Source organism: Pseudomonas frederiksbergensis, assembly GCF_000802155.2.
In the GTDB taxonomy this organism is placed as follows: domain Bacteria; phylum Pseudomonadota; class Gammaproteobacteria; order Pseudomonadales; family Pseudomonadaceae; genus Aquipseudomonas; species Aquipseudomonas frederiksbergensis_A.
Window position 1 is genome coordinate 1 of the sequence record NZ_JQGJ02000010.1, and the last position, 57,671, is coordinate 57,671.

Below are 57,671 nucleotides of genomic sequence, written 5' to 3' on the forward strand. Positions count from 1 at the left end.
TGGTCAATAAAAAAGCCCGATTCCTCGAATCGGGCTTTTGATTTTTCCAGCGCCTCGTTTCCCCTCGATGACCTCCTACCGTTCGACGACGGCAAAGCCGATTTGCTAGAGTGCGTCGCTCCCAAGACTCGGAAGTCAGTCCTGCGATGCTGCCCCGCGCCGAACAGAAACAACAGACCCGAAATGCCCTGATGGACGCAGCCCGCCATTTGATGGAATGCGGCAGGGGGTTCGGCAGCCTGAGCCTTCGCGAAGTTGCCAAGACGGCAGGCATAGTTCCCACCGGGTTCTACCGGCATTTCCAGGACATGGACCAACTAGGCCTGGCGCTCGTCAGCGAAGTCGGCCAGACCTTTCGCGAAACGATTCGACTGGTGCGTCACAACGAGTTCGTCATGGGCGGCATTATCGATGCGTCGGTGCGGATCTTTCTCGACGTGGTCCACGCCAATCGATCGCAGTTCCTGTTTCTGGCCCGCGAGCAATACGGCGGTTCGCAACCGGTCCGTCAAGCCATCGCAAGGCTGCGCGAAGACATCAGCTCGGACCTGGCGGCCGACCTGGCGCTGATGCCGAAACTCCAGCACCTGGACCTTGCCGGGCTCAACGTGATGGCCGACCTCATCGTCAAGAGCGTGTTCGCCACCCTGCCGGACATCATCGATCCACCCGCCGAAGCCCTGCCCGAACACCTCACGCCCCAGGCAAAGATCACCCAGCAGTTGCGATTCATCTTTATTGGACTCAAGCATTGGCGCGGATTGGGCAGCACCGAATAACCGAATGGGGATATTCTGCTCGCCGCAAAATGGTGCCAGATATCCCGCAGCGCACCAATATGGAACGCAATTCACTCCCATCACAAAAGCCATCCCCCGCCATTTCCTACATCCCCTTCCTTTGGCAAGCCCCTTGCTCTAAACACAGCATTGTTCATTGCTGGAAGCACTCCGATGCTGGTGATTCACCGCAGAATCGACACTCAGCCTGGCTGGGACGCCGAGTTGCACTTGACCTTCGATGCACGCAGCAAAAGCCGCCTGCGCTGTTTCAGTGCCGAAGGTGAAGACGTTGGGCTGTTCCTCGAGCGAGGCCAGCCGCCTTTGTACGACGGCGAATGCCTACAGGCCGAGGACGGCCGCATCGTGCGGGTCTGCGCGCGTCCTGAGCAATTGCTGCATGTCACCTGTGCCAATGCGTTCGAACTGACCCGCGCGGCCTACCACTTGGGTAATCGACACGTGGCCCTGCAAGTGGGCAATGGCTGGCTGCGCTTGCTGGACGACTACGTGCTCAAGGCAATGCTCGAACAACTGGGCGCCACGGCCGAAGCCATCGAAGCCCCCTTCCAGCCGGAACATGGCGCCTATGGTGGCGGCCATCATCATTCCCGGCATGGCGATGGAGATTTCAATTACGCGCCGCGCCTGCATCAGTTTGGCGTGCGTACATGAACCCGGCCTGGGCGCTGCTGCGTCTGGCCAGTCCACAACTGCCGATTGGCGGCTACAGCTATTCCCAGGGGTTGGAAATGGCAGTGGATAACGGTCGGGTCAAAACGGCGGATGAGGCACGTCGCTGGATCGGCGATCAACTGCTGCTGAACCTCGCACGGTTCGAAGCGCCTCTGCTGCTAACCCACTGCGCAGCCGCTGCGGCTAACGATTGGGACGCGCTGCAACAACTTTGCGAACAACACCGTGCCAGCCGGGAAACCCGCGAGCTGCACCAGGAAAGCCGGCAGATGGGCTATTCGTTGCAACAGCTGCTCGCCGGGCTGCCGGAACTCGACAGCGCGGCCCGCGCCTTTCTTCAACAGCGCAGCGAACCCCACCTGGCGCTGGGCTGGGCCCTGGCGGCCCGCGCCTGGAACATCGGCCCGCAGGACGCCCTCGCCGCCTGGTTGTGGAGCTGGCTGGAAAACCAACTGGCGGTGCTGATGAAAACCCTGCCCCTGGGCCAGCAAGCCGCCCAGCGCCTGACCAGCGAACTGCTGCCGCTGTTGCAACAGGCCCAGCAAGACGCCTCGAACATCGATCCCGACCATTACGGCAGCGCCGCGTTTGGCCTGTCCCTGGCGTGCATGGCCCATGAGCGCCAGTACAGCCGCCTGTTCCGTTCCTAGGAGACACACATGAATACACAACCTCTGCGCGTGGGTATCGGCGGCCCGGTGGGCTCCGGCAAGACCGCCCTGACGCTCGCCCTGTGCCTGGCCCTGCGTGAGCGCTACAACCTGGCGGTGGTCACCAATGACATCTATACCCGCGAGGACGCCGACTTCCTGGTGCGCAACGAAGCCCTGGCGCCGGAACGGATCATCGGCGTGGAGACCGGCGGCTGCCCGCACACCGCGATCCGCGAAGACGCCTCGATCAATCTGGAAGCGGTCGATCAGTTGAACCGGCGCTTCCCGGGCCTGGACCTGATCCTGGTGGAGTCCGGCGGCGACAACCTGTCGGCAACGTTCAGCCCCGAGCTGTCGGACCTGACCATTTATGTCATCGACGTCTCGGCGGGCGACAAACTGCCGCGCAAGGGCGGGCCGGGTATCTGCAAATCCGATTTGCTGGTGATCAACAAGATCGACTTGGCGCCATTGGTGGGTGCCTCCCTGGACATGATGAACAGCGACACCCAGCGGATGCGCAACGGCAAGCCCTTCGTCTTCAGCAACCAGAAGACCGGCCAGGGCCTGGACGAGATCATTGCCTTCATCGAACGCCAGGGCTTGCTGACCGCTGCCTGATTCTCCCAACTGATCACAAGGAAGCTATTCATGACTCTCAGACGCATCTTCAGTGCCCTCGCCCTGCTATTGACCCCGGCGCTGGCCTTCGCCCACCCGGGCCATGGCGATAACGGCCTGATCGCCGGACTCGGCCACCCCATCGGTGGGCTCGATCATTTGCTGGCGATGCTCGCGGTCGGTTTATGGGCCGCGCAACAACAAGGCGCCGCACGCTGGGCGCTGCCGTGCACTTTCGTCGGCACGATGCTGCTTGGCGGCCTGTTGGGTTTTGAAGGCCTGGAGCTGCCGGCACTGGAAAACGGGATCGCCGCCTCCCGTATGTGCCTTGGGCCTGGCCGTGGCGTTGGCCGTGCGTCCGCCGCTGGGCCTGGCAGTTGCTGCGACGGCGATGTTTGCGCTGTTCCATGGCGTGGCCCATGGCTTGGAGCTGCCGGGCATGTCCAGCCCTTGGGCCTACGCCGCAGGCTTTGTCGCAGCGACAGCGGCGCTGCATGGCGCAGGTTTTGCGCTGGTGCGGGTGTTGCCGCGAGCGGCGGCGCCGTTGGTGCGGTTGGCGGGGGCGGCTTCGGCGGCGACTGGAGTTTGGTTGCTGGCGGGTTGATTCTCCAGCGCCGGCAAGGGTGGCCTGACAGCCACCCCATCTCCCCAGGCCGGCCACTCTGCTACCATGTCGCGCAATCGATCCCCCCGCCGTGACGACGTCCGCCAATGCCCGATGCTTCCCGCTCCGCCCCTTTGCCTGAACTGACCGCCCTGTTCGCCACGGTGCGCCAGCATTTTCACGACGTGATCGTGCCTATGTGGCAGGGCCCGGGTTGGAATGCCGAATTGGCGTTGCCCTATGAATCCCTCGATAGCCAGCACCAGCCGCTGCCGCCCCAGCGCTACCGGGCGATGGCGTGTGCGCGGCAGTTGTATGTGTTTGCCAGCCTGATCGGCGAAGTACCCCAGGCCGAGGAGCGCGCCGCTGCGCTGTTCCGCTCGCTGCAACGGCATTTCCACGATGCCGAGCATGGCGGCTGGTTCTACAGCATCGATCCACAGGGCGCGCCGCTGGATTCCAGCAAAGACCTCTACACACACGCGTTCATTCTGTTCGCTTGCGCTCATTACTGGGGCAAGGTTCGCGAGCCGCTGGTGGAATCAACGCTGAATGCGGCGCTGGAAGTGATCACGCGACGTTTCGCCACTGGCGATGGCCTCTACGAAGCCAGCCTGGGGCGTGACTGGTCGACCCGCCAATCCGGCCCGCTGCAGAATCCGCTGATGCACCTGGCCGAAGCGTTCCTGGCGGCCCTTTCGGTTCGCGACGACGCCAACGTGCGCCAGGCGTTGCTGGGCCTGTGCGAGGGAATGTTCCAGTGCTTCGTGGATCCCGGGCCAAGGGTCATGATGGAAAAACCGCTCAAGGCTGTGGATAACTGGTTCGAGCCAGGCCATCAGTTCGAATGGTATTTCCTGCTGGCTTCATCGCCCTTGTTGCGCGGCGGCAAACTGCACACGGCCCTGGAGCACAGTTTCGGCCTCACGGAACAACAAGGTGTCGATCCGGATTGCGGCGCAGTTTGCGCGATGCTGAGCCTGGAGCCACATGCATCTGCGCGTGACGCGACACAACGCATCTGGGCTCAAGCGGAGTACCTGCGGGCACTGACCTTGCGGCCGGGAAGCGAAACAGTCCTGCTGCGTCAACTGCGGGCTCTTGAGCAGCACTTCCTGCACGCCCAGGGTTGGAACGAATGCCTTGACGCCGATGGCAACGTCAGTCGCCGGGACATGCCTTCGACCACCCCTTATCATCTTCTGACCTGCTACCGCGGTCTGGCCGACTACCTGGCGTAACACTTCCGTGGCGAGGGAGCTTGCTCCCTCGCCACAACACCATCTCCAGCTCAAGTACGTCAGCGGTCAGGCCTTATTGCGCTCGATGGCAAACCCAGCCCAGGTCTGGCTCACCGGCATCAGCTCCAGGCTGTTGATGTTGATGTGCGCCGGCGTGTTGAGTACCCAGAAAATCGTATCGGCAATGTCCTGCGGCTGAATCGGCTCGGCACCGGCGTAGGTCGCGTTGTAGCGCTCCTGGTCGCCACCAAAGCGCACTAGGGAGAACTCGCTTTCGCACAGGCCTGGCTCGATATTACTCACCCGCACGCCCGTGCCTTGCAGGTCGCAACGCAGGTTCAGGGAGAACTGTTTGACGAAGGCCTTGCTCGCGCCATACACGTGGCTACCCGGATACGGATAATTACCGGCGATGGAGCCCAGGTTGACGATCCCGGCGCCACGGCCATGGGCGATCAGGCGCGGCAGCAGCAGGCGGGTGCTGTAGATCAGGCCTTTCACGTTGGTATCGACCATGGTGTCCCAATCGTCGAGATCGCACTTGGGTGCTGGATCGACGCCCAGGGCCAGGCCGGCGTTGTTGATCAGCCCGCGCAACTTGGCGAAGGACGGCGGCAGGTTGGCGATGGCTTCTTCCATGGCCTTGCGATCACGCACGTCCAATACCAGGCCGTGGACCTCGGTCTGCTTGGACAGCTCGGCACAAAGGGCATCGAGGCGTTCTTCACGACGACCGGTCAGCACCAGTTTCCAACCGGCTTCGGCAAAACGACGGGCACAGGCTTCGCCAAAACCGGACGTCGCGCCAGTGATAAACAGGGTGTCAGACATCGTGTTCTCCTTGCTTAGGCTTCAAACAACCATTGAATGGAAATTGGCCAACAGCATGCCCGGCCTGGCACGCCAGGGGCAAGGCTGATCAATCACTTCACGGCGTGCTGTTCAAAAAACGAACAATCAGGGCCAGGCCTTGCCCAGCAAGGGCCGCAGCGGGTTGCACGCACCTTATCCACAGGCACGTCCACAGTAATCGGGGGCAAGTAAAAAACCTGAAAGCCTTCGTGCATAAGGCTTTGCGAGGGTTTTGGAAATTTTTTTCGCTTGACCTCGCAAGTCGGGTTGTGCAGATCAACTTATCTGCTATAAGCGAGAGCTTGAGGACGCGATGGCTCCAAGCCAGCAACTACAACGCTCAGCGCGGTCTTTCCAGAGTTTAGTCACAGACTTATCCACAGGCTTGCCCACAGACTTTCGAGCCCATTTCCGTGCTTATAAAACTGTTGACAACAGCCGCTCTCCTCTGACTGGAAATGACTGATCAAAAAACGATCACAGCCCTGTAGGCCACGTATTCAAAGGCTTTCAGCCAGCTACTCCCACGTTACCCACAGCCAGTTCCACAGCAAACGGGGACAAGTCAAAACTGTGACAAAACAACTATTTGCGGCGACTTTATGTCGCGGTTTCGCAGGGGCTCAGGATTGTTGTCCACAATTGGGGACAACCATACGAATCCCTTGTGGTGTAATCCAAAAGATAAAAAAACCGGCGATCATTCGCCGGTTTTTTTCATTGCACAACCAGCGTCAATGCCCGCCCAGATACGCGTTGCGCACCTCTTCGTTGGCGAGCAGTTCCTTGCCCGTGCCGGTCAGGCGAATTTCGCCGTTGACCATCACATACGCCCGGTCCGACAGCTTGAGGGCATGGTTGGCGTTCTGTTCCACCAGGAAGATGGTCATCCCGGTGGAGGCCAGTTCACGCAGGGTCGCGAAGATCTGTTTCACCACGATCGGCGCCAGCCCCAGGCTTGGTTCATCGAGCAACAACAACTTGGGCCGGCTCATCAATGCCCGGGCAATGGCGAGCATTTGCTGTTCGCCGCCGGACATGGTCATGGCCCGCTGGTTGCGGCGCTCCTTGAGCCGCGGGAACAGCTCGAACATGCGCTGCATGTCCTCGCTGGCGTGTTTGTCACCGATGGGGATGGTGCCCATCAGCAGGTTCTCCTCGACGGTCATGTCGGGGAATACCCGGCGTCCTTCCGGCGACTGCGCGATGCCGTTGGAAGCAATGTAGTGCGACGACTTGTGGGTAATGTCCACGCCCTGGTAGATGATCTGCCCGCCCGCCGCACGCGGCTGGCCGAAAATCGACATCAGCAGCGTGGATTTGCCGGCGCCGTTGGAGCCGATCAGGCTCACGGTCTCGCCTTCGCCAATGTGCATCGATACTTTCTTCAGGGCCTGGATCGGTCCGTAGAACACGTCCAGCTCCTTGAGTTCGAGGATAGGTCCACTCATACCAATTCCTCTTCATCGGCACCCAGGTAAGCCGCGATCACCTTCGGATCGTTGCGAATCGCCTCGGGACCGCCCTCGGCGATCACGTTGCCGTGGTCCAACACCACGATGTGGTCGGAAATGCTCATCACCATGCCCATGTCGTGTTCGATCAGCACCACGGTCAGATCGTGCTCGTCGCGTAGCAGCCGGATCATCGCGCTCAGCGCTTCGGTTTCCTGAGGGTTGAGGCCCGCCGCTGGTTCGTCGAGGCAGATGATCTGCGGACGGGTGCACATGGCCCGGGCGATTTCCAGACGGCGTTGCTGACCGTAGGAAAGCTCCCCGGCCAGGCGGTTGGCGCAGTCCACCAGGTCGACCACTTCCAGCCAGTAGAAGGCGTGGTCCAAGGCATCGCTTTCCGCCTTGCGGTAGCCCTTGGTATTGAGGATACCCGCCACCAGGCTGCGGTTGACCCACATGTGCTGGGCCACCAGCAGGTTTTCCAGCACCGACATTTCCTTGAACAGGCGAATGTTCTGGAAGGTGCGCGCCAGGCCGGCACGGTTCACCAAGTGGGTGCCGCCGAACATCTTGTAGTACAGCCGGCTGGCAAAAGATTTTGGCGAGACGAAGTCGGTCGGGCGAAACGCTTCGCCCAACAGCTTGATGACGTCGGTCTGCTCGCCACGCACGTTGAGTTCGATCTTGCCGCCCGAAGCCTTGTAGAAACCGGTCAAGCAGTTGAACACCGTGGTCTTGCCCGCACCGTTGGGGCCGATCAGGGCGAAGATAGAGTTGCGCTTGACCTGCAGGCTGACGTCGCTGAGGGCCTTGATGCCGCCGAACTGCATCATCAGGTTTTCAACTTTGAGTACGACTTCGCTCATGGCGCTACCCCCTTGCGCGGCGTCACACCGGTACGGCTGATACGGATCAGGCCGCGTGGGCGCCAGATCATCATCAACACCATCAACACGCCGAACAGCAGCACTCGGTATTCAGAGAAGCTGCGCAACAGTTCCGGGGCCACGGTGAGCACGAATGCTGCGATCACCACACCGACCGTCGACCCCATGCCACCCAGCACCACGATCGCCAGGATCAGCGCCGACTCGAAGAAGGTGAACGACGACGGGTTGACGAAGCCTTGGTAACTGGCGAAAAACACCCCGGCCAGGCCAGCGGTGGATGCACCGATAGTGAAGGCCGAGAGCTTGACCAGCACATGGTTCAGGCCCATGGAGCGGCAAGCGATCTCGTCTTCGCGCAAAGCTTCCCAGGCGCGACCGACCGGCATTCGCGTCAGGCGATGCTTGATGTACAACACCAACAAGACGGTGATGAACAGCACGATGTAGATAAACAGGAATTTGATGTTGGGGTTGTAATCGATACCGAAGAACTCGTGGAACGGCACCCCGCCGTCCTTCGCTCGCCTGCCGAATTCCAAGCCCAGGAAAGTCGGTGCCGGAACCGGCATGCCATTCGGCCCGCCGGTGAACGACAGCCAGTTGTTCAGCACCAGCCGGATGATCTCACCGAACCCCAGGGTCACGATGGCCAGGTAGTCACCGTGCATTCGTAACACCGGGAATCCCAATATGCACCCCGCCATCGCCGCCGCAATGGCCGCCAGTGGCAACACCGTCCAGAAACCCAGGCCCAGGTACTGATAGCCCAGCGCCAGGCCGTAGGCGCCGATGGCGTAGAACGCCACGTAACCCAGGTCGAGCAGCCCGGCCAGGCCGACCACGATATTGAGGCCCAAGCCGAGCAACACATAGATCAGTCCGAGGATGACCACCGTGAGCACGTACTTGTTGGCGAAGAACGGAAACACGATGGCAATCACGATCAGAGCCGGAATGATCCAGCGCAGCCGCGATTTGTAATCCGGCGGCAACACGTGCACGCCGGAGCCGGTGCTCTCGAAACCCTGGAGAATCTTCAGTCCCTTGGGGGTCTGCAAGAACAGGCTCAGGGCGAAGCGCCCGACCATCACGATCGCCACCAGCCAGCCAACGCGGGCCGGTTGCAGGTTGAAGCTGTAGCCGTCGAGCACCACGCCGACGATCGGCCCGAACACGATCAGCGAGATCAGGCCGGCCAGGATCGCGTCGATGACGCTTTGTTTGATATCAAGCGGTTTATTGGCAGCAGACATACTTACACCTTCGCCACGAGTGGGCGACCCAACAGGCCTTGGGGACGGAAAATCAGAATCAGCACCAGCAGCGAGAAGCTGAACACGTCTTTGTAGTCAGAGTTGATCAGACCGGCGAACAACGACTCGGAAATGCCGAGGATGATCCCGCCAAGCATTGCCCCAGGCAGGGAGCCGATGCCGCCGAGTACCGCCGCGGTGAACGCCTTGATGCCGATGATGAAGCCGGCATAGAAGTCGAAGGTGCCGTAGTTCATAGTGATCAGCACACCCGCCAGGGCCGCCATGGCCGCGCCGATGATGAACACGTAGGAAATCACCCGGTCGGTGTTGATCCCGAGGATGGAGGCCATCTTGCGGTCTTGCTGGGTAGCGCGGCACATGCGGCCGAGCTTGGTGTACTTGATGATATAGGTCAGCAGCGCCATGCCGGCGAATGCGGCAATCAGGATGAAGATCTTGGTGTAGGTGAGCTGCACGAAGCCGGTACCGATGTCGACGCGCATGGCGCCTTCAAGTAGCGTCGGCACACCCTGTTGACGGGCGCCCTGGCTGATCTGCGCGTAGTTCTGCAGGATCAGCGAGATGCCGATGGCACTGATCAGCGGTGCCAGCCGGGTGGAGTTGCGCAGGGGTTTGTAAGCGACGCGTTCAATGACCCAACCGTAGACCCCAGTGACCACGATCGTGAACACAAGGGTGCCAAGGATCATCAGCGGGAAGGATTCGATACCGAAGTAAGCCAGCAGAGCCAGACTGATTGCCGCGAGGTAAGCGGAAATCATGTAAACCTCGCCGTGGGCGAAGTTGATCATGCCGATGATGCCGTAGACCATTGTGTAGCCGATGGCGATCAGACCATAGACCGACCCGAGGGTCAGGCCATTGATCAGTTGCTGCAGGAAAATACCATCCATAACGCAATCTCACGCAGTGAGAACCTGCACACCCTGGGGCGTGCGGTTCTTCTAAGGAAAATACAGATTTACGTCGGAGCAATGTCAGGCGCGACCGTCCCGCTCCCTGTCGGAGCCTGGACGGTCGCTTCAGCCCTTACTTCTGTTTTTCCAACTGGTGATACTTGCCATCCTTGTCCCACTGGTAGACCACGTAGTCGGAGACCTTCAGGTCGCCCTTGGAATCCCAGGTTTTTTCACCCATGACGGTTTTCACCGGGTTGGCTTTCAGCCACTTGGCAGCGTCTTCACCCTTGTTGGACTTGGCGCCGTTGAAGCCGGCCGCCAGGGCCTGGACCGACGCATAGGCGTACAGGGTGTAGCCTTCAGGCTCGACGCCCTGGGCGCGGAAAGCGTCCACGACGGCCTTGCTGTCCGGCAGCAGGCGTGGGTCGGCGCCGAAGGTCATGTACACGCCATCGACGTATTGCGCGCCGCCAGCGGTGGTGACCAGTTCGTCGGTGACGATGCCGTCATCGGACATGAACTTCACGTCCTTGAGGCCTTGTTCGCGCAATTGGCGAACCAGCGGGCCGGCTTCCGGGTGCAGACCGCCGAAGTAGACAACATCGGCACCGGCGGAACGGATCTTGGTGACCACGGCGCTGAAATCTTTCTCGCCACGGGTCAGGCCTTCGTACAACACTGGAGTTACGCCACGCTTGGCCAGTTGTGCCTTGGTGGCATCCGCCAGGCCTTGGCCGTAGGTGTCCTTGTCGTGCAGCACGACGACTTTCTTGCCCTTGAGCACGTCGACGATGTAGTCGCCGGCCACGATGCCCTGCTGGTCGTCACGACCGCACATGCGGAACATCGCGCTCAGGCCGCGCTCGGTCACGGCCGGGTTGGTCGAGCCAGGCGTCATCGCGATGATGCCCGCTTCGTCATAGACCTCGGAGGCCGGGATGGTGTTGGATGAGCAGAAGTGCCCGACCACGCCGATCACTTTGTCCTGGTCAACCAGGCGGTTGGCCACGGCCACGGCCTGCTTGGGTTCGCAGGCATCGTCGCCGGCAACCAACACGATCTTCTCGCCGTTGACGCCACCCGCTTTGTTGATCACATCGGCCGCCGCCTGCGCCCCCTTCATGTACTGCTCGCCAAATGCAGCGTTGGCACCGGTCATCGGCCCCGCCACACCAAATTTCACATCAGCTTGAGCAAACGCAGAAACACCCAGCGCAGTTGCCACTGCGAGGGCCAGAAAGCCTTTCTTGTAAAACGTCTGGGACATGAGGTGGTGCTCCAAGGTTTTTTTTAGTTGGCACTGCGACTTCACTTCACTGAAAAGCTCAGAGCAAGGGCCGTGCCATCGGTTTTTTATTCTTAAAAAAGTCGCTGCTTTATTGTTATTTCGACTGTTTTGGGCCCTTTTTCACAGGGCGTGCAACCGTCTAATCCGCACGAGGTGCAACCTTATTTACAAGTAGGTAAAACCCTCCATGAGCCATCATTGCAACCGCCGCGCGAAACGGCGTGCAACCACTGTGTAACAACCTGCGTCACCGAAGTGCACACTGTCGGTGCGCGGCTGCTACACCCCGCACCATAACAGGCTAGACGTTAAGCCGAGAAAAACCGCCATCCGTAACACTTTTCAACAATCAGATGACGATCCGCAAGCACTGGCCCGCGTGATACAGCGAAAAACCCGCTTCATACAGACAACTGCGCAGGCCGACACCCGCCAGGGGCTGCATCGGCGCGAAGGGTATCGGCAAGGCACTGGCATCACCGTGGCACAGGTAATCGGCGAATGCCTTGCCTACCACAGTGCCAGTGGTCACGCCGCGACCGTTGTAACCGGTCACTGCCACCAGGCCGGGGGCCGGTTCGAAAAGGCGCATCAGGTGATCAGGCGTGAAAGCAATGCAACCAGTCCAGGTGCATTCCCACTCCACCGCCTTGAGATAAGGGAAATAGTGCTGCTGCACCCGATCGGCCCAGGCCTTGAGAAACCAGGTCGGCTTGCGATTGCCATTGCCCAGGCTGCCCAGCAACAGGCGCCCGTCCTTGTCCCGGCGGATGCTGCTCAACACTTGGCGGGTATCCCAGGAGCCCTGCCCGCCGGGAAGAATACGGCGGGCGGCCTCGCCGTCCAGTGGGACCGAGGCGACCTGATAGTAATAACCGGGGAAGAAATTACGCCGCAGTTCGGTCCAGTCGCCCTCGGTATAGGCATTGGAGGCGATCACGACTTGCTCGGCCGTTACCGAACCCTGGGCGGTCTGCACCGACCAGCGTTGGCCCTGGCGCTCCAAGCGCGTCACCGGAGAATGATCGAACATCAGCGCACCAAGGTCCTGGGCAGCCTTGGCCAACCCGCTGGCGTAGGCCATTGGATTGAGGGTGCCGGCGCGACGGTCGAGCAGCGCCGCGGCAATCTTATCGGTGCCGGTGGCATCGGCGCAGGCTTGGCCGGTGAGTAGCTCAACCGGCGCGCCGCGGCGCTTCCATTGTTCTTCGCGGCTGCGCAGGTCGGCCTCGCCCCGGGCGTTATGGGCCATGTGCAAGGTACCTTCGCGGCGCAGTTGGCAATCGATGGCGTATTTGTCGACGAGACTGAATACCAACGCCGGCGCGGCGCCCAGCATACGGTTGAGTTGGCTGCCCACCGCCTCGCCGAACCCGGCCTCAATCTCGTCCGGCGGGATCCACAGGCCAGCATTTACCAACCCGACGTTGCGCCCCGAGCCCCCATGCCCGGCCCGATGCGCCTCCACCACCGCGACGCGCTTGCCTTGCTCCAGCAAATGCACCGCCGCCGACAGCCCGGTAAAGCCCGCGCCGATAATGCAGACATCGACCGTGACCTCACCGGTGAGCGCAGTGTTTTCTGGTCTTTGCGGCGTCAGTTTTTCCCACAGACATTCTTCGCGTAACGGCATTGCCAGACTCCGAAAAAGAAACCCAACCGCTGCACATTCCCATTGTGGGAGCGGGCTTGCTCCCACAACGGGATCACCGCCTGGCTCAAACCTCAGTCGAAAGTAATCCCCTGCGCCAATGGCAACTCCAACGAATAGTTCACGGTGTTGGTCTGGCGGCGCATGTAGCCGCGCCAGGCGTCGGAGCCGGATTCGCGACCGCCGCCGGTTTCTTTTTCGCCACCGAATGCGCCGCCGATTTCCGCACCGCTCGGGCCGATGTTGACGTTGGCGATGCCGCAGTCGCTGCCCACCGCCGACATGAACTGCTCGGCTTCACGCACGTCGGTGGTGAAGATGCACGACGACAGGCCTTGTGGCACGGAATTGTTCAGGTGCAGCGCTTCGGCGAAATCCTTGTAGCCGACCACATAGAGGATCGGCGCGAAAGTTTCGTGGCGTACCACGTCGCTCTGCTCCGGCATCTCGACGATGGCGGGAGAGACGTAATAGGCATTCGGGAACTGCTCTTCGAGCTGGCGCTTGCCACCAAACACCCGCCCGCCTTCGCTCAAGGCCTGCTCCAGAGCGTCCTGCATGTTGTCGAAGCTTTGCTTGTCGATCAGCGGCCCTACCAGGTTGCCTTCCAGTGGATGGCCGATGCGCACTTTCGAATAGGCAGCCTTGAGACGGGTGACGATTTCTTCCTTCACCGACTCATGGGCGATCAGCCGGCGCAAAGTGGTGCAGCGCTGGCCGGCGGTACCAACGGCGCTGAACAGAATGGCGCGCACGGCCATGTCCAGGTCGGCGCTCGGGGCCAGGATCATGGCGTTGTTGCCGCCCAGCTCGAGAATGCTGCGGGCAAACCGCGCCGCAACTTTCGGCGCCACCTCGCGCCCCATGCGGGTGCTGCCCGTGGCGCTGATCAACGCCACGCGAGGGTCATCCACAAGGGCTTCGCCGGCATCGCGACCACCGATGATCACTTGGCTCAGGTACGGCGGCGCATCGCTGAAGTTGCTCAGCACACGCTCGAACAGTGCCTGGCACGCCAGGGCGGTCAGCGGCGTCTTTTCCGAAGGTTTCCAGATCACCGAGTTGCCGCAGACCAAGGCCAGCGTGGTGTTCCAGGCCCAGACCGCCACGGGGAAGTTGAAAGCGCTGATGACACCGACCACGCCCAGCGGGTGCCAGGTCTCACGCATGTGATGGCCCGGACGCTCGGAGGCGATGGTCAAGCCGTACAACTGGCGGGACAGGCCGACGGCGAAATCGCAGATGTCGATCATCTCCTGCACTTCCCCGAGGCCTTCCTGGGTGATCTTGCCCGCTTCCCACGACACCAGTTCGCCGAGGTCGGCCTTGTATTCACGCAACAGATCGCCGAACTGGCGCACCAACTCACCACGCCGAGGCGCCGGCACCTTGCGCCAGAGGTCGAACGCATGCTCGGCCCGGCTGACCTGCTGCTCGACCTCGGCGGCGCCTTCCCAGTTCACCGCGCCGATGCGACTGCCATCAATGGGCGAATGCACAGGCTGTGTGCCGTTCCGGTACAAGGCCGGGTTCACGCCCAGACGATCAAGCAATGCAGCAACCATGGGTAAATTCCTCAAGCAAAGACAAAGGATTGGCAGCCAGGCGAACGCGGCTGATCAGACCTGTAGTTGTAGCTGGCCCGAGACTTGCCAACAAACGACCTTTAAGCGAGATATCATTCCGTTTATTCATGCTGCCACTGAAGCAGACTGTTAAGCACAAAAGCAGAGCGACAAAAAATAAGGCTCCATCATGCTCAATAAACGCTATTTGCCGTCGATCACCGCGCTGCAGTGCTTCGAAGCGGTGACTCGTCACCTGAGCTTCACCCGTGCAGCTGAAGAACTGAACCTGACCCAGAGCGCCGTCAGCAAACAGGTCGCGCAGTTGGAAGAGTTGCTGCAGCATCTGCTGTTCCGCCGCGTGCGTCGACGCTTGCAACTGACGCCCGCCGGCGACTTATACCTTGGAGAAGTGCGAAAAATCCTCACCCAAGTTGAGATGTCGACTCATTACCTGCGCTCCTACGGTGGTGATACCGAAGTACTGCGCGTTTCCACGCCCCCGACGTTTGGCGCGCGCTGGCTGGTTCCACGGCTCAAGGGTTGGCGTCTTCGCCACCCCACCATTCACCTGGATCTCTGCAGCGAGCAAGAGGCCGATGACCTCCAGCAAGGTCGCAGTGACCTGGCGTTCTATTTTGGCCAGGGATCCAGGCCGGGGACCGAGTCCTTGAAGTTGTTCGGCGAGGAATTGGTGCCGGTCTGTGCGCCGGGCAGCCTGCCGGACGAACCGTTCAGCGATCCCACGCAACTGACCGGGCTGGTGCTGCTGCAGAATGCCTCGCGTCCCCAGGCATGGCACGACTGGCTCGATCATCAGGGTTATCACACCGAACACAGCTACCACGGGCCACGCTTCGAAACCTTCTACATGTGTATCCGTGCGGCCCAGGTCGGTTGCGGCGTAGCCCTGCTGCCCAGGTTCCTGGTGGAAGAGGAACTGGCCGACGGTAAGCTGGTCATCCCCTGGCAGCATGCGATGCCCAGCACCAACGCCTATTACCTGGCTTACCCGGAACACTCGGCAGAGGTGCCCAAGGTGCGGCTATTCGTGGAATGGATGCTGGAGCAGATCGATAGCCAGCAGACACCGCAGCAATAAAGCTGTGGCGAGGGGATTTATCCCCTCGCCACAAATAACGCTCCTCACAACAGAGAGCGCCGCAACCAAAAAACACTGGCAATAACCATCGCGGTTATGCGCCACTAGCCCTTTCACTACGAACCGCCGTACGCCGCTGCCCGCCGCAGCCACCTGTCTGGAGATTCACGTTATGAGCGAGAGTGTATTTGCCGATCGCATCGTGCAGAACCTGCTCGACACCGACTTCTACAAGCTGACGATGATGCAGGCGGTGCTGCATAACTACCCCAACGTCGAGGTGGAGTGGGAGTTTCGCTGCCGGAACAGCGAAGACCTGCGTCCGTATCTGGCGGAGATCCGCTTCCAGATCGAACGCCTGGCCGAGCTGAGCCTGAGCGCCGACCAGTTGGGTTTCCTCGAACGCATCAGCTTTCTGAAGCCGGACTTCCTGCGCTTCCTGGGCCTTTTTCGTTTCAACCTGCGCTACGTGCACACCGGCATCGACGATGGCGAGCTGTTCATCCGCCTGCGCGGGCCGTGGTTGCATGTGATCCTGTTCGAAGTGCCGCTGCTGTCCATCGTGAGCGAGGTGCGCAACCGCTATCGCTACCGTGAAATCGTGCTGGAGCAGGCGCGCGAACAGCTTTATCGCAAGTTCGACTGGCTGAGCGCCAATGCCAGCGCCGACGAACTGTCCGAGCTGCAAGTGGCCGATTTCGGCACCCGTCGTCGGTTTTCCTACCGCGTCCAGGAGGAAGTGGTCAACGTGCTCAAGCACGACTTCCCCGGACGCTTCGTCGGCACCAGCAATGTGCATTTGTCCCGGGAGTTGGACATGAAACCCTTGGGCACCATGGCCCACGAGTGGATCATGGCTCACCAGCAACTGGGCCCACGGCTGATCGACAGCCAGATCGCCGCGCTCGACTGCTGGGTTCGCGAATACCGAGGCCTGCTGGGCATCGCGCTGACCGACTGCATCACCATGGACGCTTTCCTCAAAGACTTCGATCTGTTCTTCGCCAAGCTGTTCGACGGCTTGCGCCATGACTCGGGCGACCCGGTGATCTGGGCGGAGAAAGCCATCGCCCACTATCACAAGCTGGGCATCGACCCGATGAGCAAGACCCTGGTGTTTTCCGACAGCCTGACGTTGCCAAAATGCCTGGAGATTTTCCGGGCCCTGCGTGGTCGCATTAATGTGAGCTTCGGTATCGGGACCAACCTGACCTGTGACATTCCAGGCGTGGAGCCCATGAGCATCGTGCTTAAAATGATCAGCTGTGACGGGCAACCCGTGGCCAAGATTTCAGACGAGCCCGGCAAGACCCACTGCAAGGACCCGAATTTCGTCGCCTATATGCGACATGTTTTCCAAGTACCTGCCACCCTTTCTGGCACATCAAGCAAGGAGTGAATTCATGCAAGCCGCACAGCGTGAGATAGCTGAACAGCTCAACGTCCAGCCGCCGTTCGCCGATGACGCCGCTCTCAAGGCCGAAATCGCCCGCCGGGTGAGCTTCATTCAGGACTGCCTCGTCAACTCCGGGCTCAAGAGCCTGGTGTTGGGTATCAGCGGCGGGGTCGATTCGTTGACCGCCGGCCTGTTGGCCCAGCGTGCCGTACGCGAGCTACGGGAAAAAACCGGCAACGCGGCATACAAGTTCGTTGCCGTGCGCTTGCCGTACGAAACCCAGTTCGACGAGCACGAAGCCCAGGCTTGCGTTGACTTCATCGAGCCGGATGAGCGCCACACGGTCAATATCGGTCCGGCGGTCAAGGCCCTGGCCAAGGAAGTCCTCGCGTTCGAGGGCAAGGGGCCAGGCTCGCGGGATTTCGTACTGGGCAATACCAAGGCGCGCATGCGCATGGTGGCGCAATACACCATCGCCGGCGCCGAACAGGGCTTGGTGATCGGCACCGATCATGCGGCCGAAGCGGTCATGGGTTTCTTCACCAAGTTCGGTGACGGCGCCTGCGACCTGGCCCCCCTGAGCGGGCTGGTGAAAAACCAGGTCCGGGCCATTGCCCGTGACTTTGGTGCGCCGGAATCCCTGGTGGAAAAAGTCCCCACCGCCGACCTGGAAGACCTGTCGCCCGGCAAGCCGGACGAAGCGGCCCATGGTGTCACGTACGCCGAGATCGACGCATTCCTGCACGGCCAACCGATCCGCGAAGAAGCGGCCAGGATCATTTGCGATACCTATCGCAAGACCGAACACAAGCGAGTGATGCCGTACGCTCCTTGATCGCCATTAGGTGGACGCTCCCAAAAGGGGTATTTGCCAGGCATGAAAAAGCGCCCTAATGAGGGCGCTTTTTTTATGCCTCGGCGATTACTTCAGGGTAACCGTGCCTTTCATCATCGAGATGTGGCCTGGGAACGAGCAGAAGAAGCCGTACTTCTCGCCCTCAGCCAGTTTCGACACATCAAAGGTCACCGAGTCTTTCTCCTTGGCGCCGATCAGCTTGGTATGCGCGATGATGCGAGCGTCACCGTCCTTGAGGTAGTTCTTATCGATACCGGCGCTCAGGCCATCGGTGGCAATCGGCTGCATGTCGGCTTCTTTGCTCAGCACCCAGTTATGGCCCATGACGTTCTTCGGCAAGCTGCCGGAGTGAGTCAGCTCAACGGTGAACGTCTTGCAGCTCTTGTCGATTTCGATGGCCTTGGTGCTGAAGGACATCTGGTCGGTCGAATCGATGGTGGTCTTGCACTCCGCTGCCATCAGCTGGCTGCTGGCCAGTGTCAACAGGGATACTGCTACAAGTTTGGCGAACATCATGAATCTCCAAGGCATGGTTAACAAAAATCCGTCAAAGGGAAAGACTGCCTGATTTTCCGGCAAGTTCCTATGACCTGAGTCAAAGATTGTATACAACTTGAGACTATCAGCCTGATGGACAGAATCAACCAGCCAGAAGTATGACGGCCCCCTATGATCAGCCCCATCAACTCTCTGGAGCGACCCTCATGAACTTCAACAGCCTGTTGTGCAGCTTGCTCGCCGCCTACGCCTGTGGTGCCAGCGGCACCTACGAAAAACCCCGGCGAGAGGTTTAATCTTCTTGCGCAATAAAGGGCAGGCTTTACTCTGGTCCGGTTACCGAACCACGGAGTGAAGCATGTCCATAGCGTCTGTTTGTGTATTTTGCGGCGCCAGCACCGGCAGCCACCCAGCCTATCGCGGGGCAGCCCAGGCCTTGGGGCAAGCGTTGGCAGAACGAAAACTGACCCTGGTCTACGGCGGAGGCGCAGTCGGCCTGATGGGTATCGTCGCCGATGCGGCCCTGGCGGCCGGCGGCGAAGTCATCGGCATCATCCCGCAAAGCCTCAAGGACAAGGAAATCGGCCACAGCGGCCTGACCCGCCTGGAAGTGGTCGACGGCATGCATGCACGCAAAGCCCGCATGGCTGAACTCAGCGACGCCTTCATCGCCCTGCCCGGCGGCCTCGGCACCCTGGAAGAGTTGTTCGAGGTCTGGACCTGGGGCCAGCTCGGCTACCACGGCAAGCCGCTGGGGCTGCTGGAGGTGAACGGTTTCTACAGCAAGCTCATCGGTTTTCTGGATCATATCGTCGGTGAAGGCTTCGTCCGCGCGCCCCATCGTGACATGCTGCAAGTGAGCGAATCAGCGCACAACCTGCTCGATGCACTGGACGAGTGGCAACCGTCAGTGCAGCCAAAGTGGGCCGAACAAAAACCCAGCTAACGGCTCGGCCCCGATACAGGGCAGAATATGCGCCGCTCAACCTCACCTTCGACCCCAGAGGATCGCCCATGGCCAAACCCAATTATTCCTTCGCCAAACGTCAGAGAGACTTGGCCAAGGAGCAGAAGAAAGAGGAAAAGCTCCAGCGCAAGAAAGCCTCCGCAGACGAAGCGGCACTGAACCCGGATACCGAAGGCGACGTGGCGGCAGAACAGGATGTGGATGCGTCGAAAGATCAACCCACCGACGCCTGATAACCCCAGGGTCCGATGATCAGATCCGGCCCTTCGTTGGGCTGGTGGCCTCGCTACCGGTCCTTACGCGCCGAGCGCCTTGGCAATTGAGAGGCGATACCCCTCTGGCAGGTTGGCCGGCAATTGTCCCGGCTCGAACAACCCGATCTCCTTGTGCTCGTGACTGACCGCCGGTACAAAACCGCCCAGCAATTGGCACCGGTAGGTGGAAATGAAAACGTGCTTGCCGGGAATCACCTCGAACAAGTACGAATCCAGCGGCTCGCCGACACTGACCTCGACGGCCAGCTCCTCGACGATTTCCCGCGCCAGGCATTGCGACGCCGTTTCGCCCAACTCGATCCGCCCACCGGGCAATTCCCACTCATCCCGCTCGTTGAGCATCAGTACTACCCGGCCTTCGGGGGATTGCAGCACACCTTTGATCGAAACCGGGAACATGACACTTCCTCGCCTGTTCAAATACATACCCCTGGTAGATCGCCTTACGACTCCAACGGCATCACCGTCACCCGCACGTCCGGATCATGGGTGCCGCCGCCCAGGATCACCCCGCGCAGCGGCGACACATCGGAAAAATCCCGCCCCCAGGCCAGGGTGATGTGCTCCAGGGCCGGCTGCACGTTGTTGGTCGGGTCGAAGTCCACCCAACCCAGTACCGGACAGAACACCGAGACCCAGGCATGGGAGGCATCTGCTCCGATCAGACGGGCCTGGCCGGGGGGTGGCTGGGTCAGCAGATAACCGCTGACGTAACGCGCCGCCAATCCGCGGGAACGCACACACGCCAACATCAGGTGGGCAAAGTCCTGGCAGACACCTCGGCGCCGCTCCAGCACTTCCACCAGCGGTGTCGCGACCTGGGTCGCCTCGGCGTCGAAGGTGAACTCCTCGAAGATCTTTTCCATCAGCGCCTGGACCCCGATCATCAATGGTCGGCCCGCCGGAAAACAGCTTTCGGAGAACTCGACGAAGCTGCGCTTGAGGTGCACGTAGGGTGATTCGAAACGGTAGCGGCACGCGTCCAGCAACTGCGCCGTCAACGGCCGGCCGCTGTAGGTCAGGGCATTTGCGGTGGACTCCCAGGCCGGCGACAGATTGAAATCCAACACTGGGCGCGCCAGCACTTCGACGCTCAGACGGGCGTTGACCAGCAGCTCATCGTGAGGCCGCTCGAAGGCCAGGCGGGTCAGCGGATTGCCGAATACGTCCTGCTCATCCCGACGGGTGGTCGGCTCCGGGCTGATGGATAACTGTTGTTCAGTACAGCGCTGCCATTCGCAATGTCTCGGCCACAGATGAGCCAGTTGCTGCGCAAGGGATACCGGGCTGTCGTAGTGATAGTGGGTGTCGTGGAGAATCTGGTAACGGGCGCTCATCAGACGGATACCGTGCGTTGGCTGACATCGTCAACGTGGGCGAAATGACGCAAGGCCAGGCGATCGGAGACCTGGGCGCTGACGTCGGCCACTTCCTGCAGCAGATCAGCCAAGCCATCGAGCGCCGCCCGCAGGCTGGCCTCACCAAACAACGGATTCTCCAGGCAGCGCAGGTCGAAGCGTGACAGGCGCGTCACCAACGCCGGCAGGGCGGTTTCCCTCGGTGCAGCAAAATCATCGTTCAGGCGCTTGAGGGTGCGTGCCACCAGCTTCAATTGGAAGAGCACCGCGTGGGGGTTCTGTTCGTCCAGCAACAAAAGGTCGAGCACCGGGATCAACTGCGCCACCGCCAGGTAACGCGAGCGGTAGGTGATGCTGCTGTTGCCCAGTTCCAACAACCACTCCAACCCGGCCTGATCGAACACCGCCTCGCCCCGCAGGAACGCCGCCAGGCTGCTGCTGAGAAACTGCAGGCGCTCCAGGCGCCGCCCGATCATCAGGAAGCGCCAGCCCTCGTCGCGGGTCATGTCGTCCAAGGCGAACCCGGACAACGCCGCCAGGGACATCACCAGGCGGTTGAGGAAATCCAGCAACTCACCGAAATCCGGCTCACTGGTTTCCAGCTCAACGGCTTCGCGCTGCAACTCCACAAGCGCCTGCCAGTTCTCCCTGGACAGCTTGCCGCGAACCTGCGAGGCCGCCCACTGCAAGCGCTGCAGGTTGGAGCGCAGGCTGAAAGACCAGTCATCCCCGAGCATCGCCGCCATCAGGCGTTCGGGCAGCTCGCCCTCTTCGGGCAACAGCATCAGGCTTTCGCCCAGGGAAACCGCCGATTGCAGCGCTTGCGGGTCATCACCATCGACATAACGCGCCAGCATGATCCGCAGGAGACGAGCGCTGTCGTCGCAGCGCTCGCAATAGCGACCAAACCAGAAAAGGTTTTCCACCACTCGGGAAGGCAGGTACGGATCACGCCGCACCAGGTCGTGAACGCCGACGGTGCGCTGGGCCTTCCATTGCTCGCCAGCGGGTGCTTGCTCGCCGAGCACCCAAGTGTCCTTGCTGGCACCGCCGCGCTGCATCGACACCACCTCGGCGTCGGCCTCTGCGGCCACCCGGGTCAGGCCACCGGGCAGCACCCGGTAATCGTTTTTCCCGGACACGGCATATACGCGCATGCCGATGGCCCGGGGCTGGATCTGGCCGTCCTCGGCCTGCCATACCGGCGCCTGGGACAGTTGCGCCAGCTCCTGGGCGACGTAGGCATAAGGCCGCGCCTGCATGCGTGCCGCCAGTTGGGCGCGCTGTTTCTCGTCCAGGTCGCGGCCGAACACGGGCGTGAAACTCTGGGAAGGAAATGCCGGCTTGATCAACAGCTGGGGTAATTTTTCCAGGGCTTGGGCGAGCACTGGCGGCTCACCGCACCACCAGGTGGCGATGGAAGGCAGCATCAGCTCTTCGCCGAACAGATACTGGTTGATCTTCGGCAAGAATCCCAGGAGGCCCGGCGATTCCAGCACGCCGCTGCCCAGGGCATTGGCCACCAGCACGCGGCCCTGGCGCACCGCTTCCAACAACCCTGGCACGCCCAGGGCCGAATCGGTGCGCAGCTCCAGCGGGTCGCAGAAATCATCGTCGAGCCGTCGCATGATCGCGTGGACCCGGCGCAGGCCGCTGAGGGTCTTGAGGTACACCGTGGCGTCCCTCACGGTCAGGTCGCCGCCTTCCACCAGCGGATAACCGAGTTGGCGCGCCAGGTATAGATGCTCGAAATAACTTTCGTTGAACCGCCCGGGTGTCAGCAACACCACCAGCGGCGGCTCGCCGTCGCTGGGCGCCTGTCGTGCCAGCGTCTCTTGCAAGGTCCGGAAGAAACCCGACAGGTGCTGCACCTTCAGGTCGCGATAAAGATCCGGGAACGCCCGGGACACGATCGTACGATTTTCCAACGCATAACCGGCCCCGGAAGGCGCCTGGGTCCGATCCGCGGTGACCCACCAGCGACCATCGGGCGTACGCGCCAGATCCACGGCATACAGATGCAGGAAGTTGCCATCCGGCGGCGTGATGCCCTGGCAGGGCCAGAGAAAATTGTTGTGGCCAAAGACCAGCTCCGCCGGCAGCAACCCTTCGCTGATCAGCCGCTGCGGCCCGTACAGGTCGGCCAATACCGCATTGAGCAGACGCGCGCGCTGGGCAATGCCGGCCGAAAGCAGCTTCCATTCCTGGGCATCGATGACGTGGGGCAGCAGATCCAGCTCCCAAGGCCGGTCGGCGCCCTTCGGGTCGGCATAGACGTTATACGTAACGCCGTTTTCCTGGATCTGCCGTGCCAACAGTGCCTGGCGCTGGACCAACTGGGCCGGTGTGCTGCGCTGCAATTGGTCGAACAGCCTCTGCCAGTGCGCGCGCACGGCGCCGCTGTCGTCCAGCAGTTCGTGATAAGTACCCGTCGTCAGCGGGTAACGGTCAAGCAGGTCAGGCATGGAAAGCTCGGCAGGACGGCAGTGAAAGGTGAGACTAGCGCAAGCGCATGACGCCCGGATAGGTGTGTTTGTTTTGGATCAAGCCTGGGTTTGCACACTGCGATCGTGGCGCGGGGTTCTATCCCCTCGCCACAGCGTCCAGCTAGCTTTTTGATGTCCCGTGGAAGCGGCGCAGATCGAGCGTGAACGGAAACTCTTCATCCCTTGCCAGACTCGGTATCGGCAGTTTTCCAGGCGTGTGCCCAATACGGAAAAAACGCGCCATCCGGCGGCTCTCCGCTTCGTTGGCATTCACCGGCAGGCTGTCATAGTTGCGCCCGCCCGGATGCGCCACGTGGTATTGGCAGCCGCCCAGGGAGCGCTGCATCCAGGTATCGAGCACATCGAAGACCAGCGGCGCATGGACCGGGATGGTCGGCTGCAAGCAGTTGAACGGTTGCCAGGCGCGGAAACGTACCCCGGCGACGAATTCGCCTACCCGGCCGGTAGGCTGCAACGGCACCGGTACGCCATTGCAGGTCAGCAGATAACGTTGCGGCGCCAGCCCCGTAAGCTTGATCTGCAAGCGCTCCAGGGACGAGTCCACATAACGCACCGTGCCGCCCGCCGAGCCCTCTTCCCCCAGCACATGCCAAGGCTCCAGCGCCTGGCGCAGCTGTAGCTCGATACCGTTGACAGCGTAATCGCCCACCTTGGGAAAGCGGAACTCCAGGTGCGCGGCGAACCACTCGGCACGCAATGGATAACCGGCGCCATTGAGCTCTTCGATGACCTCGGCAAAATCCTGCTCGATGAAGTGCGGCAACAGGAAACGATCATGCAGCTCGGTGCCCCAGCGTGCCAGCTTGGCCGGCGCATAGGGCTCGCGCCAGAAGCGCGCCACCAGCGCCCGCAATAGCAATTGCTGGGTCAGGCTCATGCGGGCATGGGGTGGCATTTCGAAAGCGCGCAGCTCCAGCAAGCCGAGACGGCCGGTGGCGCCGTCCGGCGAGTAGAGCTTGTCGATGCAGAACTCGGCGCGATGGGTATTGCCGGTGACGTCGATCAACAGGTTGCGCAGCAGTCGATCCACCAACCACGGCGGGCACTCCTCGCCAGGCTGTGGCATCTGCGCGAAGGCGATTTCCAGTTCATACAACGCGTCGTTGCGCGCCTCGTCCACCCGCGGCGCCTGGGAGGTCGGGCCGATGAACAATCCGGAAAACAGGTACGACAACGACGGGTGGTTATGCCAGTAGCTGATCAGGCTACGCAGCAAGTCCGGACGCCGCAGGAACGGTGAGTCAGCCGGTGTCGCGCCGCCAAGTACGAAATGGTTACCGCCACCGGTTCCGGTGTGCCGACCGTCGATCAGGAATTTCTCGGTGGTCAGCCGGTTCAATCGCGCTTGCTCGTAGAGAAATTCAGTGCGCTCGACCAACTCCTCCCAGCTCGCCGAAGGCTGTACGTTGACCTCGATCACACCCGGGTCAGGCGTGATACGAAAATTGCTCAGGCGCGGGTCGCTCGGCGGCTCGTAGCCCTCCAACAACACAGGGCAGCTCAGTTCCTGCGCCGTCGCTTCGATGGCGCTGACCAGTTCCAAGTAATCCTCGACCCGCTCCAATGGCGGCATGAACAGATACAGCCGCCCTTCCCTGGCCTCGGCGCAGAAGGCGGTGCGGGTCAGCCAATCGGCCGATTCGTCGATCTTCGGCACGCGTTCCTGCTCCGGCGCCGACTCGCCGTGATGGTTCAATTGCTCGGTACCGGGCAACTCGGGCAAGTCCTGGTTCGGGTCGGTGGGATGGATGAACGGATATTCGGCCGCCGTCACCCACGGCTGGGACGCCAAAGGCAAGCGATAGCCCAAGGGCGAATCCCCCGGCACCAGCCGGCAGTGATCGTCGCGCAAGTACCAGCGCCCGCTTTGCCATTGGTCGCCCTTGGCGGTCCGGGCCAGCGGCAGGACCTGGCCGATTACCTTGCCCAGGCCCTGGCTGAAAACCTTGCGCAACCGCGCCCGCTCCAACGGTTCTTCCAGCCGAGCATCTTCGGCCGTCACATTCGAAGGCAACGTGCCTTCGCGCCACAGGTAATGGAAATTGTCTTCGTAGGCGGGAAACACAAACCGCGTGGGAATTTTCAAGCGTTCGGCGACACTCGCCAGGAAACGGCCCGCCAACTCGCCATCGGCGTCGTAGTCTTTCTGCTCGTCGGCAATCAAGGCGCTGTCCTGCCAGATCGGCACCCCGTCTCGCCGCCAATAGCAGTTGAGCGACCAACGCGGCAATTGCTCGCCGGGGTACCACTTGCCCTGGCCGAAATGCACCAGCCCTTGCGGCGCATAATGCTCGCGCATGCGCTGGAACAGCTCGGCGGAAAGGCGACGCTTGTCCGGCCCAAGCGCCGCGGTGTTCCACTCGGCGCCGTCCGGGTCATCAATGGAAACGAAAGTCGGTTCACCGCCCATGGTCAGGCGCACGTCACCTTCCAACAGGTCAGCATCGATCTGCCGGCCCAATTCCTGGATCGCCAACCATTGTTCTTCGGTGTAAGGCTTGGTGACCCGTGGCGCTTCCCAGATTCGCTCGATGGACATTTCGTGGCTGAACTCACACTCGCACGGCTCCACCAGGCCACTGATCGGCGCCGCCGAGGACGGATCCGGACTACACGCCAAGGGGATATGCCCTTCACCAGCGAACAATCCGGACGTCGCATCCAGGCCGATCCAGCCGGCGCCGGGCAAGTAGACTTCGCACCAGGCATGCAGGTCGGTGAAATCCACTTCCGTACCGGACGGGCCGTCGAGGCTTTTCACGTCAGCGGTCAATTGGATCAAGTAACCCGAGACAAAACGCGCCGCCAGGCCCAAGTGACGCAACAGTTGCACCAGCAGCCAGGCCGAGTCGCGGCAGGAACCGGACGCGTGCTCCAACGTGTGCTCTGGCGTTTGCACGCCGGGCTCCATGCGGATCAGGTAGTTGATGTCTTCGCTCAAGCGCTGGTTGAGCGCCACCAGAAAATCCACCGCCGGCAACGGTGTGCGGTCGATGCCGTCCAGATAAGCCTTGAACTTCGGCGTCAGCGGGAGCTTTTCCAGGTAGGGCATCAGCTCGTGTTTTTCGTCAGCCGCGTAGGTGAACGGGATCTTCTCGGCGTAAGGCTCGAGGAAAAAATCGAACGGGTTGAATACCGCCATTTCTGCGACCAAGTCGACCTCAACCCGCAGCTCATCGGTCTTCTCCGGGAACACCAACCGCGCCAGGTAATTGCCCTGGGGGTCCTGTTGCCAGTTGATGAAGTGCTGCTCCGGCGAAACCTTCAGCGCGTACGACAGAATGCGCGTGCGGCTGTGGGGCGCCGGGCGCAGGCGAACGATCTGCGGACCGAGTTCGACAGCGCGCTCGTAGCGATAGTGTGTGACATGGTGCAAAGCGACATGAATCGACACGGCGTGCCTCCTGCGGAGCCTGGGCGTTATCGAAAGCGGCGCAAGACTTATGCCATGCAGGCAGGCCGGACACTTTCAACATCTACTCAGGGCAGTAGAGCACTAAAACCGCGCGATGCCCGAATTCATCTGCAACGCAGTGCACATAAATGCGGCGCTGGCCGTGCGAATTGACTCAATGGCGCGGGCGCGGGGCCTTGGCGGATTGGATGATGCGCTCGCGTTGGTGGCGGATTTCGATGAGCTTGCTGCGCATTTCCCGGTGGCGTTTGCTGTTGAGCAGTAGTAGTCCCAGTAACGGCAACAGCACCGCAAACACGTACACACCTTGATGCGGTCCATAAGCAAACGTCGGCAACACCGCCGCCAGACAGCCAAGGAAATAACTCGTCACCCACCAGACCGCCCAGGCGCGTCCGCGTGCGATCATGAGATTTCCCAGAACCAGGACACTCACCAGAGCCAACGTGCCGAGCCCAACATAGTTGCTCCTGACGGAAGGCTCCAAGGCACGCCAATAAGTGCCTGCGGACAAAACGAGCAGCGCAGACCCGGAAAAACAACCCAGGAAGATCGTGCCCATGAACACCGGAAAATAACGGGCGAGGAACTGCTTCATTGATCCGCCGCCGATCATTCGGTGAACTCCTCATACAGTCCGACGGCGACAGTCTTCACGGCGCCATCGCCGGTATAACTGCCGATGATCCCCAAAGCGCCTCCGAGAGAATCCTTTATCTGAGTCAGCGTAGCGTGCCTGATTTCAGCGGAAGAATAACGCTTGGGCAAGGCACCCGCTCGTTGCTGCAGTTTAAGCAGCTTCGCGGTAAGACTCGGATCTTTCAGGGTCAACAATTCCTTGGTCAGTTTGCTGCGCTCCTGACGACTCAGGCCCTTGAGCAACTGATACCAGCTCTTCCCGGTGCCCGCTGCCTTACTGGCCTTCAGCAGCCGAACAGTCGTGAGAGCCGAGCCACCGACGCCCACAAGGGAAACACCGTCAAGAATGGGGCTCACGATGTTGTACCAATCGGCGTCGTTCATTTCATCGTTGCCAGTAGGATTGGTCAGCTCATTCGCCACCCGCATCCCACCAATAACGCACTGCGCGGTACTGGCCGTCGCGGCAGCGGCGCCCAAGGCAACGACAAAGGCACTGGCGCCTGCCGTAAAGGGCACAGCGACGCTCCCACTGAATACCACCACCCAACCGATGACCGCGGCGACACAGGAAAAACCGGCATTCATCGACTCAGTCCCGAGCTTTGACTCACGCGGACTGCTTTTTACCTGGTCAATGAATTGCTGTGGGGCGATGTATTTCTTCGCCTCGCGCAAGATGACTCGCTTGGGTGCGATGCTGCAAATCGGCTTGAATTCGCGCAGCGTCACCACGTTGTACTCGGAATCGATGTACACCACGCCCGCACCGGCGATGTTGGGATCGGCATCGATGGCAGCGAACAGCCGCGGCAGGTTGACTTGGCTTTCGATGCGTTTGCGGGCCATGAACTGGGAAAAGCTCAGGTCCATCCCGATGCCTGTTGCGGCGCTGCTCATATGAATCGTCCTTGAAGAATTGGAGAGTTGATTTTTTATTGTGCCGTGCCCTGAAGCATCTACGCCAGCTCAGATTTCTAGCCTGACTACATCGACTCAGCGGCGCGGTCGCGACGTCTTTGCGGACTGGAGGATACGCTCGCGCTGGTGGCGGATTTCGACGAGCTTGCTGCGCATCTCGCGGTGGCGTTTGCTGTTGAGCAATAGCAACCCCAGCAACGGGAACAGCAAACTCAAACTGTAAATCAACCTATCAGGCCGATAAGCGATCGTGGGCAGGACGCAAAAAAAACACAGCCCCAACACCGCAACCATCGGCCACACCCAAACGGGGCGCCCACGGGCAATCATGAAGTTGCAATGCACGATGACAAGCGTAAGCGCGACGCCTCCAAAAAAAGACCACTTGGCGTTATCCGCCAACGAAAGGGCTTGAAAATAGCTGTCAAAAAAAGGGGAACAGCAAAAACCAGAGCGAAGACCGACGCGAATATCGCGCCCATGAAGACCGGAAAATATTGGATGAGAAAAACGCGCACACCGGGCTGTCCATTCATTCTTCGATCTCCTCGTACAACCCCACTGCAATGGTCCGGACGTTCCCGGAAATCGCGCTTCCCGTGAAGCCGATGGCGGCACCCAGGGCATCCCGAATCTGTGTGACGGTGGCATGCTTGATTTGAGTGGGCGTAAAGCGCTTGGGTAACTCGCCAGACAGTTGCTTGAGTTTGAGCAGTTTGGAGGTCAGGCGAGGGTCATTGATAGTCAGCAACTCTTTGGTCAGTTTGGCTCGCTCCTGTCGATTCAGGCCCCGGAGCACCTCCCTCACACTTTTGCCCGTGGCAGCTTTATTCAATCTGACCAGTTTGAGAGTCGTCAGCGACGATGCCCCGACCCCAACCAACGCCGCGGCATCCAGCACAATCATGGTGTTCTGATACCACTCCTCACTGTCGAGCTGATCGTTTCGGGCTGGGTTACTGATTTCATTACGCATGCGATAACCGCTCGCAAAACATTGCGCTGTGCTGGCTGCGGCGGCGGTATAACCCAACACGGCGATCGCGGTGCTTGCCCCTGCTGAAAATGGGATAGCTACAGAGCCGCTGAGTACCACGACCCAACCGATAACGGCCCCTGCACACGACAAGGAAGTATTGATCGCTTCGCCGACCAATCGCGATTCCCGTGGATTGTCCTGAACCTGCTGAGCAAACTGAGCCGGCGCAATATATTTCTGCGCCTCGCGCAAAATGATCCGCTTGGGCTTGATGCTGCAGATCGGCTTGAACTCACGCAGGGTCACTACATTGAATTCAGCATCGATGTACACCACACCGGCGCCGACGATACTGGGATCGGCGTCGATGGCAGCGAACAGGCGCGGCAGGTTGATCTGGCTTCCGATGCGTTGGCGGGCCATGAACTGGGAGGGGCTGTAGTCCATGCCGATGCCGGGTAATGGAGTGCTCATATGAATCGTCCTTGAGAATCGGAGGGTGAATCTTTATCCGCACTGAACCCTTGTGGCGAGGGCTCCCCATAACCTCTAGCACTGTCGGGCGGGCGCCACGATAACAAACGGCCAGCACCGCCGCTAGAAAGCAAAACGCCAGCACTCAAGGCTGGCGTTTTGCGAGGCGGCAGGACAATCAGCGCGGCACGACAGGCTTGCGCGCAGGCTTCGGCCCCTTGCCCTTCGCCGCGTCCTTGCGTTCCTTGGCAGCCTTCTGATTGCGGGCGAACGCGGCAGCCTTGGCTTGCTCGCGCTTGTCCCAGGCATTGCCACCGTCGCTGGCGCGCGGCGGCAGGCCGGTGTGCTGGGTCAGGATCTTGGTGGTTTCCTTGCCCACCTTGTGGCTGCCAGCCGGCGTCGAGTTCTTGCGACGGGCGCTCTGGTAGCTGTCGGTTGCAGGCTGGTGCAACGGAATCAACTGGTTCTTGCCCGGCCCGATCAGATCGGCACGGCCCATGCGGGTCAACGCTTCGCGCAGCATCGGCCAGCCTTTCGGGTCGTGATAACGCAGGAAGGCCTTGTGCAGGCGGCGCTGCTCTTCGCTCTTGACGATGGTCACCCCATCGCTCTTGTAGGTGACCTTGCGCAGCGGGTTCTTGCCCGAGTGGTACATGGCAGTGGCGGTAGCCATCGGCGACGGATAGAACGCCTGCACCTGATCGGCCCGGAAACCGTTGCCCTTGAGCCACAGCGCCAGGTTCATCATGTCTTCGTCGGTGGTGCCCGGGTGGGCGGCGATGAAGTATGGAATCAGGTACTGCTCTTTCCCGGCTTCCTTGGTGTACTTCTCGAACATCCGCTTGAACTTGTCATAGCTGCCGATGCCCGGCTTCATCATCTGGTTGAGCGGGCCTTCCTCGGTGTGCTCCGGAGCGATCTTCAGGTAACCGCCGACGTGGTGAGTCACCAGTTCCTTGACGTATTCCGGCGACTCGACCGCCAGGTCGTAACGCAGGCCGGAGGCGATCAGAATCTTCTTCACCCCAGGCAAGGCCCGGGCACTGCGGTACAGCTGGATCAACGAAGAATGGTCGGTGTTCAGGTTCGGGCAGATGCCGGGGAACACGCAGGACGGCTTGCGGCACGCGGATTCGATTTCCGGGCTCTTGCAGGCAATGCGATACATGTTCGCGGTCGGGCCGCCCAGGTCGGAAATGACCCCGGTGAAGCCCGGGACCTTGTCGCGGATCTCTTCGATCTCGCGAATGATCGACTCTTCGGAACGGTTCTGGATGATCCGGCCTTCGTGCTCGGTGATCGAGCAGAACGTGCAGCCACCGAAGCAGCCGCGCATGATGTTTACCGAGAAACGGATCATCTCGTAGGCCGGGATCTTCTCCTTGCCGTACGCCGGATGGGGAACACGTGCGTAAGGCATGCCAAACACGTAGTCCATTTCTTCAGTAGTCATCGGAATGGGCGGCGGGTTGAACCAGACGTCGACTTCACCGTGCTTCTGCACCAGCGCACGGGCGTTGCCCGGGTTGGTTTCCAAGTGCAACACGCGGTTGGCGTGGGCATACAGCACCGCGTCGTTGCGCACCTTTTCTACCGATGGCAGGCGGATCACGGTCTTGTCGCGGGTCATCTTCGGGCTTGCCAGGATCTGCACGACCTTGGCTTCGCCCGGATCTTCAACCGGACCCTTTTCCTGCTCGATGGCGCAGGCTGCGGTGTCCTGGGTATTCACGTACGGGTTGATGATCTTGTCGATCTTGCCCGGACGGTCGATGCGCGTGGAGTCGACTTCGTACCAGCCTTGCGGCGTGTCACGGCGGATGAACGCGGTGCCGCGCACGTCGGTGATGTCTTCGATCTTGTGGCCATAGGACAAGCGCTGCGCGACTTCGACAATCGCTCGCTCGGCGTTGCCATAGAGCAGGATGTCGGCGCAAGCGTCGATCAGGATCGAGTTGCGCACCCGGTCCTGCCAGTAATCGTAATGGGCGATGCGGCGCAGGGAAGCTTCGATACCGCCGAGCACGATCGGCACGTGCTTGTAGGCTTCCTTGCAGCGCTGGCTATAGACCAGGCTCGCACGGTCCGGCCGCTTGCCCGCCAGGCCACCGGGGGTGTAGGCGTCATCGGAGCGGATTTTCTTGTCGGCGGTGTAGCGATTGATCATCGAGTCCATGTTGCCGGCCGCGACACCGAAGAACAGGTTGGGCTCGCCGAGCTTCATGAAGTCGTCTTTGGACTGCCAGTTCGGCTGGGCGATGATCCCGACACGAAAGCCCTGGGCTTCCAGCAGACGGCCAATGATCGCCATGCCGAACGAAGGGTGATCGACGTAGGCATCACCGGTGACGATGATGATGTCGCACGAATCCCAGCCGAGCTGATCCATCTCCTCCCTGCTCATGGGCAGGAACGGCGCTGGGCCGAAACATTCGGCCCAGTACTTGGGATAGTCAAATAACGGCTTGGCTGCTTGCATGTCGATGACCGGTATAAAGGATGAAAAATCGCGGGCGCGGAATATAGCACAAAATTTGATCAATTCCGACGGCTATGGTCGGAAATTGGTGGCACCCCCGTGGGAGCGGGTTACTCGTCGTCATCAAAATTGTAGCTACCCGGCGCCAGGTTTTCGAAGCGCGTGTATTTACCGATGAACGCCAGGCGGATGAAGCCGATCGGGCCGTTCCGCTGCTTGCCGATGATGATCTCGGCAATGCCCTTGTGCTCCGTCTCGGGGTGATACACCTCGTCGCGGTAGACGAACATGATCACGTCGGCGTCCTGCTCGATCGCTCCGGATTCCCGCAAGTCGGAGTTCACCGGACGCTTGTTGGGGCGCTGCTCCAGGGAGCGGTTCAACTGGGACAGGGCCACGACCGGACAGTTGAATTCCTTGGCCAGGGCCTTGAGGGAACGGGAGATCTCGGAAATCTCGTTCGTCCGGTTATCACCGCTGGAGCCGGGGATCTGCATCAATTGCAGGTAGTCGATCATGATCAGCGCGATATCGCCGTGCTCGCGCACCAGTCGTCGGGTCCGGGCGCGCATTTCCGATGGGCTGATGCCCGCCGTATCGTCGATGAACAACTTTCGATCATTGAGCAGGTTGACCGCCGAGGTCAGGCGCGGCCAGTCGTCGTCTTCCAGTTGGCCGGAACGGACCTTGGTCTGGTCGATACGCCCCAGGGACGAGAGCATACGCATGATCAGCGATTCGCCTGGCATCTCGAGGGAGTACACCAGCACTGCCTTGTCGCTGCGCAGCACGGCGTTTTCCACCAGGTTCATCGCAAACGTGGTCTTACCCATGGACGGACGGCCAGCGACGATGATCAGGTCGGACGGCTGCAAGCCGCTGGTCTTCTCGTCGAGGTCGGTGTAGCCGGTGGACAGGCCGGTAATGGCGTTGTCGGTGTTGAACAAGGTGTCGATGCGGTCGATGGCCTTGGTCAACAGGTCATTGACGCTCACCGGGCCGCCGGTTTTTGGCCGGGCCTCGGCAATCTGGAAGATCTGCCGCTCGGCTTCGTCAAGGATCTCGGCGGCGGTGCGGCCTTCCGGATTGAAGGCGCTGTCGGCGATCTCGGTGCTGATGCCGATCAACTGGCGCAAGGTCGCCCGCTCGCGCACGATCTGCGCATAAGCCTTGATGTTGGCGACGGACGGCGTGTTTTTCGCCAGTTCGCCGAGGTAACCGAGGCCGCCGACCTGGGACGTCTGCCCTTCCTTGTCCAATTGCTCGGCCAGGGTGACAACGTCGATCGGCATGTTCTGATCGGCCAGACGGGCGATCGCACGGAAAATCAGGCGGTGGTCATGCCGGTAGAAATCGCCGTCGGAAACTTGATCGAGCACACGTTCCCAGGCGTTGTTGTCCAGCATCAGGCCACCGAGTACAGCCTGTTCGGCCTCGATGGAATGCGGGGGCACCTTCAGGGCAGCGGTTTGCAGATCATATTGCTCGGGGGCGGTGATTTCGTTCATGGCCACGTCTGGTTATGAAAATCAGGAATTGCAGAAAGACAAAGGGCACGACCTGTAGACAGGATCGTGCCCGATGTTACCGGCAAGCACCCGAGGGTGCCAACCGACAGGTATTGCTTAGGCTGCTACCACGACAACGCGTACGGTGGCTTCAACTTCGGCGTGCAGGTGCACGGCTACGTCGAATTCACCTACGTTGCGGATGGTGCCGTTCGGCAGACGAACTTCGCTTTTCGCAACTTCAACGCCGGAGGCGGTCAGTGCGTCAGCGATGTCGTGAGTACCGATCGAACCGAACAGCTTGCCTTCGTCGCCAGCGGTGGCAGTGATGGTCACTTCCAGCTCGGCCAGTTGGGCAGCACGGCTTTCAGCCGATGCCTTGCGGTCTGCAGCGGCTTTTTCCAGCTCAGCGCGACGCTCTTCGAACGCAGCCAGGTTGGCAGCGGTCGCAGCGGTGGCTTTGCCGAAAGGCAGCAGGTAGTTACGACCGTAGCCGGCCTTAACGTTTACTTTGTCGCCCAGGTTGCCCAGGTTGGCGATTTTTTCCAGAAGGATCAGTTGCATGTGAAAATCCTCTAACTTTTAACCTTCACCGTTCGCGCTGTCGGCGTCTTTCGGCGCCATACGACCGCGAAAATCAATCAGGCTGTCGACGATGGCCAGGACCACCAGCAACGGATAGATCAGCTGCATGAACAGCAACAACGTGACGTACAACCCCACCAGCCAGAACCTGGCCAGTCGCTTTTGCGCCACCAGCCCGTGAATCAGGGCCAGGGCGGCAAAGACCAGCGGTACGCTGCACAGCGGCGTGAGCATTGCCATCTGCGGACCGAAGTTCGGCCCCAGTAGCATGCCCGCCAACAGCAACATCGCCAGCCCAAGCGGGAAGCGGATGGCGCGAAACTCGCGACCAAAACCACCCGGGTTGTACAACAACGCCTGCCAGTAGCGCCCGATAACCAGGCTCAGCACACTGACGATTTGCAACAAGGCCGCAATCAGTCCGGTCAGGACGGGGGCAATCAGGGACGCGAAACGCGCCTGCTCCTCTACCGACATCTGCTGGTAGAGATCACCGAGCGCCTCGGGCAGGATTTTTACCAAAGCCTGCGACAGCATCTCGATCTGGGGCGCAAAAGCCACCCCGAGCACCACTGAAAACGCCACGCCTATCGCTATGCTGACCAGCAGCACGCGGTTCCAGGATTCACTGGCGCGCAATACCAACGCCAGCGCCGAAGACCCGAGCAGCACCATGACTGCACGCGGGTCCGCGGAATACAGCCACCAGAGCAAAGCCGGCAGCAGTCCCAGAGCAAGAACGCCCAAGGCGTCCCTCAATCCGCGCCGCAGGAGTACAAGACTCCCGGCGGCAGCACCCAACCAATACAACAACGGCAATGCCGCGCATCCAGCCACTACCAGAGTGGCCTGCATACGACCGCGCATGATGAACTCAGCTAAGGCGCGCATGCATTCAATCCCTTACTACTTGTCGACTGCCCGGTCTCAGCGGCCGTGGCTGTCGGTGTAGGCCAGCAGGGCCAGGAAGCGGGCGCGCTTGATAGCGGTGGCCAGCTGACGCTGATAACGAGCTTTGGTACCGGTGATACGGCTTGGAACGATTTTGCCGGTCTCGGATACGTAGGCTTTCAGGGTGTTGAGATCTTTGTAATCGATCTCTTTCACGTCTTCAGCGGTGAAGCGGCAGAATTTACGACGACGGAAGAAACGTGCCATGTGATTGGCTCCTTAAAAGGTCCGTGGATTACTCGTCAGCGTTATCGCTGTTGTCGCTGTCGCTATCGCTGTCATCGCCATCGGCGCTGTCAGAGTGCTCAGGACGGTCGCGACGCTCACGGCGCTCACTGCGGTTTTCTTCAGCCTTGAGCATCTCGGATTGGCCGGTGACGGCTTCTTCGCGACGGATGACCAGGTTACGGATCACTGCATCGTTGTAGCGGAAGTTGTCTTCCAGCTCGGCCAGGGCCTTGCCAGTGCACTCAACGTTCAGCATCACGTAGTGAGCCTTGTGAACATTGTTGATTGCGTAGGCCAGTTGACGACGGCCCCAATCTTCCAGACGGTGGATTTTGCCGCCGTCTTCTTCGATCAGCTTGGTGTAACGCTCAACCATGCCGCCGACTTGCTCGCTTTGATCCGGGTGGACCAAAAAGATGATTTCGTAATGACGCATGAATGCTCCTTACGGGTTGTAGCCTGCCGCTCAAAAACGGTCAGACAAGGAGTGAATGACACTTATGGACTTGAGGACGCTAGACACATAAGTGCCTGCCATCACAGCAAGGGGCGCAATTGTAGAGAAGGGCCGAGGGCGGCGCAAGGCAATTGGTGATTATTTGAACAACCACCACTTTCAGTTACGTACAGACCAATGTGGGAGCGGGCTTGCTCCCACAATTGAATCGCGCCAGCCTTAGGATTTCTTGCCGGCAGCCTTGGCACCACGTTGACGCTGGGCCTCGAACAGACACACACCCGTGGCGACCGAGACATTGAGGCTGCTCACGCTGCCGGCCATCGGCAGCTTGACCAGGTAATCGCAGTGTTCGCGGGTCAGGCGGCGCATACCCTTGCCCTCGGCACCCATGATCAGGATGGTTGGGCCGGTCAGGTCCTGGTCATAAATGCTGACCTCGGCCTCGCCCGCCGTGCCGACAACCCACAGGCCGCGCTGCTGGAGTTTTTCCAGGGTGCGCGCAAGATTGGTCACCGCCACCAACGGAATCACTTCCGCCGCGCCACAGGCGACTTTGCGCACTACCGGCGTCAAGGTCGCCGACTTGTCTTTAGGCACGATCACCGCCAGCGCGCCGGCGGCATCCGCCGAACGCAGGCAGGCGCCAAGGTTGTGCGGGTCGGTCACGCCGTCCAGCACCAGCAGCAGGGGCGCGCCTTCGGTGCGATCCAGGAGTTCGTCGAGCATCGCTTCGCCCCACACCTGGCTCGGGCTCACCTCGGCCACGACCCCCTGGTGCACGCCCTCGACCCAGGCGTCCATCTCGCGCCGCTCGGCCTGGCCGACCGCAACACGGTTTTCACCGGCCAGTTCAACCAGGGTCTGGACGCGCGGATCGCTACGCCCTTCCGCCAGCCAGATCTGCTTGACCCGCTTGGGGTGGTGACGCAGCAACGCTTCCACGGCATGCACGCCGTAGATTTTTTCCAGTTGACTCATGACTTGGCCTTGGGTTTACGCGCCCCGCCACTCTTGGCTGGGGCCGAGCCCGCTTTCGGCGGGCCTTTACGGTGTTTGCTCGGTTTGCTGCTCGCCTTGTCCGGAGCCGACCGTCCAGTTTTGCCGCCAGACGCCGCTTTACCGCCGCTCTTGGCTTCGGCCAGCAAGGCCTGTTTCATTTCTCGGCTTTTGCGCAGTTCGGCGTTTTTCGCCGCGGCATCGCTCGGGCGATAGGCTTCGACGGCCTTCTCCTTGGCCGAACCGCGACGCCCGGACTTGGACGATGCCGGCTCGGCTGCGGTCTTGGCCGCAGGCGCGGCGGTCTCGGTGCCACGTTTTTTGCGACCGATCGGCGCGCTGATGGTTTTTTCCGCCATCTCGAAGTCGATCTTGCGCTCGTCGAGGTCGACGCGCATTACCCGCACTTCGACGGTATCGCCAAGACGGAAGCTGCGACCGGTGCGCTCGCCCGCCAGGCGGTGGTGCACAGGGTCGAAGTGGTAGTAATCGCCCGGCAGCGCGGTGACATGCACCAAGCCTTCGACGTAGATGTCGGTCAGCTCGACGAACAGGCCGAAGCCGGTCACGGCAGTGATCACGCCCGGGAACGACTCACCCACGCGATCCTTCATGTACTCGCACTTGAGCCAGTTCACGACGTCGCGAGTCGCTTCGTCGGCGCGTCGCTCGCTCATCGAGCACTGTTCGCCAAGCTGCTCCAAGGCCGCTTCGTCGTACGGGTAGATACGTGCCTTCGGAATGGTCATCGCACCGGCACGCTTGACGTGCGGGGTGTTCATCTTCGAATGGATAACACTGCGGATGGCCCGGTGCGTAAGCAGGTCGGGGTAGCGGCGGATCGGCGAGGTGAAGTGGGTATAGGCTTCGTAATTCAGGCCGAAGTGGCCCTGGTTGTCGGCGCTGTACACCGCCTGGCTCAAGGAGCGCAGCATCACGGTCTGGATCAGGTGGAAATCCGGGCGGTCCTTGATGCTAGCCAGCAGGGCCTGGTAGTCCTTTGGTGTCGGACCTTCCTTGCCTTTGTGCAGGGACAAGCCAAGCTCGCCGAGAAACGCTCGCAGTTTTTCCAGGCGCTCGGGCGGCGGGCCGTCGTGGACCCGATACAGCGCGGGAATCTCATGCTTTTTCAGGAATTCGGCCGTGGCGACGTTGGCCGCCAGCATGCATTCCTCGATCAGCTTGTGGGCATCGTTGCGCACGGTCGGCCGGATTTCGGCGATCTTGCGCTCGGTGCCGAAGATGATCCGGGTTTCCTGGGTTTCGAAATCGATCGCGCCGCGCACGTGACGCGCCGCCAGCAACACCTTGTACAGCGAATAGAGTTGCTTGAGGTGCGGGACGACATCGGTGTACTCACCACGCAGCTTGCGCGACTCGGCCAGCTTCGGCGTTTCCAGCATCGCGCTGACCTTGTTGTAGGTCAGGCGGGCGTGGGAGTGGATTACGGCTTCATAGAAGCAGTAGTCCGTCATCTCGCCGGCCTTGGAGATGGTCATTTCGCAAACCATGGCCAGGCGATCGACATGGGGGTTGAGCGAGCACAGCCCGTTGGACAGTTGCTCCGGCAGCATCGGCACCACGCGCTCGGGGAAATACACCGAGTTGCCGCGCACCTGGGCTTCGGCGTCCAGCGCCGAGCCGAGCTTCACATAGCTGGAAACGTCGGCAATGGCGACGTACAACTTCCAGCCACCGGAGAACAGGCGCAACTTGCCAGGGCGGGCTTCGCAGTAGACAGCATCGTCGAAGTCCCGGGCATCTTCACCGTCGATGGTGACGAATGGCAGGTGACGCAGGTCGATGCGCTTCTCTTTGTCTTTCTCTTCGACTTCCGGCTTGAGCTTGGCGGCCTCTTTCAGGACCGCTTCAGGCCAGACGTGAGGAATATCGTAGGTGCGCAGGGCGACGTCGATTTCCATCCCCGGCGCCATGTAGTTGCCGACCACCTCCACCACATCGCCTTGCGGCTGGAAGCGCGGGGTTGGCCAGTGGGTGATTTTCACCTCGACGAACTGGCCGATCTGCGCGTTGGCATTGCGGCCTGGCGTGACCAGCACTTCCTGTTGGATCTTCGGGTTGTCGGCAACGACAAAACCGATGCCACCTTCCTCGAAATAGCGGCCCACGATGGTTTCGTGTGCACGGGACACCACCTCGACGATCACGCCTTCGCGGCGTCCGCGACGGTCCAGGCCGGAAACCCGGGCAAGCGCACGGTCGCCATCGAACACCAGGCGCATCTGCGCCGGGCTCATGAACAGGTCATCGCTGCCATCGTCGGGAATCAGGAAACCGAAGCCGTCGCGGTGACCGGCGATACGGCCCAGGATCAGATCGAGCTTGTCGACCGGGGCATAGGTGCCGCGCCGGGTGTAGATGAGTTGAGCATCGCGCTCCATGGCACGCAGACGGCGGCGCAGGGCTTCGAGCTGGTCCTCGGTGGTCAGGCCGAATTCTTCGACCAGCTGCTCACGGCTAGCAGGCGAACCCCGATCGGCGAGATGCGCCAGGATCAGTTCGCGGCTAGGAATAGGGTTTTCATATTTTTCCGCTTCACGAGCGGCCTCGGGATCGAGGGACTGCCAATCGGCCATTAGAGAGTTTTCACCTTGTCTATATGCGGGTTAGTTTGGCATAGGCGTAATGAAACGGGAAATTTCAAGCGTCAGATGCCTTTTCTAAAGTCTTTCGACAGGCCTTTGAAGCCCCTGATTGCACCGCTCGTGAAATTTAGCGTTTTTTTTGCGCCCAGGGGTTTACAGTTAAAAACACGCTCCGTATAGTGCGCGCCATCGACGACGTACACACGTTGCCGATGTTGCCCAGATGGTGAAATTGGTAGACACGCCAGCTTCAGGTGCTGGTGACCGCAAGGTCGTGGAAGTTCGAGTCTTCTTCTGGGCACCAATTTCGAGCAGCAGGTCAGTAACCTGCCAGCTTCACAAAAAACCCGCGAAAGCGGGTTTTTTGCGTTTGCACCCCTGTAATTGCGTTTGGCAATTATCAAAATAAAAACAGGGGTTTACAGATCAAAACGCGCTCCGTATAGTGCGCCCCATCAACAGCGGCAACGCTGAAGATGCTGCCCAGATGGTGAAATTGGTAGACACGCCAGCTTCAGGTGCTGGTGACCGCAAGGTCGTGGAAGTTCGAGTCTTCTTCTGGGCACCAATTCAAGCTTCAAGGTTATATGCCTTGAACCTCACAGAAACCCGCGAAAGCGGGTTTTTGCGTTTCCGGGATCCGGAAATCCCTCCCAACAAGCGTCAGACACTCGGACGCACATGAGAAACAATATCGTTTATCATTGTTACAAGTTTTTGCTACACGACAGTGAGGAACCCCGCGAATGATGTTTCGATTCACCCTGCGCCGCGCCCTGACCTTCACCCTGCTCGGCCTGACCCTCGCAACGCCCCTCACCCAAGCCGCCGACAAGGTGGAACTGACCCTCTACAACGGCCAACACAAAGAAGTCGGCGATGCATTGGCCAAGGCCTTCGAAGCCAAGACCGGCATTCACGTCAATGTGCGCAAGGGCAGCAGCAACCAACTCGCCAGCCAAGTCGTCGAAGAAGGCAACCGCTCCCCCGCCGATTTGATCTACACCGAGGAATCGCCGCCGCTGAACAAGCTAGGCGAACAAGGCCTGCTGGCGAAGATCGACGATGCAACCCTCAACGTGCTTCCCAAAGACTATGTCGCCAACAACGGCACCTGGATGGGCGTGACCGCTCGCGTTCGCGTGGTCGCCTACAACCCCAAGCTGATCGATGAAAAGGACCTGCCGAAAACCGTCCTGGATTTCGCCCAGCCACAATGGCAAGGCAAGGTCGGCTTCGTACCGACCAGCGGCGCGTTCCAGGAACAAGCGGTGGCGATCATCAAATTGCACGGTCAGGAAGCGGCCGAGGAATGGCTCACCGGGCTGCGCGCCTTTGGCAAGGTCTACAGCAACAACATGGTCGCCCTCAAAGCCGTGGAGAACGGTGAAGTGGCGACCGTCCTGGTGAACAATTACTACTGGTTCGCCCTGCAGAGAGAGAAGGGACAGCTCGATTCCAAACTGCATTACTTCACCGGCGGCGATGCCGGTGGCCTGGTCACCGTCTCCAGCGCCGCCGCATTGAAATCCAGTCAACATCCCAAGGAAGCCCAACAGTTGCTTGCCTACATGGCCAGTGAAGAAGGCCAGCGGGTGATTACCCAGACGTCCGCCGAATATCCGCTGCACAAGGGCATGACCTCGGATCGCGGCCTCAAGCCGTTCAATGAACTGGAGCCGCCCAAAGTGACTCCGGCCGACCTCGGCAATGCCGAAGAAGCCTTGGAACTGGAACGCGAAGTCGGCCTGAACTGATGACGCCGTCGCTCAGCGCCTCTCCCGCAGCCGGGGCTTACGTTCCCCGGCGCAAGCGCCCGTCGATCGGGTTGATGCTGCCAGTGCTGCTGCTCGTCCTGCTGAGCCTGCTGCCACTGCTCTACGTGACTACAAAGGCTTGGCAGGCCGGCTGGGCGGAGGCCTTGCATTTGTTGTGGCGGCCTTATGTATTTGGCTTGCTGCGCAACACGTTGGCACTGATGGCCGGCGTCACGCTGGCCTGTGGCATCGTCGGCCTGTCACTGGCCTGGCTGCTGGAGCGCAGCAATCTGCCGGGACGTCGTGCCTGGGGCGTTGTTCTGTGCTTGCCGTTCGCAGTGCCGGCGTTCGTGAGCAGCTTCACTTGGGTATCCCTGAGCGCGCAGTTCGAGGGGCTGGGCGGGGCAATCCTGGTGATGAGCCTGTCCAAATACCCGCTGATCTTTCTCCCCGTGGCCGCAACGCTGCGCAACCTCGACCCATCCCTTGAAGAATCCGCCCGCACCCTGGGGCACAACCGCTGGGGCGTGTTCTTTCGCGTCACCCTGCCCTTGCTCTGGCCTTCGCTCCTGGCCGGTTCCCTGCTGATTGCCCTGCACATGCTGGTTGAGTTCGGCGCACTGTCGATCATCGGCCTGCAGACGTTCACCACCGCGATCTATCAACAGTTCGAGCTGGAATTCAGCAATGCCAACGCCGCCATGCTGTCAGCGGTCTTGCTGGTGCTGTGCCTGGCGCTGTTGTGGCTGGAACTGCGAATACGCGGCAAGGGCCGTCATGTTCGCACCGGGCAAGGCGCAGCACGCCAGGCCGAACACGTACACCTCGGCGCCTGGATGCTTCTGGGGCAACTGTATTGCCTGGCGCTGGCAATCATCGGCAGCGGCATCCCGCTGGGAATGCTGGCGTATTGGCTGGCCGTGGGTACTTCCGCGGCATTCCCGGCGGGTGAGATCGGCGAAGCGCTGCTGTCATCCCTGGCACTTTCGCTGGGCGGCGCCGCGCTCTGCCTCGTGCTGGCAGTGCCGGTCGGACTGCTGGTGGTGCGCCACAAGGGTCGGCTGGCGATATGGGCCGAACGCCTGCCCTACTTGCTGCACGCACTTCCCGGATTGGTGATTGCCCTGAGCCTGGTGTATTTCGCCCTGCACTATGTGCCGGCGCTGTACCAGACTTCCGGCCTGCTGCTGATTGCCTATGCGCTGCTGTTCCTGCCACTGGCCCAGGCCCCGGTGCGTACGGCGCTGAACAAGGCCGCGCCGCAGTTGGAAGAAGCGGCGCGGACGCTGGGGGCTTCGTCGTTCAGTGCGTTTTGCCGGGTGACCCTGCCAATCATCTTCCCGGCGCTGGGTGCCGCGTTCGCCCTGGTGTTTCTGGACGCGATGAAGGAGTTGACCGCCACGCTGCTGCTGAGCCCGACTGGACTCAATACCTTGGCGACAGCGGTTTGGGCACATACCTCGAATGTGGAATTCGCGGCGGCAGCGCCTTATGCGGCGCTGTTGATTGTCGTGTCGGGGTTGCCGGTCTATTTGCTGACGACGCGGATGTATCTGAGCCGCTGAGAGGGCTACAGGGAGCCAACTCGCCCCCACAGGGATAAGTTATGTGGGAGCGAGCCAGCTCGCGAAGAGCCAGCCATGAATCTCGAATCAGGCCCTGAACTGCCCCAGGCTGGCCTTCAACTGTGCCGCCAGGTTATCCAGCACCTTGCCACTGGCCGTAGTCTCGACCACCGCCTGGGCAGCTTTTTCGGCCTGGGCATGAATGGTCTCGACCCGACCACGCACCGCTTGCGCGCCTTGGGCCTGATGCGCTGCTGCCTGGGTCGCCAAACCGATGGCCGCATGAACCTGTTCGACTGATGCCTGCACCGACTGCTGCAGCCGCGCACTGTCACGCAATACCGACAGACCTTCGCTGGCCTGCCGCCCGGCCTGGCCAATGGCAGCCACCGCTTCACGCGCCCCTTGCTGCAACGCCACGATATGCGCCTGGATGTCGCCCGTAGAGCTCTGGGTCTTGCTCGCCAGCGCCCGCACCTCATCCGCTACCACCGCAAACCCACGCCCGGTCTCCCCGGCCCGTGCCGCCTCGATGGCCGCGTTCAAGGCCAATAGGTTGGTCTGCTCGGCAATGCCGTGGATCACCGTCAACACCACTTCGATCTGCTCGCTCTGCTGGGCCAGCCGCTCGATGACTTTCGCCCCCGTGTCGACCTGCCCGGCCAACGCCTCAATCAAACTGCCGACCTTGGCCGACGTGCGGGTGGTTTCATCAGTGGCCTGACGAATCTCGACCACTTGCTGCAAGGCTGCCTGCATCGCCTGGCTTTCCGACTGCGCCTCATCGGCCATCTGCGACAGGGCACGCAGGCTTTCCGCCACTTCATCGCGCTGCATCCCGGCGGCCGCATCGGCACCAGAGTTGCGCAGCGTCATCGCGCCAATTTCCTGGCCGGTACGCTGGGCCACGTCCCCCGCCTCGCGCACGATGGGTTGCAACTTATCCACAAAGCGATTGACCGCCGAGGCCATGTCGCCGATTTCGTCCTTGCTGTTGATCTGCACGCGCTTGGTCAAATCGCCCTCGCCCGCCGCCAGATCGTTCATCGCCGCGATCAACAGCTTCAGGCGATTGACCACCCGACGCCCCAGCACCACGGCAAGCAACACCAACACGCCCAACCCCACCAACGCCAGGCCCAGGCCGATGCGCCAGCGCAACGTCCCCGCAGCTTCCTGCACGGTCGCAGCGGTATTGGTCTGCATTTCGGTGGCGGTGGCCTGCGCCGAGTCCAGCCGGCCACGCATCGCGGCGGCACTGTCGGCAGCCGCGCCCTTGAGGCTGTCGCCCACCAGTTGATCGCTGCTGGCGATCAATGCGGAGAAGCGCTGGTCAAGCGCCTTCAGGTCGGTCTCCACTGAAGCGGTGGAAACGCCCATCAGCACCTTGCCGATCTCCACGCCGTTGGGGTTGATCGAGGCCTCGAGGTAATACACCGATGAATCGTTCTTCGCCGCATCCAACACTTTGTCCAGGGCCCGCTCGCCCTTGCCTTTTTCCAGCAGGGCCTTGTTGATCGGGTTTTCCCGGTTCAGGTAGCGGGTCAGGTGTTCTCCAGCGGCGTCGTCGTAGATGACGAACAGCACATTGGGATTGCGCTGGGCCCGGCGGGCGAATTCGGAAAGGGTCGGTACATCACTGTCCCACATGGCGCGGGGCGCAACGGAGGCCAGGAGCTGCGCCATATCATTGGCGGAATCCCTCAGGTCTTTTTCCAGGGTTGCACGCAGCTGGGCCTGCTCCTCCTTCAGGCGCGAAGACAAACCTGCGGTCAAGCGCTGGCGGGTACTGGCGGACAAGCTGTCAAGGCTGGAGGTGACTTCGCGACCAGCCTGCTCCAACTCACCGGCCAACTTCTGGCTGTCGGCGCCCAGGCGCGAGCCCAGGTCGGACTCCAGCGCCGTGACCGTGCTTCGGGTCAGCGCAACGGCGACCAGTACCTGCACCAAAAGGGCGATACCGAGAGTAACGAACACAGGCCGCAACAAACGGCTTTGTAACAGTGAGAGAACGGCCGACACGTGAAATCCCTCTACCAAACGCCATTAATTTGATGGCACTCGGAGAAGCGGTGCCTTAATGCAGATGCGTAGCAAGTGTCATGCCGTCCGCCAGGGAGAAACGACAAAGGGCTCCCTAAGGAGCCCTTTGTTTGTTACATCAATGACTTATCAGCCAAACGGATGACGCAGGACGATGGTTTCGTTGCGGTCCGGCCCCGTCGAAATAATGTCGATCGGTGCACCGACCAACTCTTCGACGCGCTTGATGTAGTTGCGCGCGGCCACTGGCAGCTCTTCCAGGGTCTTGGCGCCCACGGTCGATTCGGTCCAGCCCGGCATCTGCTCGTACACCGGCTCCAGGCCGATGTAGCTGTCGGCGTCGGTCGGTGCGTCGATGACTGCGCCGTCTTGGTTCTTGTAGCCGACGCAGATATTGATGGTTTCCAGGCCGTCCAGTACGTCCAGTTTGGTCAGGCACAGGCCCGAGATACTGTTGACGTCGATGGCGCGACGCAGGATGACGGCATCGAACCAGCCGCAACGACGGGCACGGCCGGTGGTGGCGCCGAACTCGTGGCCGCGCTTGGCCAGGAAGGCCCCGACGTCGTCGAACAGCTCAGTCGGGAACGGACCGGAACCGACGCGGGTGGTGTAGGCCTTGGTGATACCCAGGATGTAGTCCAGGTACATCGGGCCAAAACCCGAACCGGTGGCGATGCCGCCGGCAGTGGTGTTGGAACTGGTGACGTACGGGTAGGTGCCGTGGTCGATGTCCAGCAGCGAACCCTGGGCGCCTTCGAACATGATGTCCTTGCCGGCGCGACGCAGCTCGTGCAGCTCGGCAGTGACGTCGAGCATCATCGGCTTGAGCAGCTCGGCGTATTCCATGCACTCGTCCAGGGTCTTCTGGAAGTCGATGGCCGGCTCTTTGTAGTAATTGACCAGGACAAAGTTGTGGTAATCCAGCAACTCGCCCAGCTTGGCGGCGAAACGCTCACGGTGGAACAGGTCACCGATGCGCAGGCCACGACGGGCTACTTTGTCTTCGTAGGCCGGGCCGATGCCGCGACCGGTAGTGCCGATCTTCAGCTCGCCACGGGCCTTTTCACGGGCCTGGTCCAGCGCCACGTGATAGGACAGGATCAGCGGGCAGGACGGGCTGATACGCAGGCGCTCGCGCACCGGCACGCCTTTCTCTTCCAGCTTGATGATTTCCCGCAGCAGGGCGTCGGGGGCAACCACCACACCGTTGCCGATCAGGCATTGGACGCCTTCGCGCAGCACGCCCGACGGAATCAGGTGCAGGACGGTTTTCTCACCGTCGATCACCAAGGTGTGGCCTGCGTTGTGGCCACCCTGGTAGCGCACTACGGCGGCAGCATGTTCGGTCAGCAGATCAACGATCTTGCCTTTGCCCTCATCACCCCACTGGGTGCCCAGGACTACGACATTCTTACCCATAACACTTGTCCTCATTCGCGCAAACTTGGTGCCGGCTCCAGGCCGGCAGGAAAACTCAAGAAGCCAGCGGCAATACTTGCCAAAGCCCGTTCTGCTGAATCAATTGCCGGTCGCAGTCCGCTTCACGGGCGGCGGCCAAAGGTTGCCCAGGCAACGCCTGGACGACACGCTGACCCTCACTGCGCAACTGACAGACTGCCTGCCAGAGTGCCGCATCCGTACTGTCAGGCATCCAGATACCGCCAGACGGTAGCTCGATTTCAGCACGCCCCAGGGTCACCAGGGTTTTCAAATCGGTAGAGAAGCCGGTCGCCGGACGCGCGCGGCCAAAATCGGCGCCGATGTCGTCGTAGCGTCCACCCTGGGCGATGGACTGGCCAACACCCGGGACAAACACCGCGAACACCACGCCGGTGTGATAGTGATAACCGCGCAGCTCACCCAGGTCGAAATACAGCGGCAACTCCGGGAAACGCACCGACAGACGCTCGGCAATCGCCAACAGGTCCTCCAGCGCCGCCAACACCGGAGCCGGCGCACCGGCCAGGCGCTCGCGCGCAGCATCCAGCACTTCACGGCCGCCGCAAAGGTCCACCAATGCCCGCAGCATGCCGGACAGGTCACTCGGCAAATCTTCGGTCAGGCTGATGACTTCATCGATCGCCTTGCGCTGCAACGCGTCGAACAACCGCTGCTCGACTTCGCCAGACAGGCCGGCCGCACGGGCCAGGCCGCGATAGATACCGACATGGCCCAGGTCCATGTGGACATCCGGCACGTCAGCCAGTTGCAGCATGGCCAACATCAGGCTGATGACTTCCACATCGCTGCTTGGGCTGGCGTCGCCATACAGCTCGGCACCCAGCTGGATCGGGCTGCGCGAAGACGACAAGGCACGCGGCTGGGCATGCAGGACACTGCCGGCGTAGCACAGGCGGCTCGGGCCTTCGCGACGCAGAGTGTGGGCATCGATGCGCGCCACTTGAGGGGTGATGTCGGCCCGGAAGCCCATCTGCCGCCCCGATTGCGGGTCGATAACCTTGAAGGTGCGAAGATCCAGGTCCTGGCCCGCGCCGGTCAGCAGGGATTCCAGGTACTCGATATGCGGGGTAACGACGAACTCGTAACCCCAGCTCTGGAACAGATCCAACACCTGCCGACGCGCTACTTCGATACGCGCGGCTTCCGGTGGCAGTACTTCTTCGATGCCATCTGGCAGCAGCCAGCGGTCTACCGTTGCCATTACGCCATTCCCCTATGGTCCGGGCGGCCAGCTTTCGGGCTGGCCTTGAGTGAAGCAGAAAATGCCCGCGTCATGCGAAAAACCGCAAACAACGCGCAAGGGCGACGTGACGAATGGCCCTGGATCGGCCTCGCCAAGCACTTTCCTCGAAAAACCTGTCGGGCCGTTCGACCCGATGCCTGCACGCATGAACCACAATCGAACGTGCAGACGCAAAAAAGCCGGGAATTTCCCGGCTGCCGCATCATACACACGTTTTCCCAAAGGATCACCCCGCCCGACGTTTTAGCCGCCGGGCGGAGTGCTTCAGGTCAACGATGTATCAAGGCTTGGCCTTTTCCAGGTAGTGGAAAAAGTCGCTGCTTGGGTCGAGGACCAGGACGTCGGATTTGTTCGCGAAACTTTCACGGTAGGCACGCAGGCTACGGTAGAACGCGTAGAACTCCTGATCCTGACCGTAGGCCTTGGCGTAGATCGCAGCGGCCTGGGCATCACCATCACCGCGGACCTCTTCCGACTCACGATAGGCCTCGGCCAGCAGCACACGGCGTTGACGATCGGCGTCGGCACGGATGCCTTCGGCCAGCTCGTTACCCTTGGCGCGGTGCTCGCGAGCTTCACGCTCACGCTCGGTGCTCATGCGCTCGAACACGCTGCGGTTCACTTCCTTCGGCAGGTCGATGGCCTTGACCCGGACATCGACCACTTCGATACCCAGCTCTTTTTCCGCCATCGCGTTCAGCGAACGAGTGATATCGGCCATGAGCGCATCACGCTCACCGGAGACCACTTCATGCAGGGTACGTTTACCGAACTGGTCACGCAGGCCCGACTCCAGGCGACGGGACAGACGCTCGTCGGCGATCTGCTTGAGGCCGGAAGTCGCGGTGTAGAAGCGCTCGGCATCCTTGACGCGCCACTTGGCGTAGGCATCGACCATCACGGCTTTCTTTTCCAGCGTCAGGAAGCGCTGCGTCGGTGCGTCCAGCGTCATCAGGCGGGCATCGAACTTGCGCACCTTGTTAACGTACGGCACCTTCACATGCAGCCCTGGTTGGACATCGGGCTGGACCACGCGACCGAATTGCAGCAACACCGCGCGCTCGGTCTGAGCCACGATGTAGAAACAGTTCCAGGCAGCGATCGCCACGACGACACCGACAATAAGGGCGATCAGCGATTTATTGCTCATCAGCGACTCTCCCTGGTACGTGCTTGCTGTTGCTGCAGGTCCGCCGCCGCGCGGGCGTTGGCTTCATTGCTGGCCGCCGCCGCCGCGCCGGTTGGCGGCGTGCCGGTGTTACGACCACTTTCGACCATCTTGTCCAGGGGCAGGTACAGCAGATTGCTCTGGCCGTTCTTGTTCCCGGTCACGAGGACCTTGCTGGTGTTGCTGAAGACTTCCTGCATGGTGTCCAGGTACAGACGCTGGCGGGTCACTTCAGGGGCCTTGCGATACTCGGCGACCAGCTTGGTGAAGCGATCGGCCTCACCCTTGGCACGGGAAACCACTTCGTCGCGGTAGCCGTTGGCATCCTCGATGATGCGCTGGGCCTGGCCACGGGCTTCCGGCACGACGCCGTTGGCGTAGGTTTCGGCCTGGTTGCGCGAGCGCTGCTCGTCTTCACGGGCGCGGATCACGTCGTCAAAGGCTTCCTGTACTTCGCGCGGTGCCGCTGCGCTCTGGACGTTGACCTGGGTGACGGTGATACCGGTGCGATAGGTATCGAGGAACCGTTGCAGGCGCTCCTTGATTTCGCTGGCCATCAGCTCACGACCTTCAGTCAGCACCTGGTCCATGGCGGTGGAGCCCACCACATGGCGCAGCGCACTTTCAGTCGCATGTTGCAGGCTGATTTCCGGCTGATCGACGTTCAGCACGAAGTCCTGCAGGTTGGTGATCTTGTACTGCACGGTCAGCGGCACTTCGACGATGTTCTCGTCTTCGGTCAGCATCTGGCCCTGCTTGGTGTAGGCACGCTCACGCGTGACGTTCTCCATGTACTTCTGGTCGATCGGCGGGAAATAGATGTTCAGGCCCGGGCCGACGGTTTCGTAGTACTTGCCGAAGCGCAGCACCACGGCCTGCTCCTGCTCGTCCACGACATAAACCGCGCTGTACAGCCAGACAGCCGCGAGCACGACAAGACCGATGCCGAGCAGGCCAAAACCGCCGCCCTTGCCCGGACGGCTGCCGCCATCGTCACCGCGTTTCTTACCACCACCGAACAAACCGTTCAGGCTTTCCTGCAGCTTGCGGAAGGCCTCGTCGAGATCCGGTGGTCCCTTGCGGTCGCCGTTGTTACGACGCTTGCCGCCCCAGGGATCCTGGTTATTCGAGTTGCCACCCGGCTCATTCCAAGCCATAGCGCTCTCCATCTGATAAAGCAAAGACGCACCCACGGCGCGCCGGCCAATGCTACAGAATGCCTGACACAGCTTTCTCAGGCTTTTATTGCAAAGTGTGTTGCTCGATGAATTCCATCGGTTGCAGCCCTTCGCGACTGACCAATCGGTTCAGTTCCGATCGAGGCAGGCGAACGGCCAGCAGGCAGATGCCTTCTTCGTCGTGTTCTTCTTTCTGTACCGCCCCCAACTCGAAAAACTGCGCACGCAACCGGGCAAAACGCTGCGGCAGCTTCAAGGTGCCGACGAACAAGTCATCCCCCAGCAGCTCCGCCACCGCCTGCTTGAGCAGGTCCAGGCCGCTGCCATCACGGGCCGACAGCCAGACCCGTTGCGGCTTGCCATCGGCATCGCGCTGGATCTGCGGCTCGACCCCTTCGAGCAAATCGAGTTTGTTGTATACCTCGAGGATCGGCAAGTCCTGGGCCCCGATCTCGCCCAGCACCACCATGACCTGTTCAATCTGCAGCATCCGATCCGGTTCGGCGGCATCGATCACATGCAGCAGCAGGTCGGAGTTGCTCGACTCTTCGAGCGTAGCTCGGAAAGCCTCGACCAGCTTGTGCGGCAAATGCCGGATGAAACCCACGGTATCGGCCAGCACGATCGGCCCGAGGTCGTTCAGGTCGAGCCGGCGCAGGGTCGGGTCGAGCGTGGCGAACAACTGGTCGGCGGCATAGACGTCGGACTGGGTGACGTTGTTGAACAGGGTCGATTTGCCCGCGTTGGTATAACCCACCAGTGAAACCGTCGGGATGTCGGCCCGCTTGCGGCCTCGTCGCGACTGCTCGCGCTGGCTGCGAACCTTCTCCAGCCGCCCCTTGATCTGGCGCAGGCGAACCCGCAGCAGGCGCCGGTCGGTTTCCAGCTGGGTTTCACCCGGGCCGCGCAGGCCGATACCGCCTTTCTGGCGCTCGAGGTGAGTCCAGCCGCGGACCAGTCGCGTGCTCATGTGCTCAAGCTGGGCCAGTTCGACCTGGAGCTTGCCTTCATGAGTCCGCGCGCGCTGGGCGAAGATGTCGAGAATCAGCCCGGTGCGGTCGATCACGCGACACTCGAAGACACGTTCGAGGTTGCGTTCCTGACTGGGCGTAAGGATGTGATTGAAAATCACCAGATCGATGTGCTCGACCTTGACCAGGTCGCGCAACTCCTCGACCTTGCCACTGCCGATCAGGAACTTGGCGGTTGGCCGATGACGCGGCACGTTGAAAAACGCGACGGTCTCGGCGCCGGCCGAAATTGCCAATTCCTGAAACTCCTGCGGATCTTCGCGCGCCTCAGGGTCCTGTCCTTCCAAGTGAACGAGAATAGTCCGCTCACCACCACCGTGGCGCTCAAAGAACAAAGGAGGCTCCTATCAAGCGTTACCCGGCTCAGCGTCACCGCCTTCGGATTCGGTTGCGCTAGGCAGACGAATTGGACGAACAGGCACCACTGTCGAGATAGCGTGTTTGTAGACCATTTGGCTGACGGTGTTCTTCAGCAGGATGACGAACTGGTCGAAAGACTCGATCGTGCCTTGCAGTTTGATCCCGTTGACCAGATAGATGGACACCCCAACTTTCTCTTTACGTAAAGTGTTCAAGTAAGGGTCTTGTAGCGAATGCCCTTTTGACATGTGCCGCACTCCTTTAAGGATCAATTATAAAAATCGGAATTCAGATGGCTTGGGCCGTCACACCCCCAAGGATAGACGGCAATTGCAAGGACTCAGCTCAATATGGAGATGGTCCCGAGGTATTTCAAGGCGCGTGGCAGATTGTCGCAATCAAGGCTGTCAAGCCAATGCAAGTCAGTCCAGCTGCGCAGCCAGGTGAACTGGCGTTTCGCCAATTGGCGCGTGGCAATGATTCCACGCTCGCGCATCTCGGCTGACGTCAGCTTGCCGTCCAGGTAGTCCCAGACTTGTCGATAACCCACCGCACGTATAGACGGCAACCCGGCATGCAGGTCACTTCGCTCACGCAGGGCTACGACCTCGTCTATGAATCCCTGTTCCAACATTAATGTGAATCTTTGTTCAATTCGCCGATGCAGCACTTGCCGGTTCGCCGGAGCGATGGCCAGATTCGCGACAGTATAGGGCAATTGTTGCAGTCCCGAAGCGGCTGCTTCAGTACTTTGCGCAGATTGTCGCTGCCGCAGGGTCGTCATGCTCTGGCCGCTGACCCGGTAAACCTCCAGGGCGCGGCTGAGCCGCTGCGGGTCGTTGGGGTGAATGCGCGCCGCCGACACGGGATCGACCACCGCCAATTGCTCGTGAAGCGCTTGCCAGCCAAGGCGTGCAGCCTCTTCTTCGATCTGCGCACGCACCTCGGGGTCGGCCGCCGGCATGTCCGCCAAGCCGTCCACCAAGGCCTTGTAATACAGCATGGTACCGCCCACCAAGAGCGGAATCTTGCCGCGCGCGGTGATCTCGGCCATGGCCTGGAGCGCATCGCGCCGGAAATCAGCCGCCGAATAGGCTTCGGCCGGGTCCAGGATATCGATCAGGCGATGGGGAAATTCGGCCAGCAGGGCTTTCGACGGCTTGGCGGTGCCGATGTCCATGCCCCGGTAGACCAGTGCCGAGTCAACGCTGATCAACTCGCAGGGCAGGACCTTGGTCAGTTCGATGGCCAGGTCGGTCTTGCCGGCGGCCGTCGGCCCCATGAGGAAAATCGCAGGTGGCAACGGGTTCATCAACGACCGCGCAGGAACAGTTTGTCCAGGTCGTCCAGGCCCAGTTGGGTCCAGGTCGGCCGGCCATGGTTGCATTGACCGCTGCGCTCGGTGTTTTCCATGTCCCGCAGCAGGCCGTTCATTTCCGGCAGGGCCAGGCGTCGGTTGGCACGGATCGCGCCATGGCAGGCCATGGTGCCGAGCAATTCATTCAAGTGCGCCTGGATCCGGTCGCTGGTGCCATATTCCATCAAGTCCGCCAGCACATCGCTGACTAGGCGATTGGCCTCGGCCTGCTTCAACAACGCCGGGATCTGCCGAATCGCCAGGGTTTCCGGGCCCAGGCGCTGCAGCTCGAAGCCCAGGCGCTGGAACCAGCTCATGTGCTCTTCGGCGCAATCGGCTTCGCGCTGGCTGACGGCCAGGGATTCGGGGACCAGCAGCGGTTGGCCGCTCAAGCCTTCGCTGGCCATGGCGATTTTCAATCGCTCATACATGATCCGCTCGTGGGCGGCATGCATGTCCACCAGCACCAGGCCCTGGGCGTTTTCGGAAAGAATGTAGATGCCTTTGAGTTGCGCCAGGGCATAACCCAGCGGCGGGATATCACCCTGGCCGTCGGGCAACGCCGTTGCAGCGGTTTCAGGCAAAGGCTTGAAGAATTCGCGATACGCCGCCTGGGCCTCGGCTGCCGGCACGTTCGATTGCGGACGCGGGGTGTATTGATACTGGTAGCCACTGCCAGCGCCGCTTGCGACGGTGTTGTAGCTCGGCTGGGGCTGAGGTTGCTCCAGCAACGCATGGGCCGCCAGGCGCATTTCGCCCTGGGGACCGAATTCGCCAGCCTCCAGCCCGGTAGGCCGGACCATGCCGGCCACAGCCGCCGGGGCCGCCAACTGGTCTTCGGGACGCACATCGCCCAGGGCGCGGTGCAAGGTGCCATAGAGGAAATCGTGGACCATGCGCCCGTCACGGAAGCGCACCTCATGCTTGGTCGGGTGCACGTTGACGTCCACCACCGCCGGATCAACTTCAAAAAACAGCACGAAGGTCGGATGCCGACCGTTGAACAGCACATCGCGATAAGCCTGGCGCACCGCGTGGGCCACCAGCTTGTCGCGCACCGCACGGCCGTTCACGTAAAAATATTGCAGGTCCGCCTGGCTGCGGGAAAACGTCGGCAAACCGACCCAGCCCCACAGGTGCAAACCGTTGCGCTCCACCTCGATGGGCAAGGCCTGCTCCAGGAAACCCGCGCCACACACCGCCCCCACACGCCGTGCACGAGCCGCATCATCGTTGGCCTCGTGCAAACTGAGGATGGTCTTGCCGTTGTGCCGCAGGTGAAACGCCACGTCAAAACGCGCCAGGGCCAGGCGCTTGATGACTTCCTGCAGATGGTCGAATTCGGTTTTCTCGGCCTTGAGGAACTTGCGGCGGGCCGGGGTATTAAAGAACAGATCGCGCACTTCCACCGACGTACCCACCGGATGGGCGGCGGGCTGTACGTGCGAAGCCATGTCGCGGCCTTCGGTCTCCACCTGCCAGGCCTGATCGGCGCTGCGGGTACGGGACGTGAGCGTCAGGCGCGACACCGAACTGATAGACGCAAGCGCCTCGCCACGAAACCCCAGGCTCATGACCCGCTCAAGGTCTTCCAAATCGCGGATCTTGCTGGTGGCGTGACGCGCCAGGGCCAGCGGCAAGTCATCGGCGGGGATGCCGCGACCGTCGTCACGCACCCGCAACAGCTTGACGCCGCCCTGCTCGACATCGACGTCGATGCGCTTGGCACCGGAGTCGAGGCTGTTTTCCAGCAACTCCTTGATCACCGACGCCGGGCGCTCGACCACCTCGCCGGCGGCGATCTGGTTGGCCAGCCGAGGGCTGAGCAGTTCGATGCGGGCGCTGCTGTCGATCACGTCGTCGCTCATTGCTTGGCCGCCACGTCATTGCCGGGAATGGTCAGGGTCTGTCCGATCTTCAGTTCGTCACTCTGCAAATTGTTGGCGCTGCGCAACGTCGCGGGCGACACCTGGTAGCGTACGGCAATCATCGCCAGGGTTTCCCCCGGGTTGACCCGGTGGTCCCGAGGCCCCTGGGCGATCTTGCCCGAATCCCGGAGCCAGGCGATGTAGGTGCCCGGCGGTGGATTCTGCTGGAAGAATTGCCGCACGCCACTGCTGATGGAGCGAGCCAAGGCCTGCTGGTGGCTCGACGATGACAATTTCGAGGCTTCGTTGGCGTTGGAGATGAACCCGGTTTCCACCAGGATCGACGGGATGTCCGGCGACTTGAGCACCATGAACCCGGCCTGTTCGACGCGCTGCTTGTGCAGTGGCGTGATACGACCGATGTTGCTCAGGACTTTTTGGCCGACGTTCAGGCTGGAAGTCAACGAGGCAGTCATCGACAAATCCAGCAACACACCGGCGAGCATCCGGTCCTTGTCGTCGAGGCTGACGTTGCCGGCACCGCCGATCAGGTCGGAACGGTTTTCACTGTCGGCCAGCCAGCGCGCCGTCTCGGAAGTGGCGCCACGATCGGACAGGGCAAATACCGAGGCGCCGAACGCAGCCTTGGACGGCGCGGCGTCGGCATGGATCGAGACGAACAGGTCCGCGCCTTTCTTGCGGGCGATTTCCGTGCGTCCGCGCAGAGGAATGAAATAATCGCCGGTACGGGTCAGCTCAGCGCGAAAGCCTTTCATGCCATTGACCTGGCGTTGCAGTTCGCGGGCGATGGCCAGCACCACATCTTTCTCACGCTGCCCACGCGAACCCGAGGCACCAGGGTCTTCGCCACCGTGGCCGGCATCGATGACCACGATGATGTCGCGTTTGCCGGCAGGGGCCGGTGGCAGCTTGATCGCAGGTTCGGTAGGCGTGACCGGCACGGCCGGCACCGTGGCGACTTTGGTCGGCGGCGGTGGTGTCGGCGCGGCGTCGGCCGGGTTATCGAACAGATCCACCACCAGTCGGTTGCCGTACTGGGCGTTGGGCGCCAGGGTGAAGCTTTTCGGGGTCACCGCTTGTTTCAGGTCGATGACCACCCGCAGGTCGGTCGGCGTCCGCTGGGCCGAACGCATGGCGGTGATGGGCGTATTGGCGGTGGGCACGTTCAACGGCGCACCCAGGGACGCGCCATTGATGTCGATCACCAGGCGATCCGGGGCGGTCAGGGTAAATACGCTGTGCTGCACCGGGCCTGTCAGATCGAACACCAGCCGGGTATTGTCCGGCGCCCGCCACAGGCGAACGCTGTTGACCTTTGTCTCAGCCACAGCATCGACGGCCAGTGCCGTAAGCAACAGTCCTACGACAGCAACCACCGCGCGAAAGCGCATACCAAACCCCATCATCTAATTAGTTTTCCAATGCCAACGCGGCACACCACGACTCGCCACGCGAGCCTTGCGGCGTCAGTTTCAGCGATCGCCCGCCGTTCTGCGCGCCAATGGTAATGGTCAGGTCGGGCTTTGGCAAAAAGCCTGCACCTTTCTGGGGCCACTCGATCAGGCACAAGGCGTCATCCTCGAAGTAATCGCGGATACCGAGGAATTCCAACTCTTCGGGATCGACCAGTCGATACAGATCAAAATGAAACGCCCGGATGTCGCCGATTTCGTAAGGCTCGACCAAGGTAAAGGTAGGACTCTTGACCGAGCCGAGGTGCCCAAGGCCGCGAATGATGCCCCGGGACAAGGTAGTTTTCCCCGCGCCGAGGTCGCCCTCGAGAAAGATCAAGCCATGCCCTGCGGTGATCTGTGCGATGCGCGCGCCAAATTGTGTCATGGCTTGTTCGTCCGCCACGTACAGGGTTACTTCAGACACGGTGAATGCTCCTCCAATAACTGACGAATGGCCGGGATCAGATCGGTCGCCGCCAATCCCCGCCCCGAGCGACCGCACTCAACGCCCGCACTGGCATGCAACCAGACAGCCAGGCATGCGGCTTCGAATGTTTCCATCCCCTGGGCCAGCAAGGCGCCGACCACCCCGGCGAGCACATCCCCAAGCCCGGCGGTAGCCATGGCCGGGTGACCTTGGGCGCAAATCGCCAGACGGCCGTCGGGGCTGGCGATCAAACTGCCGGCCCCCTTGAGAATTACGCTGGCTGTATATTTTTTGCTCAAGGCGTGGGCCGCCGCCGGGCGGTCGGCCTGCACTTGGGCGGTGGATATCCCCAGCAATCGCGCCGCCTCGCCCGGGTGCGGAGTGATGACGCAACGATCAGGCAGACTGACCACGCCCAGGCTCAACAGATTCAGGGCATCGGCATCCCACACCTGCGGCAGCGCAGCGTTGGCTGCCGCCGACAGCAGGCTACGCCCCCAGGCAGCCTGGCCCAGGCCTGGCCCGACCACCAGGACGCTGGCCTGCTTGAGCAAGCCCATCAGTTGATTGGCCGAGCGAGTGCCCTGCACCATCACCTCCGGCAAACGGACCAGCGCCGAGGCGACGTGCTCGCTGCGCGTAGCCATCGAAACCATCCCCGCGCCGCAGCGCAGCGTGCTTTCGGCGCTCATCTGGATCGCGCCGCCGAACCCCCGGTCGCCGCCGATCAACAGCACGTGGCCAAACCTTCCTTTGTGGGACGTGGGCGCGCGAGGCGTCAGGCGCGGCAGATTATCAGGCAGGAGCAATCGGGCACTGGCAGGCGCCGACTCAACGATGTCAGGGTCCGCATGCAAGTCGTTGAATACCAATTCGCCCACCCGATCCGCTGCATCGCCGGTGAACAAGCCCAGCTTCAAGCCGATGAACGTCACGGTCAAATCAGCCGCCACGGCGGTGCCGAGCACTCGGCCGGTGTTCGCACACAGTCCCGACGGTATATCCACCGCCGCGACCGGTAAACCGCTGACATTGATCGTATCGATGGCCCTTACATACGGCTCG

48 protein-coding genes, 2 tRNA genes and 3 pseudogenes (1 of these 53 running past the window's edge) are annotated in these 57,671 nt (G+C 61.2%); 15 read left to right on the plus strand and 38 right to left on the minus strand.

Annotated elements, in window-relative coordinates:
* Positions 1–146 precede the first annotated feature (146 nt).
* The 6 genes and pseudogenes from JZ00_RS18450 to JZ00_RS18475 all read left to right on the plus strand — a co-directional run bounded on the left by JZ00_RS18450 (position 147) and on the right by JZ00_RS18475 (position 4,594).
* Complete coding sequence (locus tag JZ00_RS18450; protein ID WP_039592574.1) at positions 147–779, plus strand: TetR family transcriptional regulator; 633 nt, start codon at positions 147–149, stop codon at positions 777–779.
* Positions 780–953: 174 nt separating this feature from the next.
* Positions 954–1,454 (plus strand): urease accessory protein UreE, encoded by a 501-nt coding sequence (ureE, locus tag JZ00_RS18455; RefSeq protein WP_039592573.1) that lies wholly within the window; start codon positions 954–956, stop codon positions 1,452–1,454.
* The gene (locus JZ00_RS18460; RefSeq protein ID WP_039592572.1) at positions 1,451–2,125 is read left to right on the plus strand and encodes an urease accessory protein UreF; all 675 of its coding nucleotides are present in this window, start codon (positions 1,451–1,453) and stop codon (positions 2,123–2,125) included. The genes ureE and JZ00_RS18460 overlap by 4 nt, the downstream gene beginning before the upstream one ends.
* A gap of 9 nt (positions 2,126–2,134) precedes the next feature.
* Positions 2,135–2,749, plus strand: a complete 615-nt coding sequence (gene ureG / locus JZ00_RS18465; RefSeq protein WP_039592571.1) for an urease accessory protein UreG — start codon at positions 2,135–2,137, stop codon at positions 2,747–2,749.
* A gap of 30 nt (positions 2,750–2,779) precedes the next feature.
* A pseudogene (locus JZ00_RS18470) lies at positions 2,780–3,353 on the plus strand (HupE/UreJ family protein).
* A gap of 107 nt (positions 3,354–3,460) precedes the next feature.
* Positions 3,461–4,594: an AGE family epimerase/isomerase gene (locus JZ00_RS18475; protein WP_039592569.1), complete on the plus strand. Its 1,134-nt coding sequence runs from the start codon at positions 3,461–3,463 to the stop codon at positions 4,592–4,594.
* 66 nt (positions 4,595–4,660) lie between these two features.
* On the opposite strand, the gene JZ00_RS18480 is transcribed toward JZ00_RS18475, so the two are convergent.
* The 8 genes from JZ00_RS18480 to amaB all read right to left on the minus strand — a co-directional run bounded on the left by JZ00_RS18480 (position 4,661) and on the right by amaB (position 14,470).
* A complete protein-coding gene (locus JZ00_RS18480) occupies positions 4,661–5,425 on the minus strand; it encodes an SDR family oxidoreductase (RefSeq protein WP_030140131.1) in 765 nt (254 codons plus the stop codon).
* Between the two features lie 755 nt (positions 5,426–6,180).
* Positions 6,181–6,897: an ABC transporter ATP-binding protein gene (locus tag JZ00_RS18485; RefSeq protein WP_039592568.1), complete on the minus strand. Its 717-nt coding sequence runs from the start codon at positions 6,895–6,897 to the stop codon at positions 6,181–6,183.
* On the minus strand, positions 6,894–7,766 hold the full coding sequence (locus JZ00_RS18490; RefSeq protein WP_039592567.1) for an ABC transporter ATP-binding protein: 873 nt from the start codon (positions 7,764–7,766) through the stop codon (positions 6,894–6,896). The genes JZ00_RS18485 and JZ00_RS18490 overlap by 4 nt, the downstream gene beginning before the upstream one ends.
* Positions 7,763–9,043 carry a high-affinity branched-chain amino acid ABC transporter permease LivM gene (livM, locus tag JZ00_RS18495; protein ID WP_039592566.1) on the minus strand — a complete coding sequence of 427 codons (1,281 nt, stop codon included), beginning with the start codon at positions 9,041–9,043 and terminating at the stop codon, positions 7,763–7,765. The genes JZ00_RS18490 and livM overlap by 4 nt, the downstream gene beginning before the upstream one ends.
* A gap of 2 nt (positions 9,044–9,045) precedes the next feature.
* Complete coding sequence (locus tag JZ00_RS18500) at positions 9,046–9,960, minus strand: ABC transporter permease subunit (protein WP_039592565.1); 915 nt, start codon at positions 9,958–9,960, stop codon at positions 9,046–9,048.
* Between the two features lie 136 nt (positions 9,961–10,096).
* Positions 10,097–11,233 carry an ABC transporter substrate-binding protein gene (locus tag JZ00_RS18505; protein WP_039592564.1) on the minus strand — a complete coding sequence of 379 codons (1,137 nt, stop codon included), beginning with the start codon at positions 11,231–11,233 and terminating at the stop codon, positions 10,097–10,099.
* Between the two features lie 370 nt (positions 11,234–11,603).
* Entirely contained in the window at positions 11,604–12,887 is a 1,284-nt protein-coding gene (amaA, locus tag JZ00_RS18510; protein ID WP_039592563.1) for an L-pipecolate oxidase, read from the minus strand.
* Positions 12,888–12,979: 92 nt separating this feature from the next.
* A complete protein-coding gene (gene amaB, locus JZ00_RS18515; RefSeq protein WP_039592562.1) occupies positions 12,980–14,470 on the minus strand; it encodes an L-piperidine-6-carboxylate dehydrogenase in 1,491 nt (496 codons plus the stop codon).
* 190 nt (positions 14,471–14,660) lie between these two features.
* Between amaB and JZ00_RS18520 the strand changes: the two genes are divergently transcribed.
* The 3 genes from JZ00_RS18520 to nadE all read left to right on the plus strand — a co-directional run bounded on the left by JZ00_RS18520 (position 14,661) and on the right by nadE (position 17,803).
* Positions 14,661–15,572, plus strand: coding sequence for a LysR family transcriptional regulator (locus tag JZ00_RS18520; RefSeq protein WP_039592561.1), 912 nt, complete (start codon positions 14,661–14,663; stop codon positions 15,570–15,572).
* A 172-nt stretch (positions 15,573–15,744) separates the two neighbouring features.
* The gene (pncB, locus tag JZ00_RS18525) at positions 15,745–16,971 is read left to right on the plus strand and encodes a nicotinate phosphoribosyltransferase (RefSeq protein ID WP_039592560.1); all 1,227 of its coding nucleotides are present in this window, start codon (positions 15,745–15,747) and stop codon (positions 16,969–16,971) included.
* 4 nt (positions 16,972–16,975) lie between these two features.
* The gene (gene nadE / locus JZ00_RS18530; RefSeq protein WP_039592559.1) at positions 16,976–17,803 is read left to right on the plus strand and encodes an ammonia-dependent NAD(+) synthetase; all 828 of its coding nucleotides are present in this window, start codon (positions 16,976–16,978) and stop codon (positions 17,801–17,803) included.
* Between the two features lie 87 nt (positions 17,804–17,890).
* Here the strand turns inward: nadE and azu are convergent, their stop codons facing one another.
* A complete protein-coding gene (azu, locus tag JZ00_RS18535) occupies positions 17,891–18,337 on the minus strand; it encodes an azurin (protein ID WP_039592558.1) in 447 nt (148 codons plus the stop codon).
* A 343-nt stretch (positions 18,338–18,680) separates the two neighbouring features.
* Between azu and JZ00_RS18540 the strand changes: the two genes are divergently transcribed.
* On the plus strand, positions 18,681–19,268 hold the full coding sequence (locus JZ00_RS18540) for an LOG family protein (RefSeq protein ID WP_039592557.1): 588 nt from the start codon (positions 18,681–18,683) through the stop codon (positions 19,266–19,268).
* 68 nt (positions 19,269–19,336) lie between these two features.
* Positions 19,337–19,522, plus strand: coding sequence for a hypothetical protein (locus JZ00_RS18545; RefSeq protein WP_039592556.1), 186 nt, complete (start codon positions 19,337–19,339; stop codon positions 19,520–19,522).
* Positions 19,523–19,585: 63 nt separating this feature from the next.
* Here JZ00_RS18545 and JZ00_RS18550 read toward each other — a convergent pair whose 3' ends face one another.
* The 16 genes and pseudogenes from JZ00_RS18550 to rnr form a co-directional block, all read right to left on the minus strand.
* Entirely contained in the window at positions 19,586–19,963 is a 378-nt protein-coding gene (locus tag JZ00_RS18550) for an NUDIX hydrolase (protein WP_039592555.1), read from the minus strand.
* Positions 19,964–20,007: 44 nt separating this feature from the next.
* Positions 20,008–20,901: a transglutaminase family protein gene (locus tag JZ00_RS18555; protein ID WP_039592554.1), complete on the minus strand. Its 894-nt coding sequence runs from the start codon at positions 20,899–20,901 to the stop codon at positions 20,008–20,010.
* A complete protein-coding gene (locus tag JZ00_RS18560; protein ID WP_039592553.1) occupies positions 20,901–23,387 on the minus strand; it encodes a circularly permuted type 2 ATP-grasp protein in 2,487 nt (828 codons plus the stop codon). Before JZ00_RS18560 ends, JZ00_RS18555 begins: the two co-directional genes overlap by 1 nt.
* A gap of 142 nt (positions 23,388–23,529) precedes the next feature.
* Complete coding sequence (locus JZ00_RS18565) at positions 23,530–26,823, minus strand: transglutaminase family protein (protein ID WP_039592552.1); 3,294 nt, start codon at positions 26,821–26,823, stop codon at positions 23,530–23,532.
* Positions 26,824–26,998: 175 nt separating this feature from the next.
* Positions 26,999–27,460 (minus strand): lipoprotein, encoded by a 462-nt coding sequence (locus JZ00_RS18570; protein WP_039592551.1) that lies wholly within the window; start codon positions 27,458–27,460, stop codon positions 26,999–27,001.
* Positions 27,457–28,383, minus strand: coding sequence for a hypothetical protein (locus JZ00_RS18575; RefSeq protein ID WP_039592550.1), 927 nt, complete (start codon positions 28,381–28,383; stop codon positions 27,457–27,459). Before JZ00_RS18575 ends, JZ00_RS18570 begins: the two co-directional genes overlap by 4 nt.
* 96 nt (positions 28,384–28,479) lie before the next feature.
* Positions 28,480–28,940, minus strand: a pseudogene (locus JZ00_RS18580) (hypothetical protein).
* On the minus strand, positions 28,937–29,857 hold the full coding sequence (locus JZ00_RS18585) for a hypothetical protein (protein WP_039592548.1): 921 nt from the start codon (positions 29,855–29,857) through the stop codon (positions 28,937–28,939). Before JZ00_RS18585 ends, JZ00_RS18580 begins: the two are co-directional and overlap by 4 nt.
* A 178-nt stretch (positions 29,858–30,035) precedes the next feature.
* On the minus strand, positions 30,036–32,336 hold the full coding sequence (locus JZ00_RS18590) for a YgiQ family radical SAM protein (RefSeq protein WP_039592547.1): 2,301 nt from the start codon (positions 32,334–32,336) through the stop codon (positions 30,036–30,038).
* A 110-nt stretch (positions 32,337–32,446) separates the two neighbouring features.
* Entirely contained in the window at positions 32,447–33,844 is a 1,398-nt protein-coding gene (dnaB, locus tag JZ00_RS18595) for a replicative DNA helicase (RefSeq protein WP_027911801.1), read from the minus strand.
* 117 nt (positions 33,845–33,961) lie between these two features.
* Positions 33,962–34,408: a 50S ribosomal protein L9 gene (gene rplI, locus JZ00_RS18600; protein WP_003186385.1), complete on the minus strand. Its 447-nt coding sequence runs from the start codon at positions 34,406–34,408 to the stop codon at positions 33,962–33,964.
* 18 nt (positions 34,409–34,426) lie between these two features.
* The gene (locus JZ00_RS18605) at positions 34,427–35,320 is read right to left on the minus strand and encodes a YybS family protein (RefSeq protein WP_039592546.1); all 894 of its coding nucleotides are present in this window, start codon (positions 35,318–35,320) and stop codon (positions 34,427–34,429) included.
* Positions 35,321–35,356: 36 nt separating this feature from the next.
* Positions 35,357–35,587 (minus strand): 30S ribosomal protein S18, encoded by a 231-nt coding sequence (gene rpsR / locus JZ00_RS18610; RefSeq protein ID WP_002551829.1) that lies wholly within the window; start codon positions 35,585–35,587, stop codon positions 35,357–35,359.
* A 28-nt stretch (positions 35,588–35,615) separates the two neighbouring features.
* The gene (rpsF, locus tag JZ00_RS18615; RefSeq protein WP_003186395.1) at positions 35,616–36,044 is read right to left on the minus strand and encodes a 30S ribosomal protein S6; all 429 of its coding nucleotides are present in this window, start codon (positions 36,042–36,044) and stop codon (positions 35,616–35,618) included.
* Between the two features lie 240 nt (positions 36,045–36,284).
* On the minus strand, positions 36,285–37,046 hold the full coding sequence (rlmB, locus tag JZ00_RS18620) for a 23S rRNA (guanosine(2251)-2'-O)-methyltransferase RlmB (RefSeq protein ID WP_039592545.1): 762 nt from the start codon (positions 37,044–37,046) through the stop codon (positions 36,285–36,287).
* Positions 37,043–39,661, minus strand: coding sequence for a ribonuclease R (gene rnr / locus JZ00_RS18625; RefSeq protein WP_039592544.1), 2,619 nt, complete (start codon positions 39,659–39,661; stop codon positions 37,043–37,045). Before rnr ends, rlmB begins: the two co-directional genes overlap by 4 nt.
* 226 nt (positions 39,662–39,887) lie before the next feature.
* On the opposite strand from rnr, the gene JZ00_RS18630 reads away from it, so the two are divergent.
* From JZ00_RS18630 to JZ00_RS18645, 4 genes are all read left to right on the plus strand, one after another.
* Positions 39,888–39,974: transfer RNA gene (locus JZ00_RS18630), tRNA-Leu, on the plus strand.
* A 177-nt stretch (positions 39,975–40,151) separates the two neighbouring features.
* Positions 40,152–40,238 (plus strand) — tRNA-Leu (locus JZ00_RS18635).
* A gap of 178 nt (positions 40,239–40,416) precedes the next feature.
* Entirely contained in the window at positions 40,417–41,427 is a 1,011-nt protein-coding gene (locus JZ00_RS18640; protein ID WP_039592543.1) for an extracellular solute-binding protein, read from the plus strand.
* Positions 41,427–42,992 carry an ABC transporter permease gene (locus JZ00_RS18645; protein WP_039592542.1) on the plus strand — a complete coding sequence of 522 codons (1,566 nt, stop codon included), beginning with the start codon at positions 41,427–41,429 and terminating at the stop codon, positions 42,990–42,992. The genes JZ00_RS18640 and JZ00_RS18645 overlap by 1 nt, the downstream gene beginning before the upstream one ends.
* Positions 42,993–43,079: 87 nt before the next feature.
* Here the strand turns inward: JZ00_RS18645 and JZ00_RS32010 are convergent, their stop codons facing one another.
* The 13 genes and pseudogenes from JZ00_RS32010 to JZ00_RS18705 form a co-directional block, all read right to left on the minus strand.
* Complete coding sequence (locus JZ00_RS32010; RefSeq protein ID WP_407684284.1) at positions 43,080–43,964, minus strand: methyl-accepting chemotaxis protein; 885 nt, start codon at positions 43,962–43,964, stop codon at positions 43,080–43,082.
* A gap of 21 nt (positions 43,965–43,985) precedes the next feature.
* Positions 43,986–44,678: pseudogene (locus JZ00_RS32015) on the minus strand (methyl-accepting chemotaxis protein); the annotation flags it as partial.
* Positions 44,679–45,164: 486 nt separating this feature from the next.
* Positions 45,165–46,457, minus strand: coding sequence for an adenylosuccinate synthase (locus JZ00_RS18655; protein WP_039592540.1), 1,293 nt, complete (start codon positions 46,455–46,457; stop codon positions 45,165–45,167).
* Between the two features lie 55 nt (positions 46,458–46,512).
* Positions 46,513–47,700: an ATP phosphoribosyltransferase regulatory subunit gene (locus JZ00_RS18660; RefSeq protein WP_039592539.1), complete on the minus strand. Its 1,188-nt coding sequence runs from the start codon at positions 47,698–47,700 to the stop codon at positions 46,513–46,515.
* A 322-nt stretch (positions 47,701–48,022) separates the two neighbouring features.
* On the minus strand, positions 48,023–48,892 hold the full coding sequence (hflC, locus tag JZ00_RS18665) for a protease modulator HflC (RefSeq protein WP_039592538.1): 870 nt from the start codon (positions 48,890–48,892) through the stop codon (positions 48,023–48,025).
* A complete protein-coding gene (gene hflK / locus JZ00_RS18670; RefSeq protein WP_039592537.1) occupies positions 48,892–50,067 on the minus strand; it encodes an FtsH protease activity modulator HflK in 1,176 nt (391 codons plus the stop codon). Before hflK ends, hflC begins: the two co-directional genes overlap by 1 nt.
* An 85-nt stretch (positions 50,068–50,152) precedes the next feature.
* The gene (hflX, locus tag JZ00_RS18675; protein ID WP_039592536.1) at positions 50,153–51,454 is read right to left on the minus strand and encodes a ribosome rescue GTPase HflX; all 1,302 of its coding nucleotides are present in this window, start codon (positions 51,452–51,454) and stop codon (positions 50,153–50,155) included.
* Positions 51,455–51,466: 12 nt separating this feature from the next.
* Complete coding sequence (hfq, locus tag JZ00_RS18680) at positions 51,467–51,727, minus strand: RNA chaperone Hfq (RefSeq protein ID WP_003186419.1); 261 nt, start codon at positions 51,725–51,727, stop codon at positions 51,467–51,469.
* Between the two features lie 92 nt (positions 51,728–51,819).
* Positions 51,820–52,791, minus strand: coding sequence for a tRNA (adenosine(37)-N6)-dimethylallyltransferase MiaA (gene miaA / locus JZ00_RS18685; protein ID WP_039592535.1), 972 nt, complete (start codon positions 52,789–52,791; stop codon positions 51,820–51,822).
* A complete protein-coding gene (mutL, locus tag JZ00_RS18690; protein WP_039592534.1) occupies positions 52,791–54,704 on the minus strand; it encodes a DNA mismatch repair endonuclease MutL in 1,914 nt (637 codons plus the stop codon). Before mutL ends, miaA begins: the two co-directional genes overlap by 1 nt.
* On the minus strand, positions 54,701–56,131 hold the full coding sequence (locus tag JZ00_RS18695; protein WP_039592533.1) for an N-acetylmuramoyl-L-alanine amidase: 1,431 nt from the start codon (positions 56,129–56,131) through the stop codon (positions 54,701–54,703). Before JZ00_RS18695 ends, mutL begins: the two co-directional genes overlap by 4 nt.
* Positions 56,132–56,135: 4 nt before the next feature.
* Positions 56,136–56,603, minus strand: coding sequence for a tRNA (adenosine(37)-N6)-threonylcarbamoyltransferase complex ATPase subunit type 1 TsaE (gene tsaE / locus JZ00_RS18700; protein WP_039592532.1), 468 nt, complete (start codon positions 56,601–56,603; stop codon positions 56,136–56,138).
* A protein-coding gene (locus JZ00_RS18705; protein WP_039592531.1) for an NAD(P)H-hydrate dehydratase crosses the window boundary here: on the minus strand, positions 56,591–57,671 show its 3' portion. 419 nt of this gene lie beyond the right edge of the window; 1,081 of the gene's 1,500 nt are visible here — the last part of the coding sequence; its start codon lies beyond the right edge, outside the window; the stop codon is at positions 56,591–56,593. Before JZ00_RS18705 ends, tsaE begins: the two co-directional genes overlap by 13 nt.

What these genes read in the sequence shown, in the direction of transcription:
- JZ00_RS18450 (WP_039592574.1), top strand. Translation starts at nt 147, where the DNA reads ATGCTGCCCCGCGCCGAACAGAAACAACAGACCCGAAATGCCCTGATG.
- ureE (WP_039592573.1), top strand. Translation starts at nt 954, where the DNA reads ATGCTGGTGATTCACCGCAGAATCGACACTCAGCCTGGCTGGGACGCC.
- JZ00_RS18460 (WP_039592572.1), top strand. Translation starts at nt 1,451, where the DNA reads ATGAACCCGGCCTGGGCGCTGCTGCGTCTGGCCAGTCCACAACTGCCG.
- ureG (WP_039592571.1), top strand. Translation starts at nt 2,135, where the DNA reads ATGAATACACAACCTCTGCGCGTGGGTATCGGCGGCCCGGTGGGCTCC.
- JZ00_RS18475 (WP_039592569.1), top strand. Translation starts at nt 3,461, where the DNA reads ATGCCCGATGCTTCCCGCTCCGCCCCTTTGCCTGAACTGACCGCCCTG.
- JZ00_RS18480 (WP_030140131.1), bottom strand. Translation starts at nt 5,425, where the DNA reads ATGTCTGACACCCTGTTTATCACTGGCGCGACGTCCGGTTTTGGCGAA.
- JZ00_RS18485 (WP_039592568.1), bottom strand. Translation starts at nt 6,897, where the DNA reads ATGAGTGGACCTATCCTCGAACTCAAGGAGCTGGACGTGTTCTACGGA.
- JZ00_RS18490 (WP_039592567.1), bottom strand. Translation starts at nt 7,766, where the DNA reads ATGAGCGAAGTCGTACTCAAAGTTGAAAACCTGATGATGCAGTTCGGC.
- livM (WP_039592566.1), bottom strand. Translation starts at nt 9,043, where the DNA reads ATGTCTGCTGCCAATAAACCGCTTGATATCAAACAAAGCGTCATCGAC.
- JZ00_RS18500 (WP_039592565.1), bottom strand. Translation starts at nt 9,960, where the DNA reads ATGGATGGTATTTTCCTGCAGCAACTGATCAATGGCCTGACCCTCGGG.
- JZ00_RS18505 (WP_039592564.1), bottom strand. Translation starts at nt 11,233, where the DNA reads ATGTCCCAGACGTTTTACAAGAAAGGCTTTCTGGCCCTCGCAGTGGCA.
- amaA (WP_039592563.1), bottom strand. Translation starts at nt 12,887, where the DNA reads ATGCCGTTACGCGAAGAATGTCTGTGGGAAAAACTGACGCCGCAAAGA.
- amaB (WP_039592562.1), bottom strand. Translation starts at nt 14,470, where the DNA reads ATGGTTGCTGCATTGCTTGATCGTCTGGGCGTGAACCCGGCCTTGTAC.
- JZ00_RS18520 (WP_039592561.1), top strand. Translation starts at nt 14,661, where the DNA reads ATGCTCAATAAACGCTATTTGCCGTCGATCACCGCGCTGCAGTGCTTC.
- pncB (WP_039592560.1), top strand. Translation starts at nt 15,745, where the DNA reads ATGAGCGAGAGTGTATTTGCCGATCGCATCGTGCAGAACCTGCTCGAC.
- nadE (WP_039592559.1), top strand. Translation starts at nt 16,976, where the DNA reads ATGCAAGCCGCACAGCGTGAGATAGCTGAACAGCTCAACGTCCAGCCG.
- azu (WP_039592558.1), bottom strand. Translation starts at nt 18,337, where the DNA reads ATGTTCGCCAAACTTGTAGCAGTATCCCTGTTGACACTGGCCAGCAGC.
- JZ00_RS18540 (WP_039592557.1), top strand. Translation starts at nt 18,681, where the DNA reads ATGTCCATAGCGTCTGTTTGTGTATTTTGCGGCGCCAGCACCGGCAGC.
- JZ00_RS18545 (WP_039592556.1), top strand. Translation starts at nt 19,337, where the DNA reads ATGGCCAAACCCAATTATTCCTTCGCCAAACGTCAGAGAGACTTGGCC.
- JZ00_RS18550 (WP_039592555.1), bottom strand. Translation starts at nt 19,963, where the DNA reads ATGTTCCCGGTTTCGATCAAAGGTGTGCTGCAATCCCCCGAAGGCCGG.
- JZ00_RS18555 (WP_039592554.1), bottom strand. Translation starts at nt 20,901, where the DNA reads ATGAGCGCCCGTTACCAGATTCTCCACGACACCCACTATCACTACGAC.
- JZ00_RS18560 (WP_039592553.1), bottom strand. Translation starts at nt 23,387, where the DNA reads ATGCCTGACCTGCTTGACCGTTACCCGCTGACGACGGGTACTTATCAC.
- JZ00_RS18570 (WP_039592551.1), bottom strand. Translation starts at nt 27,460, where the DNA reads ATGATCGGCGGCGGATCAATGAAGCAGTTCCTCGCCCGTTATTTTCCG.
- JZ00_RS18575 (WP_039592550.1), bottom strand. Translation starts at nt 28,383, where the DNA reads ATGAGCAGCGCCGCAACAGGCATCGGGATGGACCTGAGCTTTTCCCAG.
- JZ00_RS18585 (WP_039592548.1), bottom strand. Translation starts at nt 29,857, where the DNA reads ATGAGCACTCCATTACCCGGCATCGGCATGGACTACAGCCCCTCCCAG.
- JZ00_RS18590 (WP_039592547.1), bottom strand. Translation starts at nt 32,336, where the DNA reads ATGCAAGCAGCCAAGCCGTTATTTGACTATCCCAAGTACTGGGCCGAA.
- dnaB (WP_027911801.1), bottom strand. Translation starts at nt 33,844, where the DNA reads ATGAACGAAATCACCGCCCCCGAGCAATATGATCTGCAAACCGCTGCC.
- rplI (WP_003186385.1), bottom strand. Translation starts at nt 34,408, where the DNA reads ATGCAACTGATCCTTCTGGAAAAAATCGCCAACCTGGGCAACCTGGGC.
- JZ00_RS18605 (WP_039592546.1), bottom strand. Translation starts at nt 35,320, where the DNA reads ATGCGCGCCTTAGCTGAGTTCATCATGCGCGGTCGTATGCAGGCCACT.
- rpsR (WP_002551829.1), bottom strand. Translation starts at nt 35,587, where the DNA reads ATGGCACGTTTCTTCCGTCGTCGTAAATTCTGCCGCTTCACCGCTGAA.
- rpsF (WP_003186395.1), bottom strand. Translation starts at nt 36,044, where the DNA reads ATGCGTCATTACGAAATCATCTTTTTGGTCCACCCGGATCAAAGCGAG.
- rlmB (WP_039592545.1), bottom strand. Translation starts at nt 37,046, where the DNA reads ATGAGTCAACTGGAAAAAATCTACGGCGTGCATGCCGTGGAAGCGTTG.
- rnr (WP_039592544.1), bottom strand. Translation starts at nt 39,661, where the DNA reads ATGGCCGATTGGCAGTCCCTCGATCCCGAGGCCGCTCGTGAAGCGGAA.
- JZ00_RS18640 (WP_039592543.1), top strand. Translation starts at nt 40,417, where the DNA reads ATGATGTTTCGATTCACCCTGCGCCGCGCCCTGACCTTCACCCTGCTC.
- JZ00_RS18645 (WP_039592542.1), top strand. Translation starts at nt 41,427, where the DNA reads ATGACGCCGTCGCTCAGCGCCTCTCCCGCAGCCGGGGCTTACGTTCCC.
- JZ00_RS32010 (WP_407684284.1), bottom strand. Translation starts at nt 43,964, where the DNA reads ATGGCCTCGGCGGTCAATCGCTTTGTGGATAAGTTGCAACCCATCGTG.
- JZ00_RS18655 (WP_039592540.1), bottom strand. Translation starts at nt 46,457, where the DNA reads ATGGGTAAGAATGTCGTAGTCCTGGGCACCCAGTGGGGTGATGAGGGC.
- JZ00_RS18660 (WP_039592539.1), bottom strand. Translation starts at nt 47,700, where the DNA reads ATGGCAACGGTAGACCGCTGGCTGCTGCCAGATGGCATCGAAGAAGTA.
- hflC (WP_039592538.1), bottom strand. Translation starts at nt 48,892, where the DNA reads ATGAGCAATAAATCGCTGATCGCCCTTATTGTCGGTGTCGTCGTGGCG.
- hflK (WP_039592537.1), bottom strand. Translation starts at nt 50,067, where the DNA reads ATGGCTTGGAATGAGCCGGGTGGCAACTCGAATAACCAGGATCCCTGG.
- hfq (WP_003186419.1), bottom strand. Translation starts at nt 51,727, where the DNA reads ATGTCAAAAGGGCATTCGCTACAAGACCCTTACTTGAACACTTTACGT.
- miaA (WP_039592535.1), bottom strand. Translation starts at nt 52,791, where the DNA reads ATGAACCCGTTGCCACCTGCGATTTTCCTCATGGGGCCGACGGCCGCC.
- mutL (WP_039592534.1), bottom strand. Translation starts at nt 54,704, where the DNA reads ATGAGCGACGACGTGATCGACAGCAGCGCCCGCATCGAACTGCTCAGC.
- JZ00_RS18695 (WP_039592533.1), bottom strand. Translation starts at nt 56,131, where the DNA reads ATGATGGGGTTTGGTATGCGCTTTCGCGCGGTGGTTGCTGTCGTAGGA.